This is a genomic window from Citrobacter sp. Cpo100 (assembly GCF_030332595.1).
In the GTDB taxonomy this organism is placed as follows: Bacteria; Pseudomonadota; Gammaproteobacteria; order Enterobacterales; family Enterobacteriaceae; genus Citrobacter; species Citrobacter portucalensis.
Window position 1 is genome coordinate 287617 of record NZ_JAOWHM010000026.1, and the last position, 49957, is coordinate 337573.

Here is a 49957-nt window from a genome sequence, read left to right on the forward strand (position 1 = left end):
CATACATCGTACTCATTCGTCTACTGCCGATACTTCCTCCTTTAAAACAAAACGATCAAAATCGTCATGAGGCGAGCAAAGCATGAGCCAGAGAATTACTATTGATCCGGTAACCCGTATTGAGGGTCATTTACGCATCGACTGCGAAATCGAAAATGGCGTGGTATCTAAAGCATGGGCTTCCGGTACCATGTGGCGCGGCATGGAAGAGATCGTGAAAAACCGCGATCCGCGCGATGCCTGGATGATTGTGCAGCGTATCTGTGGCGTTTGTACGACCACTCACGCTATCTCTTCCGTTCGTGCAGCAGAAAGTGCGCTGAATATTGATGTTCCGGTGAACGCACAGTATATCCGTAACATCATTCTGGCCGCGCACACCACGCATGACCACATTGTTCACTTCTATCAGCTGTCTGCGCTGGACTGGGTGGATATCACCTCTGCCCTGAAAGCTGACCCAGCGAAAGCGTCTGCCATGCTGAACGGCGTGTCCTCCTGGCACCTGAACAGCGCAGAAGAGTTCACCAAGGTTCAGAACAAGATCAAAGATCTTGTTGCCAGCGGTCAGTTAGGCATTTTTGCTAACGGTTGCTGGGGTCACCCGGCAATGCAGCTGCCGCCGGAAGTGAACCTGATTGCGGTCGCACACTACCTGCAAGCGCTGGAATGCCAGCGTGATGCCAACCGCGTTGTGGCACTGTTGGGCGGTAAAACGCCGCACATCCAGAACCTGGCGGTAGGTGGGGTTGCTAACCCAATTAACCTTGACGGTCTCGGCGTGCTGAACCTTGAACGCCTGATGTACATCAAGTCCTTCATCGATAAGCTGAGCGACTTCGTTGAGCAGGTGTACAAGGTTGATACCGCGGTTATTGCTGCGTTCTATCCTGAGTGGCTGGAACGTGGTCAGGGTGCGGTTAACTACCTGAGTGCGCCGGAATTCCCGACAGATGGTAAAAACGGCAGCTTCCTGTTCCCGGGTGGTTACATCACCGATGCTGATCTGTCGACCTATCGTCCGATCACCTCTCACTCCGATGAGTACCTGATCAAAGGGATTCAGGAGAGTGCGAAACACGCGTGGTACAAAGATGAAGCGCCGCAGGCTCCGTGGGAAGGCACAACGGTTCCTGACTACACCGGTTGGTCAGACGACGGCAAATACTCCTGGGTTAAAGCGCCTACTTTCTACGGTAAAACGGTTGAAGTGGGTCCGCTGGCCAATATGCTGTGTAAACTGGCGGCCAAACGCGAGTCTACCCATGCCAAGCTGAATGAAATCATCGCGATTTACACCAAGCTGACCGGTAAAACTATCGAAGTGTCGCAGTTGCACTCTACGCTGGGCCGTATTATTGGCCGTACCGTTCACTGCTGTGAACTGCAGAATGTTCTGCAGGATCAGTACAACGCGCTGATTGTGAACATCGGTAAAGGCGACCACACCACCTTCGTGAAACCGGATATTCCGGCAACAGGCGAATTCAAAGGTGTTGGTTTCCTCGAAGCGCCACGCGGTATGCTGTCTCACTGGATGGTGATTAAAGACGGCATTATCAGCAACTACCAGGCGGTTGTACCGTCAACCTGGAACTCTGGCCCACGTAACTTTAATGATGAAGTGGGACCGTATGAGCGCTCGCTGGTAGGTACGCCGATTGCCGATCCAAACAAACCGCTGGAAGTGGTTCGTACCATTCACTCCTTCGACCCTTGTATGTCATGTGCGGTGCATGTGGTGGACGTTGACGGGAACGAAGTGGTCTCAGTTAAGGTTCTGTAATGCGGATATTAGTCTTAGGGGTCGGCAATATTTTGCTGACCGACGAAGCCATCGGGGTACGTATCGTTGAGGCATTAGAGCAACGGTACATCCTGCCAGACTTTGTTGATGTTCTGGACGGTGGTACGGCTGGGATGGAGCTTCTCGGCGATATGGCGAACAGAGATCATCTGATCATTGCTGACGCCATTGTGTCGAAGAAAAACACGCCAGGAACGATGATGGTCCTGCGGGATGAAGAGATCCCAGCGCTGTTTACCAACAAAATCTCACCGCACCAGCTTGGCCTGGCCGACGTATTGTCGGCCCTGCGTTTTACCGGCGAGTTTCCGAAAAAGCTGACCTTAGTCGGCGTTATTCCGGAATCGCTGGAACCGCATATCGGGCTAACGCCAACGGTTGAAGCGATGATTGAACCTGCGCTGGAGCAGGTTCTTGCCGCACTTCGAGAATCAGGCGTTGAAGCGATCCCTCGGGAGGCGGCTCATGTCTGAGGAGTTTGTCGGTTTTCAGACGGCCCCGAAGACGCAGATTCAGGCAGCGTTTGAAGAGGTTGCCCGGCGTTCGATGCACGATCTCTCTTTCTTGCATCCGAACATGCCGGTATATGTCTCTGATTTTACGCTGTTTGAAGGACAGTGGACGGGGTGTGTTATCACACCCTGGATGCTCAGCGCACTGATTTTCCCCGGACCGGACCAGATCTGGCCGGTGCGTAAAGTCAGCGAAAAAATCGGGTTGCGTCTGCCGTATGGCGAGATGACCTTTACCGTTGGTGAACTGGAGGGCGTATCGCAATACCTTTCCTGTTCACTGATGTCGCCGCTTTCGCACAGTATGTCGGCGCAAGAAGGTGTGCGTCTGACTGACGATTGCGCGCGCATGCTGTTATCGCTGCCGGTGAGCGATCCGAATGCGCCGCAGCTAAATCGCCGCGCGCTGCTGCTGGGTCGTCGGAACTGCGAAAATGCATGAGCTGTCCCTTTGTCAGAGCGCGGTTGAGATTGTTCAACAGCAGGCAGAGCAGCACGGTGTCAAACGTGTAACCGGCGTTTGGCTGGAAATCGGAGCGCTCTCGTGCGTTGAAGAGAGCGCCGTCCGTTTCAGTTTCGACATCGTCTGTCAGGGCACGCTGGCGCAAGGGTGTGAGTTGCATATTGATTACAAACCAGCCCAGGCATGGTGCTGGGATTGCAGTCAGGTTGTGGAAATCACCCAGCATGATGCGCAGTGTCCACTATGTCAGGGCGATCGTCTGCGGGTTGATGCAGGCGATTCACTGAAAGTGAAAAGTATTGAAGTCGAATAACCCATAGGTTGCTATGGGGCGGAGTCAGATATGTGTATTGGAGTCCCTGGTCAGGTTCTGGCCGTTGGTGAAGATATTCACCAGCTTGCGCAGGTTGAAGTGTGCGGCATCAAACGTGATGTCAATATTGCCCTGATTTGTGAAGGTGATACCGCTGAGCTGGTCGGGCAATGGGTGCTGGTGCACGTAGGGTTCGCCATGAGCATCATTGATGAAGATGAAGCTAAAGCCACGTTAGACGCACTTCGCCGCATGGAGTACGACGTCACCAGCGCGTGACAATCGGTTAGTGCCTGATGGCGTTACGCTTATCAGGCCTACGCCTTCTATGTAGGCCGGATAAGGCATTTATGCCGCCATCCGGCATCTTGCGTTAACCCTGGCGCTTATCTTCGGTATTGGTGTCGAAGTCGCTGGCGTCATGACGTTCATGAAGCTGCTCGTTTAGCGGCCCGTTAGTGCGGTTTACAATACGACCTCGCTTAACTGCCGGACGCGCGGCAACCTCTTTTGCCCAGCGTTGCACGTGCTTGTAACTTCCTGCATCGAGGAACTCTGCCGCGTCGTACACGTTACCCAGCACCACATTGCCAAACCACGGCCAAACCGCCATATCGGCAATGGTGTATTCATCTCCTGCCACAAACTGATTTTGTGCTAACTGCTTATCCAGTACGTCGAGTAAGCGTTTGGCTTCCATCGTGAAGCGGTTAATAGCGTACTCAATTTTTACCGGCGCATAGTTATAGAAGTGACCAAAACCACCGCCGAGGAACGGCGCCGCACCCTGTAACCAGAACAACCAGTTCAGCGTTTCAGTACGTTTTGCCAAATCCTGCGGCAGGAAATAACCGTATTTTTCCGCCAGATAGAGCAGGATTGCGCCAGATTCGAATACGCGAACCGGTGGGTTTTGCGAGTGGTCGCGCAGCGCCGGGATCTTCGAGTTCGGATTCACCTCAACAAAGCCGCTGGAAAACTGATCGCCATCGCCAATGCGGATAATCCAGGCATCGTATTCTGCGCCCTTCACACCCTGCGCCAGTAACTCCTCCAGCATAATCGTCACTTTCTGCCCGTTTGGCGTCCCCAACGAATAGAGCTGTAGCGGATGCTTGCCAACCGGCAGCGTCTTCTCGTGGGTGGCGCCGGAAATCGGGCGGTTGATATTGGCGAATGCGCCGCCGTTCGATTTTTCCCACGTCCAGACTTTCGCGGGCTGATAGGTATTGTCTGACATATTGACCTGCCTTCTGAGTGGTTGTGTTGATGCAGTGTAGCAGTTAGGTAGAACTCAATTTAACAGATTGGGACTTTATGTCGCTTTGTGCTGAAAGGGGAAGATAAATCTAACCCGTTCATTGTACCTGGCCCGTACTCCATGAAGAGGAAATCAATGTTGGACGGAAATTGCTACCGTATTCACCATCAAAAATTGGCGGTGAATAAGCAGTAATAATGAAAAATGGTGTTCCAGGAGTAAGCGGTTATCAGGGCCCTGCGGGTGGGTGGGGTGCGGTAAAAGCCGTCACTGCTTCGGTGTTTTCGCAAAAGGCTGTCGCGCGCGACATTATCGCGATGTTCAAAATGAACCAGGTGAAAGGGTTCGATTGTCCGGGCTGTGCGTGGCCGGACCCCGGGCATCGTGCACCAATGGAGCTGTGCGAAAATGGCGTTAAGGCGGTTTCCTGGGAGACAACCAGTAAGAAAGCGTCACCGGAATTTTTCAGCCGTCACCCAGTTTCCACACTCTGGCACTACAGCGATTATGAACTGGAAAACATTGGTCGTTTGACGCATCCAATGAAATACGATGCAGTGTCTGACACCTGGCAGGCGGTGGATTGGGATATCGCCTTTCGGGAGATCGGCGAGCGTCTGCGCAGCTATGACTCAGCACAACAGGTTGAGTTTTATACCTCCGGCAGAACGTCAAATGAGGCGGCGTTCCTGTATCAGCTGTTTGCCCGTGAATATGGTAGCAGCAACTTTCCTGATTGCTCAAACATGTGCCACGGACCGACCAGCGCAGGGCTAACGCCGGCCATTGGCCTTGGGAAAGGGACCGTTGAACTTGATGATTTTGACCACTGCGATCTGGTTATTTGTATCGGGCATAACCCTGGTACTAACCATCCACGCATGCTGACCACCTTACGCGACGTTGCCAAACGTGGAGCCAAAATTATCTCCATCAACCCGCTGAACGAAAGGGGGCTTGAGCGCTTTAGCTTCCCGCAGAGCGCGAAAGAGATGTTCACCGGTCAGGCGACGGAGCTGAGCAACGACTACTACCAGGTAAAAATGGGCGGAGACGCCTCGTTGCTCAAAGGCATAATGAAGGCGCTGATCGAAATGGACGAAGCGCGGATCCTACTGGATCAACAGCCGACGCTCGATCATGCGTTTATCGACCAACATACCGCGGGATATGCAGCGCTGTATGACGACTTACGTCAGCATAACTGGGCGGAGCTGGAACAGGACTCGGGTCTGACGCGCAGTCAGATGGAAGATCTGGCGCACAGCTACAGTAAATCCAGCGCCACGATTGTTTGTTATGGTCTGGGTATCACCCAGCATAAAAACGGCACCGAGAACGTTCAGCAACTGGTAAATCTGTTGCTGCTGAAAGGCAATATGGGTAAGCCGGGGGCGGGGATCTGCCCGTTACGCGGCCATTCTAATGTGCAGGGCGATCGTTCTGTAGGGATCAACGAAGCGGCGTCCGAAGACTTCCTGCAACGACTTGAGAAGCATTTTTCTATCCGTGTTCCGCGCAAACATGGACGCTCCAGCGTGGAAAGCATTCGGGCCATCGAGCGGGGAGACGCAAAAGCGCTCATCTGCATGGGCGGCAATCTGGCGGTAGCGATGCCCCAGCCGCAGCGTACATTTGCGGCGATGAAAAATCTGGATCTGCAGGTCCATGTGGCGACCAAACTGAACAGATCGCATCTGCTGATGGCAAAGCATAACTACCTGCTACCTGCATTAGGCCGAACGGAGCGCGACATGCAGGCGACGGGGATCCAGTCAGTGACCGTTGAAGATTCTATGTCGATGGTTCACGCTTCCTGTGGCGCGCTGAAGCCGGCTTCCCGCTGGCTAAAATCGGAGCCCGCGATTGTGGCGGGCATGGCGCGTGCCACGCTGCCGCATTCTCCGATCAACTGGGAAGCATTTACCGGGGACTACGCGTTGATCCGTGACGCCATTGAAGCCGTGATCCCGGCGTTCCACGATTACAACGCACGTATTGCCGAGCCGGGCGGATTTCGTATGGATACACCTGCTTCGCGCCGTGAATGGCGAACGGAGAATGGCAAAGCCAACTTTATCGTCAGCCATCAGCGGGCGGTAGAGCGGGAACATCAGCCTGCTGATGCACTGGTTCTGGCAACGCTGCGTAGCCACGATCAGTACAACACCACGATATATGGTATGAACGATCGCTATCGTGGCATTACTGGCCGTCGGGATGTGGTGTTTTTAAGCGCCGAAGAAGTGACGAGCCGCGGTCTGAGCCAGGGTGATGTGGTCAACGTTCAGGCGCTGGACGACAACGGTCAGCCCTGCGCGGATCGCATCATGTACGGCTTAACGGTGGTGATTTACAACATGGCGGCTGGCTCAATTGGCGCTTATCTGCCTGAAGCGAATGTCCTGCTTTCGCTGGATGCAGTAGATACACAAAGTTTGACTCCAGCGTATAAAAGCGTACCGGTCACCCTGACCAAAGCGTAATTCCTGCTGTGAATTTTTCGCCTCTGAGCGCCAGCCGCTGCGTTGAGGTGTATGATGATGTCGACCTCTGTCCGGTTAGTGTCGCAGAGCAGGCAATCAGAGCGAAAAATTCACGCCAACCTGCTCAGGCTGTATTGTTTTGAGGTAAGGTTCATGAGCAAAGGAACGACCAGTCAGGATGCCCCATTCGGGACATTATTGGGCTATGCCCCAGGTGGCGTAGCAATCTACTCTTCAGATTACAGCTCCCTCGACCCACGGGACTACGACGATGATGCAGCATTTCGCAGCTATATCGACGATGAATACATGGGCCACAAATGGCAGTGCGTAGAGTTCGCACGCCGCTTTCTCTTCCTTAACTATGGCATGGTCTTCACCGATGTGGGTATGGCCTGGGAGATCTTCTCCTTACGCTTTCTGCGCGAAGTAGTGAATGACAACATCCTACCGTTACAGGCATTTCCGAATGGTTCGCCCCGCGCGCCGGTAGCAGGCGCTCTGCTTATCTGGCAAAAAGGCGGCGAATTTAAAGATACCGGGCATGTGGCGGTCGTCACCCAGTTGCTGGAAAACAAAATCCGTATTGCCGAACAGAACGTGCTCCATACGCCGCTGCCTCCCGGACAGCAGTGGACCCGCGAACTGGAGATGGTGGTTGAGAACGGTTGTTACACCCTGCGTGATACCTTTGACGACACGACCATTCTTGGTTGGATGATCCAGACCAATGATACCCGATTCAGCCTACCGCAGCCGGAGATCGCCAATGACTCGCTGAAAATTGGCGGCGCGCGACTGGAAGATAACGGGCAATTTGACGGTAAATGGCTGAATGAGCAGGATCCGCTGCAAAAAGCCTACGTGCTGGCGAACGGCCATGTGATTAATCAGGACCCGCATCAGTACTTCACCATTACCGAGAGCGCCGAGCAGGAGCTGATTAAAGCCACCAACGAGCTGCACCTGATGTATCTGCACGCGACTGACAAGGTGCTGAAAGACGACAACCTGCTGGCGCTGTTTGATATCCCGAAAATCCTCTGGCCGCGCCTGCGCCTTTCCTGGCAGCGTCGTCGGCATCATATGATTACGGGGCGTATGGATTTCTGTATGGATGAACGTGGACTGAAGGTGTATGAGTACAACGCCGATTCCGCATCGTGTCATACCGAAGCCGGTTTGATCCTCGAAAGATGGGCCGAGCGTGGTTACACAGGGCAGGGACACAACCCGGCTGAAGGGTTGATCAACGAACTGGCGGGTGCCTGGAAGCACAGCCGCGCACGTCCGTTTGTCCACATCATGCAGGATAAGGATATCGAGGAAAACTATCACGCGCAGTTTATGCAGCAGGCGCTGCGTCAGGCCGGGTTTGACAGCAAAATTCTGCGAGGTTTGGATGAACTGCGCTGGGATGACGCCGGTCAATTGACTGACGGAGACGGCCGTCTGGTGAACTGCGTCTGGAAGACCTGGGCGTGGGAAACCGCAATTGAGCAGGTGCGCGAGGTCAGCGAAACGGAGTACGCCGCGGTGCCAATTCGTACCGGGCATACGAATCAGGAAGTGCGTTTAATCGACGTGCTGCTGCGCCCGGAAGTGTTGGTCTTCGAACCTCTGTGGACGGTTATCCCTGGCAACAAAGCGATTCTGCCGATCCTCTGGCAACTGTTCCCGCACCACCGTTATCTGCTAGATACGGATTTCACTGTTAATGAAGAGCTGGCGCAAACCGGTTATGCGGTGAAACCTATTGCAGGACGTTGTGGCAGCAACATCGATCTGGTGAGTCATCAGGAAGAGCTACTGGATAAAACCAGCGGTAAGTTTGCCGAGCAGAAGAACATTTATCAGCAGCTTTGGTGTCTGCCAAAAGTTGCCGGTAAATATATCCAGGTTTGTACCTTTACCGTAGGTGGTAACTACGGCGGTACCTGCCTGCGCGGTGACGAGTCGCTGGTGATTAAAAAAGAGAGCGATATTGAACCGCTGATTGTGGTGAAGGAATAACCGCTCAACCCCTGTGATGGTGATGTTGCCATCACGGGGTTATTTGATGGTTTCTAATCTTATTTTAAAAGGCTTTCTAGGCTGATTCTTAAACCTGCTCGAATCTTATGACCTTCGCTAATTTTTATCCATGCCGATGAATCGAAGATCTCTATGTATGGGGGAGCGAAGGCATGATGATTTGGAGGAGAGCCGCTGGCGGCGAATAATCGAACTGAGATCGATTGAGAGTCCGCTTCGCCAAAAGCAAAAAACCCGCCATAGGCGGGTTCTTCTAAATAGTGGTGCCCGGACTCGGAATCGAACCAAGGACACGGGGATTTTCAATCCCCTGCTCTACCGACTGAGCTATCCGGGCAACGAGGCGCATTAAAACCGATTCGCTTCGTTTCGTCAACGAAATTTCTTCAAATCAACGCAGACTGCACAATCTATCACCACATTGTTGCTATTGCACGCATTCTCAGGCAAAAAATGCCGTCCACGCGGCGGAAAGCGGCATTGCCAGCAGAAGGGCAGGAAGCATATTCACAACCGCAAACATTTTGATTCCACAAATACGTAAACCGGTTGCCAACAACAGTAGCCCACCTACGGCGCTGAAATCGGCCATCATGGCTGGCGTCGTTAGGGGCAAAATCATTGCCGCGCAGGTGGCAAGCGTTAACTGGATTGCCAGCATTGGTACACAAATTGCCGATACCGCGATACCTAATGAACAGGCGAAGATGATGGCCGTGAAGAAATCAAGAAACGATTTGGCGATTAAAATATTCGGGTCGCCGGTCATCCCTTCATGTATAGCCCCGAAGATCCCGGTACCACTGGCGCAAAATAGCACGATGATGGCCACATAGCTCTGGATGAAGGATTCGTGCGTGGTGTTGGCATCCGACCGGGTGAAAAGCTGCTGCGCTTTGGCAACCGCGGTATTGATCCCTTTTTCCAGATAACAGAACTCGCCAATTAATGCACCGACCAACGTAGCCAGGACCATCACCGGTAGGTTAGCGCACTTGATAACCAGCAAAATACCAATCCCCAAAGAGCACAGTCCGAATATGGAGGTCATGGAGGCACGAATGCGTTCCGGTAAATGCTGGCTGAGTAGTGCGCCGAGAACACCACCAAATAAAATGGCGCCAGCATTAATAAAGGGTCCAATTACCACGTTTGCTCCTGCATACCCATTATCGTCTTGATGCTAAAGGCAATTCTCTGGGTAAAATATGTTTTCAGATTGCATTATTATGCCGCGATTGGCAGACGAAATGCTTGTTTATCTGTGAGGTTCAGGCTCCGGATTTTATCTTGCGCCTGAAAGTGAAAGGTGCCATGATTGCGCGAATTTTCTCCTGTCTGAATGGGGCTGCCTGGGATGATATTACTCCCCCTACATCGCCTTCAACATCGCCTTTTTGCGCGACGTTTGCCCCTTCCTGCGACTTATCTTTACGCTCCCACCATGCGGTGAGGGCAGCGCACGCTCACTGCAGGATAACAGTAAAATCAGAGGCTATCTGCTTTTACTGATGTCTGGCGGTCGGGGCTGGTAACCAGTTTGACCTGTCATTTCGTGGGCAAAGCAATATGGCTTTGTCCGGGACTTTTGATTTTCCCGAAACGGGTTATTGCGCTTATGAAATCAATGAAAATTGCCGCCAGTGGAGAACTGGTTTCTCGTCTGTCCAGCCATCGTCAGGTGGTGTCGCTGGACAGTACTGATTTTACTGACGTTGCGGCAGTCGTCATTACCGTTGCGGATAGCCGCAGCGGGATCCTTGCTTTGCTGAAACGCACCGGTTTTCATATACCCGTGTTTCTGTTCGCAGAGTCGGATGTTGATCTGCCGGCGGGCGTGAATGCGGTCATTCGCGGTCAGGCGCAGGACTGGCTGGAGCTGGAGTCTGCTGCCTGTCAGTATGAAGAAGATTTGCTGCCGCCGTTCTATGACACGTTGACTCAGTATGTCGAGATGGGGAACAGCACATTTGCCTGCCCAGGACATCAACACGGTGAGTTCTTTAAAAAGCATCCCGCGGGGCGCCATTTCTACGAGTTCTTTGGCGAGAATCTGTTTCGCGCGGATATGTGCAACGCCGACGTTAAGCTTGGCGATCTGCTGATTCATGAAGGCTCGGCGAAACATGCGCAGAAATTTGCCGCGAAAGTTTTCCACGCGGATAAAACCTACTTTGTGCTGAACGGGACCTCTGCGGCCAATAAAGTAGTAACCAATGCGCTGCTGACGCGCGGCGATCTGGTGCTGTTTGACCGTAATAACCATAAGTCGAACCACCACGGTGCGCTGATCCAGGCGGGTGCGACGCCGGTGTATCTGGAAGCGGCGCGTAATCCGTTTGGCTTTATTGGTGGTATTGACGAGCACTGCTTTGATGAGGAGTATCTGCGCCAGCAACTTCGCGAGGTTGCGCCGCAAAAGGCCGATCAACCGCGCCCGTTCCGTCTGGCGATCATTCAGCTCGGCACCTATGACGGTACGATCTACAATGCCCGGCAGGTGATCGACAAGATCGGTCATCTGTGTGATTACATCCTGTTTGACTCCGCATGGGTCGGCTACGAACAATTTATTCCGATGATGGCCGATGGGTCACCGCTGCTGTTGGATCTCGATGCTAACGATCCGGGGATCTTTGTCACCCAGTCGGTACACAAACAGCAGGCCGGATTCTCGCAAACTTCGCAGATCCACAAAAAGGATAACCATATTCGCGGTCAGGCGCGGTTCTGCCCGCATAAGCGTCTGAATAATGCATTTATGCTGCATGCTTCTACCAGTCCGTTTTACCCGCTGTTTGCGGCGCTGGATGTTAACGCCAAAATCCATGAAGGCGAGAGCGGCCGTCGGCTGTGGGCGGAGTGTGTGACGCTGGGCATTGAGGCCCGTAAAGCAATACTTACCCGCTGTAAGATGATTCAGCCGTTTGTTCCCCCGGTAGTTGATGGCAAACCGTGGGAAAGCTATCCGACACAGGTGATTGCCAGCGAGCGTCGCTTCTTTAGCTTCGAACCAGGTGCTAAATGGCATGGTTTTTCCGGCTACGCGCGCGACCAGTATTTCGTTGACCCTTGCAAACTGCTGTTAACCACTCCGGGCATTGACTCACAAACCGGGCAATATACCGAGTTTGGTATTCCGGCGACGATTCTGGCGCATTACCTGCGTGAAAACGGCATCGTGCCGGAGAAATGCGACCTTAACTCGATTCTGTTCCTGCTGACCCCGGCAGAAAGCGCAGAGAAACTGGCGCAACTGGTGGCGATGCTGGCGCAGTTTGAGCAGCATATTGAAGACGATACGCCGCTGGCAGATGTGCTGCCCACCATCTTCAATAAGTATCCGGTACGCTATCGGGATTACACCCTGCGTGAACTGTGCCAGGAGATGCACTCACTGTACGTCAGCTTTGATGTGAAAGATCTGCAAAAAGCGATGTTCCGTCAGGAAAGTTTACCTGCCGTGGCGATGAACCCACAGGATGCGAACAGCGCTTTTATCCGTGGTGATGTTGAACTGGTGCGGATTAGTGAAGCAGCTGGCCGCATTGCGGCGGAAGGTGCGCTGCCTTATCCTCCGGGCGTGCTGTGCGTGGTACCGGGCGAAGTATGGGGTGGGGCGGTACAGCAATATTTTCTGGCGCTGGAAGAGGGCGTAAACCTGCTGCCAGGCTTCTCGCCGGAGCTGCAAGGTGTTTACAGTGAAACGGATGCAGACGGTATTAAGCGTCTGTATGGATATGTGGTGAAGTAAGCGCAAAAAAAGCGGGTTACCTTTTGGTAACCCGCTTTTCTCTGCGTAAACGTTAGTGCGCGATAGTCTGTGTGCCTGCTGGAACGCGTACGTGTTTGTATTTAAACAGCGCAACGAAGGCAAAAGCCAGAACCAGCGAGTAACCTGCGAAGATCAACCACACGGTCTGCCAGTCGGTAATACCGTTCAGCGTATAGTGTTCAACGACTTTACCGCTCACCAGTCCGCCCAGAATACAACCGAAGCCGTTGGTCATCATCAGGAACATACCCTGTGCGCTGGCGCGGATTTCAGGGCGTACTTCTTTCTCCACGAACACAGAACCAGAGATGTTGAAGAAGTCGAAGGCGCAGCCGTAAACAATCATCGACAGAACCAGCAGCACGGTACCGAACGGCGTTGGATCGCCGTAGGCAAACAGGCCGAAGCGCAGCATCCACGCCACAATACTGATAAGCATCACGTTCTTAATACCGTAACGGCTTAAGAAGAACGGGATGGTCAGGATAAACAGCGTCTCGGAAATCTGTGAAATCGACATCATCACCGATGCGTGTTCCACGATAAAGCTACCGGAGAACAGTGGGTTGTTATCGAAGCTGTGCAGGAAGGTGTTACCAAACATATTGGTAATCTGCAGCTCTGCGCCCAGCATCATTGAGAAGATGAAGAAAATCGCCATACGCTTGTTTTTAAACAGCGCGAAAGCATCCAGACCGAGCATTGATGTCCAGCTCTGGTTTTTCTGCTGATTGGCAACCGGAATATGCGGCAGCGTCAGGGTGAACAGTACCAGTACCAGGGACAATGTCGCACCGATGTACAGCTGCATATGGCTCAGTTCAAAGCCGGAGAAGCTCACGGCCCACATCGCCAGAATAAAGCCGATGGTGCCCCAGATACGAATTGGCGGGAAGTCGGTAACGATATCCATCCCGGCAGATTGCAGGCGATAGTAGGAGATGGTGTTGATTAGCCCCAGTGTTGGCATATAGGCCAGGGAGTTAAGCAAGATCACAAAGAACATGGCCCCTGGCGTGGTGACTTCGGCTGCGGCAAACAGCGTTCCTGCACCGACCAGGTGGCAAAGGGCGTAAACCCACTTCGCACTGATCCATTTATCGGCCACGATCCCTAACAGCGTTGGCATAAGCACGGCGGCGATCCCCAGCGAGCTATACACCGCGCCAATGGATGCACCATCGAATTTAAGGGTGACAAACATATAGGAGCCGAGGGTAGTGAGCCAACTACCCCATAAGCAGAACTGCAGAAACGAGAGAACTTTCAGCTGCAGCTTAAGATTCATGTTAATTTCCTCACACCGTAATGCGGATGAATGTTTTAAAAGGCACATTTGCCGTGGCTATATGATGTGATTCTATCAATGAGATGCACTCTTTTTTTGTTACCTGTGACAAATATTTGCAAACAATTTCTGATTGCAAAGCAAAAGAGTGATGGAGTTAACATTTTTTGTGCTTCAGGCCCCCGTTTTAGGGGGCTGAAGAGGAATACATTAGCGGCGTCGATAGGATTTTTGTGCGGAATTGACCTTGTAAAGGTATCGGCGTGATTCAGCAGAGGGATGTCGGGTGGTCAGCGTTTGATAAACGTCACCAGGAGACATGCTGTTAATGATATTCGCGGCCTGAATTTTATCGTTCGAAAACACGCGTAGCACGCTGCCCGCACCGCCGTTATACGCGGTGATTACCGCATAGCGGCGTGAGGTCGGATTATCGATACCACCTAAATAGACATTGTTGAGCATTGCCAGATAGGCCGTGCCGGTATCAATGTTGCTGGCCGGATCAAACAAGAAGCTACGGCTTGGTGTGCCTGAGCGACCTTGCGAGCGGAACACATCTTTCCCGGCGCTGTGCTGTACCACCTGCATCAGTCCCAGCGCATCGGCATGGCTCACCGCATACGGGTTAAACGAGGATTCGGTTTGCATGATAGCCAGAATCAGCGACTCGTCGACGCCATACTTACGTGAAGCCTGACGCACCATACCGACGTATTTATGCGCGCGCTTATCAAGGTGGTTCGGCACCAGATTGATCGTCACGCTATAGATGATACGCAGGCCATTGCTGCGGCTTTTAAGTCGTGTTTGCAGCAGGTAGTTGGCAAAGTTGGTGGCACGCCCCTCCCAACGAATGGGCTGGCCGGTATTATCAACCACCTGTCCGTACAGGAATGGCTCTTTGGAAATCTTAATGTCGTCGACATCGGAATAGAGGTCGATAGAACCCGGATCATCGCCCATCAGCAATGTCTTGATAATCGCCCGACGCAGGTGTCCGGTGGGATCTGTCCCGGCAATGGTCTCGACGGTTATCGTACCGTCATCAAAGTTGATATGGCTGCGGGTTTGATACTGATCGGTATACTTGACGTAGTCCTTCGGACCCGCAATCAGCACTTCCTTAAATCCCCACAAATTCTCAATATTATGGGCAAATTGCCCCATCAGAATATCAAAACCGTTGGTATCCTTGACCCAGGCTTCGTTATAGGAATCGCCTTTTTTGGTCGAACTGGAACAGGAGATGAGCAACGGCGCAATAACGGCAAGCGCGAGAAATTTTTTCATCATTCCGGGAGTGCGTGTTGTGTTTGTTGTTTGCAAGGACCAGATTAAAACGTAGGCCGGATAAGCGCAGCGCCATCCGGCAACGGTTCTTATGATTCTGGCGTATAGCCTTCAATATGCACATCCTTACCTTCAAACAGGAAGTTAATCATCTCCTGTTCCAGTAACTTACGGTGTTCGACGTTCATCATATTGAGTTTTTTCTCGTTAATCAGCATGGTCTGTTTATGCTGCCATTGCGCCCATGCTTCTTTAGAAATCTCGTTATAAATGCGTTTTCCCAGATCGCCCGGGTACAGCTGAAAATCCTGGCCTTCTGCTTCGCGTTGCAGGAAAGTGCAAAAAATCGTTCTGCTCATAAAAAGTCCTCTTTATCGTCCGGTACGTTAAACGTGTGTACCGGCACGTAATTGCTGTAACAAACGCTCCACGGGAGCCGCCAGTCCGACCGACGGCGGTTGCGCTAAGTTATACCAGAGCGCGTTGCCTTCATCCATGCATGAGGTGAATGAAGACACGGGAAGCCACATAGGCACAATATCTAAGTGGAAATGGCTAAAGGTATGGCGAAACGCATTAAGTTGGGTCAGATTATCTGCGTTAATTTGTCGTTGCGCCAGCCAGTTGCGCAGTCCATCTTCATCGTCAAACTGCGGAAAACAGTATAAACCACCCCATAAGCCGCTGGGCGGTCGCTGTGCGAGCAGCACTTCATCATCATGCTGCATCAGTAAAAAATAGCCCGTTCGTTCCGGTAGCGTCTGTTTGGGCTTTTTACCGGGATACAGCGCCCAACTTGCATTGGCGCTCGCCACACAGCCATTTTCCAACGGACACAGGGAACATTTAGGTTTTGAGCGCGTACAGACCATCGCGCCTAAATCCATCATCGCCTGATTAAAACGCTCAACACCCTGGGCCGGCGTAACTTGCTCGCTCAGCTCCCACAGCTTCTTTTCGACCTCTTTTTTACCCGGCCAGCCGCTTACAGCATAACAGCGAGCCAGCACGCGTTTGACGTTACCGTCGAGAATCGGAAAATGCTGACCCAGAGAGAGAGAAAGGATCGCGCCTGCGGTTGAACGTCCGACGCCAGGTAGGGCGGCTACTTCATCAAAGGTTTGCGGAAATATACCGCTATGCAGCGTCACAACCTGCTGCGCGGCTTTATGCAGATTTCGCGCACGGGCGTAATAACCCAGCCCGGTCCACAAATGCAGAACTTCATCCAGCGGCGCATGGGCTAAATCCGTTACCGTTGGGAAGCGCGACATAAAGCGCTCAAAATAAGGGATAACGGTCGCAACCTGAGTTTGTTGCAGCATTACCTCAGAGAGCCATACTTTGTAAGGCGTCTTGTCAATTTGCCAGGGCAGCGTTTTCCGCCCGTATTTGTCGTACCAGCTCAAAACCTGAGCCGAAAATTGAGACGCTTGCATGATTACCGTTTCATTATTGCCGGGGGCAAGATTGCAGCACAGCGGCAACGGGGTGTAAACCGGAACTTTCCGCTGCTCACTTTCTTCCTTTACTTGCATCCGGCAACTAACTTTGGATAATGCCCGTTTTCAGAACTCAAACACAGCAGACTAAACTTTTATGAAGAACGACGTCATTTCACCGGAATTTGATGAAAACGGCCGCCCTCTGCGCCGGATTCGTAGTTTTGTTCGTCGCCAGGGGCGACTGACGAAAGGGCAGGAACACGCGCTGGAAAACTACTGGCCGGTGATGGGCGTTGAGTTCAGCGAAGAGCCTGTAGATTTCGCAGAACTGTTTGGCCGTGACGCGCCAGTCACGCTGGAAATCGGTTTTGGTATGGGAGCGTCGCTGGTTGCAATGGCGAAAGCGCGTCCGGAACAGAATTTCCTCGGCATTGAGGTTCACTCACCTGGCGTTGGTGCGTGTCTGGCTTCAGCCCATGAAGAGGGTGTCGAGAACCTGCGCGTCATGTGCCATGATGCCGTTGAAGTCCTGCATAAAATGATTCCTGACAATTCTTTATCTATGGTTCAGCTGTTTTTCCCTGACCCGTGGCATAAAGCACGTCATAATAAACGCCGTATCGTTCAGGTACCGTTTGCTGAGCATATCTTAAGTAAGCTGAAGCTGGGCGGTGTGTTCCATATGGCGACCGACTGGGAAGCGTATGCGGAGCACATGCTTGAAGTGATGTCCTCGATTGACGGGTATAAAAACCAGTCAGAGAGTAACGATTATGTACCGCGCCCGGAATCGCGCCCGGTAACCAAATTTGAACAACGTGGTCATCGTCTTGGCCACGGCGTATGGGACTTAATGTTCGAGAGGGTGAAATAATGGCAAAGAACCGTAGCCGTCGTCTGCGTAAAAAGATGCACATCGAAGAATTCCAGGAAGTAGGATTTTCGGTTGCATGGCGTTTCCCGGAAGGTACATCTGGAGAGCAGGTCGATCAAATCGTTGATGACTTTATCAATGAAGTCATCGAACCGAACAAGCTGGCTTTTGACGGCAGCGGCTATCTGGCCTGGGAAGGTCTGATCTGTCTGCAGGAAATCGGCAAATGCACCGAAGAACACCAGGCAATCGTGCGTAAGTGGCTGGAAGAGCACAAACTCGAAGAAGTGCGTACCAGCGAACTTTTCGATATTTGGTGGGACTAAGTAGCACAGGGTCGGCAAATGCCGGCCCGATTTGTATTGAGGGAAAGATATGATGCGCAAAACGCTGCTGGCGGCAGTCCTAACGTTCACGGCGATGGCCGCACATGCAGATTACCAGTGCAGCGTCACCCCGCGTGACGATGTGATTTTGAGCCCACAAACGGTGCAGGTGAAGGGCGAGAATGGCGACCTGGTTATTACCCAGGCTGGTGATGTCACCTTCAACGGTAAACAGTACAACCTGAACGCCGCACAGCGTGAGCAGGCCAAAGATTATCAGGCGGCGTTGCGTAGCAGCCTGCCGTGGATCGACGAAGGTGCCAGAGCGCGCGTAGAGAAAGGTCGCGTGGCGCTGGACAAAATAATCGCCAAAGAGGTCGGTGAAAGCAGCAACATGCGTGACCGCTTAACCAAGCTGGATGCGCAATTGAAAGAGCAGATGAACCGCATCATCGAGCATCGAACTGATGGCCTGACTTTCCATTATAAGGCGATTGATCAGGTCCGCGCGGACGGACAACAGCTGGTGAATCAGGCGATGGGCGGCATTTTGCAGGACAGCATCAACGAGATGGGAGCGAAAGCCGTGCTCAAAGGCGGTGGTAATCCACTGCAGGGCGTACTCGGAAGCCTCGGTGGTTTGCAGACCTCAATTCAGAACGAATGGAAGAGTCAGGAACAAGACTTCCAGCAGTTTGGCAAAGATGTTTGTTCCCGCGTTGTGACGCTGGAAAACGATCGTAAAACGCTGGTTAGCACTCTGAAATAATCTTCACCTCTTATTAACGGCACAGAAACATTCTGTGCCGTTTTATTTTGTATATTTCTGTTTTTTTGATATCCATCTCTAAGAACGGCAATTTGGTGGAGATATAAATCTGGTTAATTGGAACTCGTCACATTATTCATCTGTAGGATAGACATAATGCTGCAAATTCAAGTAACTGGAGAAATAACATGGAGTTTTTCAAGAAAACGGCACTTGCCGCACTGGTTATGGGTTTCAGCGGCGCGGCGCTTGCACTGCCAAACATCACCATTTTAGCGACCGGCGGAACGATTGCCGGCGGTGGTGATTCCGCGACAAAATCTAACTACACGGCAGGCAAGGTTGGCGTAGAAAATCTGGTTGAGGCCGTACCTCAATTGAAAGATATCGCTGTCGTTAAAGGCGAGCAGGTGGTGAATATCGGCTCCCAGGATATGAATGACGAAGTCTGGTTAACGCTGGCGAAAAAGATTAATACCGAGTGTGATAAAACCGACGGCTTCGTGGTAACACATGGTACGGATACCATGGAAGAAACCGCCTATTTCCTCGACCTGACCGTCAAGTGCAACAAGCCGGTGGTGCTGGTCGGTGCAATGCGTCCGTCTACGGGTATGAGCGCTGATGGCCCGTTCAACTTGTATAACGCGGTAGTAACTGCCGCAGACAAAGCCTCTGCCAACCGCGGAGTGCTGGTGGTGATGAACGACACCGTTATGGATGGTCGTGACGTGACTAAAACCAACACTACCGACGTCGCTACCTTCAAATCCGTTAACTACGGCCCGCTGGGTTACATCCATAACGGTAAAATCGACTACCAGCGTACGCCTGCGCGTAAGCACACCACGTCTACTCCGTTCGATGTGTCTAAGCTGACCGAGCTGCCGAAGGTTGGGATTGTTTATAACTACGCTAACGCCTCCGATCTGCCGGCAAAAGCGCTGGTGGATGCGGGTTACGCTGGGATCGTCAGTGCGGGTGTAGGTAACGGTAACCTGTATAAAACCATTTTCGATACGCTGGCAACCGCCGCGCATAAAGGTACCGTTGTAGTGCGTTCATCCCGTGTACCAACGGGCGCCACTACACAGGATGCAGAAGTTGATGATGCAAAATACGGATTTGTGGCTTCAGGTTCCCTGAACCCGCAAAAAGCACGTGTTCTGCTGCAGCTTGCGCTGACTCAAACCAAGGATCCTAAGCAGATCCAGGAAATGTTTAATCAGTATTAATCGATGAAGGTGGCTGCGCTTACCGCCCTAACCCTGTAGGCCGGATTAGACGCAGCCGCCATCCGGCAATTTTCCTGATGGCGCTACGCTTATCAGGCCTACGTTCACCAGCCATCACTCCGCCAGAAACAGCTCCAGCAGCGAATTCAAGAACAGCTTACCGTGTTGGGTAATCTGCCAGTACTCATCGCATTCACTCAGGTAGCCCTGGGAAATAGCCTCATCGATCTGTCGACGAATAACGTCTTCGGTAAGACCGGTATATTGCGTGAACTCCGCGCGAGGCGCGGCTTCCAGCAGCCGGAAACGGTTCATGAAGAACTCGAACGGCTTATCGGCTTCGGCGACATCGCGCTGGCTTTCGAGATAACGCCCTTGCATATACCCACGCGGATGCCGTGTTTTGGTGGTGCGCAGGATGCGTCCGTCAGGGAATGTGATCTTACCGTGTGCGCCGCAGCCAATGCCAAGATAGTCGCCAAAACGCCAGTAGTTAAGGTTGTGCTGACACTGATAACCCGGTCTGGCGTAGGCTGAGGTTTCGTACTGCTGATATCCCGCGGCGGTAAGTAGCTGGTGGCCTTGCTCAAAAATATCCCACAGCGCGTCATCGTCCGGTAAAACCGGCGGTCGGGAACCGAACAGCGTGTTGGGTTCGATGGTCAACTGATACCAGGAAAGATGCGGTGGGTTGAGCGCGATGGCCTGCTGTAAATCGCCCAGCGCCTCTTCCAGCGTCTGATCCGGTAAACCATGCATCAGGTCGAGGTTAAAACTGCGTAGCCCCAGACCGCTCGCCAGGTGTGCTGCTCGTTTGGCTTCTTCCGGCCCGTGAATACGTCCCAGACGTTCGAGTTTGGCGGAGCTAAAGCTCTGTACGCCAATCGAGATACGGTTGACGCCAGCGCGTTGATAATCCACAAAGCGATCGGCTTCCACCGTCCCGGGATTCGCCTCCATCGTGATTTCTGCATCTTCGGCCAGATTCAGCCGTGCTCGCACGCCGTCGAGCAGCGTTTGCATCGCCGGGCCAGAAAGCAGGCTCGGCGTGCCACCACCGATAAAAATCGTCTTTACTTCACGGCCCTGGGCATGGGCCACCTCAGTATCCAGATCGCTCAGTAGATGCTGCACATAGTCGTCATGAGGGACTTCGCCCTTTAGCGCATGCGAGTTGAAGTCGCAGTACGGGCATTTCTGCACGCACCACGGGATGTGAATATAAAGACTTAGCGGCGGAAGCTTAACCATTACGCAGGGCATCCAGCAGCAGCTTCAGCGCCTGGCCGCGGTGAGAAATTGCACTCTTTTCTTCACGGGTCAGTTCGGCTGCGGTTTTCCCTTCAGACGGCACAAAGAAGATCGGGTCGTAGCCAAAACCACCGTTTCCGGCAGGTTCACGGGTAATCACGCCCGGCCAGCTTCCGTGGCACACAACAGGCGTTGGATCGTCTGCATGGCGCATATACACCAGCACGCAGTGGAACTGCGCCTGGCGTTTGTCATCAGGTATATCCTGCAGGGTGTGAAGCAGTTTTTCCAGGTTCTGCTGATCGGTCGCATCTTCGCCGGAATAGCGGGCTGAATAGATACCCGGCGCGCCGCCAAGGGCATTTACTGCCAGACCTGAGTCATCAGCAATGGCCGGTAAGCCGGTAATTTGCGCGGCATGACGCGCCTTCAGAATGGCGTTCTCAATAAACGTCAGCCCGGTCTCGTCTGCAGAATCAACACCCAGTTCCGTTTGGGCAACAACATCAAGACCGAAATCACTCAGAAGAGAGGCGAGTTCACGCACTTTACCGGCATTGCCGGTCGCGAGGACAACTTTTTGCATGGGATACCTAATCAGTTAACGCCGCAATTTCGGGCGGGATCTGTTGCGGATGAATGATTTTAACCTGTTTGTGACGTCCAAGCTCGCCCTTCTCAATGACGACCTGGCTTTTTGCCACACGGAACTGTTTACCGAGAAACTTCACCAGATGGCTATTGGCCTGGCCATCAACCGGTGGGGCGGTAATGGCGACTTTAACTTCGTCGCCATGTAAACCCACAATACTGTCACGGCTGGCTTTAGGCTGAATGTAGAGCCGTAAAACCAGACCGTCGTCGCAGGGTGTAACGGCACTCATAGCGCCATCCACAGCCCCGGCAGCAGCATGTTGCCTGTCGCCTGTAACACTTCCGCGATGCCCATGTTAATAACGTAGAGCAGCAGAACCAGAATCATTGGGGAGAAATCGATCCCGCCCATGCCTGGAAGTATGCGACGAATAGGACGCAGCAGCGGATCTGCCAGTTGAATCAGCACGTACTCTACAGGACTGCGGCCCTGGCTGACCCAGCTCATAATCGCCATCACCAGCAGCACCCAGAAAATCAACAGCCCGATAGTCTTCAGGACAATCAGTACGGCGGCGATCCAGATGATCGGCTGGAACGTGACCACCTTAAACAGCACGATTGCTTTGATAAAGCTGAGAACGAGCGCAACTAATGCCGATGCGCTGTCGATCGGCCCCATCGGGGGAATAATGCGGCGTAACGGCCCAATGATGGGCTGAGTGATTTTCACTATAAACTGCGAGAACGGGTTGTAAAAATCGCAGCGAGACCATTGCATCCACACGCGCAGCAGCAGCGCCATGGTATACAGCTCAATTACCGTTGAGAGCAGGAAGGTCAACGTATTCATGGTGTTCCTTAGTTTTCCTTATTTTTTAGTGTAATCACGAGCACCAAAAATGGCAGTGCCAATGCGCACCATCGTGCTACCCGCCGCGATGGCGGCATCCATATCATCAGACATTCCCAGTGAGAGAGTGTCGATGCCTGGGTAGCGTGTTTTCAACCCGGCAAATGCTACCGCCATTTGCTGTGCAACTTCAAACTGCCTTACATAATCTGACTCTGGAGCCGGAATCGCCATCAGACCACGCAGGGTAATGCGCGGCAGTGCAGCGACTTCAGCGGCCAGTGCATCAAGCTCTGCCAGCGGAATTCCTGACTTACTGTTCTCATCGCTGATATTAATTTGAATCAGTACATTGAGCGGCGGCAGTTCCGCCGGGCGCTGTTCGCTCAGACGGGCAGCGATACGCAGACGGTCGATCGTATGGCACCAGTCAAAGTGCTCAGCGACCAGACGACTTTTGTTGGACTGCAGCGGGCCGATAAAGTGCCACTGCAGATCGTTGACGCCTTTTTCCTGGAAGTAGCGGATCTTATCCACCCCTTCCTGCACATAGTTTTCACCGAAGGCACGCTGCCCTGCGGTAATGGCTTCTTCGATGGCGCTCGCAGGTTTGGTTTTACTGACTGCAAGCAACGTAACTTCTTCTGAAGACCGCCCGCAACGCGTCGCGGCGGCTGAGATTTTGTCCCGGACATGTGCCAGGTTATGCGCGATATCGTTCATTTTCCGAGGATGTTCATATGAATATGGAAGAAATAGTGGCCCTTAGTGTAAAGCATAACGTGTCGGATCTACACCTGTGCAATGCATGGCCTGCGCGCTGGCGCATACGTGGAAAAGTCGAAATCGCACCCTTTACTACGCCTGACGTGGAGAATCTGCTGATGTGCTGGCTCAGTGAGCAACAACAGGTACAGTGGCGGGAACAGGGGCAGGTAGATTTTGCTATTGCGCTGGCAGGTTCCCGGCGGCTGCGCGCCAGTGCTTTTGCTCATCAACAGGGAACCTCGCTGGCGCTAAGATTGCTCCCGCTTGATTGCCCACGTTTAGACGATCTCCAGACCCCTGACGTCATACCTGAACTGCTGCGCAGTGAAAATGGGTTAATTCTGGTGACAGGCGCTACCGGTAGCGGTAAATCAACGACCCTGGCGGCGATGGTTGAGTACCTTAATCAGCAAGTTGCGGGGCATATTCTGACGCTGGAAGACCCGATTGAATATCGCTACACCAGCCAGCGTTGTCTTATTCAACAACGGGAGGTGGGCGTACACTGCGCTTCTTTTGCCGCCGGTTTACGCGGCGCGCTGCGTGAAGATCCCGACGTCATTTTGCTGGGCGAACTGCGCGACGCGGAAACCATTCGTCTGGCACTAACGGCAGCGGAAACCGGGCATCTGGTGCTGGCAACGTTACATACGCGAGGGGCGGCGCAGGCCATCGCGCGGCTGGTGGATACCTTTCCCGCACAGGAGAAAGATCCGGTGCGTAATCAGCTGGCAGACAGCCTACGGGCGGTACTTTCGCAAAAGCTGGAGGAAGATAAACTGGGAGGACGCGTGGCGCTATTTGAGCTGCTCGTCAACACGCCAGCCGTGGGCAATTTGATTCGTGAAGGGAAAACGCATCAGCTGCCCGGCGTAATTCAAACCGGGCAACAGACAGGTATGCAGACATTTGCACAAAGTCAGCAGCAGCGTCAGGCGCAGGGACGGATTTAGTAACCCTGCTCGAAATAGCTTTCGAGGATGACCACGGCAGAAGCGGAATCTACTTTGCCTTTATTCAACGCCCGGTATCCGCCTTGTTCGAACAGGCCGGAGCGGGCCTCGACGGTGCTCAAGCGTTCATCGTGCAGCGTTACGGTTACGCCAAAGCGACCGTGAATACGGTTAGCGAACTTACGTGCGCGCGCGGTAAGGGGCTGTTCTGTGCCATCCATGTTGAGTGGTAGGCCGACAATGATTTCATCCGGCTGCCATTCTTTCAGCAGGCGTTCAATCAAACTCCAGTCTGGCGTACCGTCCTGCGCCTTAATGGCGGGCAACGGTCTGGCCGTACCGGTAATGCGCTGACCAACAGCAACACCAATACTTTTCGTACCAAAATCAAAAGAGAGTAATGTTCCGCTCATCAGGCATGTCCCGCCACGCCAGGCATGGTCTGAATATCTATCCCGATAAGCTTCGCCGCATCGCGCCAGCGGTCGGCAATCGGCGTTTTGAATAAGATGTTGAGGTCTGCGGGCGCCGTGAGCCAGGCGTTATCCAGTAACTCTTGTTCCAGTTGACCTTTTTCCCATGATGAATAACCCAGCGCAACCAGCACTTCGGACGGTTGTTCTTGTGTGCCCAGGGTTTCTAGTACATCGCGGGAGGTGGTGATGATGGTGTTATCTGAAATGCGGATACTGGATGCAAAACGTGACGGCGGGGTATGCAGAATAAATCCACGGTCTTCTGCCAGCGGGCCGCCGAGCATCACTGGTTTATCCAGACGAATGGCCGGATCGCGTTCTTCTGGGGTAATCTTCAGCTTTTCCAGAATCCCTTCAATTTGTAAGTTTTCCAGAGGCTTATTAACGATAATCCCCATTGCTCCGTTCTCATTATGTTCACAGATGTACACCACGGAACGGCGGAAAATCGGATCCTGGAGAGCAGGCATGGCAATCAGAAAGTGATGCTGTAAATTCATTGTCAGAGGTTCTGTTTCCTGGTTCAAAAAAGCAACAGAGCCCAGTATGTGGGCAAAGCTCGAAGATGTCACCCTCTGAAGATAGCATTGCCGGATGACGGCTTCGCCTAATCCGGTCTGCGGGGTGCAATTTCAGGCCGGATAAGACGCGATGGCGTCGCTATCCGGCAACGTATTTACTTCTGCAAACGCGCCTCAATGGCATCCATCAGCATACCGGTAATCGAAACCGGGAACTCCGCTTCGATTTCACGAATACAGGTTGGGCTGGTAACGTTAATTTCCGTCAGACGATCGCCAATGATATCCAGACCGACAAAAATCAAACCTTTCGCTTTCAGCGTTGGCCCAATGCGACGTGCAATTTCCCAGTCGCTGTCGGTCAAAGGACGCGGCTCGCCACGACCGCCAGCGGCCAGGTTGCCACGGGTTTCGCCGCCCTGCGGAATACGCGCCAGGCAATAAGGAACGGGTTCGCCATCGACCACCAGGACGCGTTTATCGCCATCTTTAATTGCTGGCAGATAGTTCTGCGCCATGCAGTAGCGGGTACCGTGCTCGGTCAGCGTTTCAGCAATGACGCCAAGGTTCGGGTCGCCTTCCTTCACACGGAAAATAGATGCGCCGCCCATACCATCCAGCGGTTTGAGAATGATGTCGCTGTGTTTTTGCCAGAAGGCTTTCAGCTGCGCTTTGTTACGCGTGACCAGCGTTTCCGGCGTCAGGTCGGCAAACCATGCGGTGAACAGCTTTTCGTTGCAGTCGCGCAGGCTCTGCGGTTTGTTGACGATCAGCGTCCCTTTTTCTTCTGCACGTTCCAGAATATAGGTAGCGTAGATGAACTCGGTATCAAACGGCGGATCCTTACGCATCAGAATAACGTCCAGGTCTGCCAGCGGGAGATCCTGCTCGCTCTTGAACTCATACCATTTGTCGTAGTTCTGCTCTACGCTCAGGGTACGCGTATGGGCGCGGGCTTCACCGTTGATCAGATAAAGATCGGCCATCTCCATATAATGAATTTCGTAACCGCGACGTTGCGCTTCCAGCAGCATAGCGAAGCTGGAATCTTTCTTGATGTTGATGCTTGCGATGGGATCCATCACGATGCCGAGCTTGATCATTTTCTTCTCCGTTTATGCCTTAGCCCAGATCGCCAAAACGCACCTGTAGCGCAGTAATGGCGGTGAGCGCGGTTGTCTCAGTACGCAGAACGCGAGGTCCTAACAGAATATCAGTAAACTGATAACGTGCGGTCATGGCAATTTCATCTGCCGACAACCCGCCTTCCGGGCCAATCAGCAAGCGGATGCGCTCCACCGGCAGCGGCAGCGTATTGATGCTGGCGCTGGCGCGCGGATGCAGGTTCAGTTTCAGACCTTCGTCCTGTTCCGCGCACCATGCTTCCAAATCCATTGCCGGGCGAATTTCGGGAACCCGGTTTCGACCGCACTGTTCGCAGGCGGCAATGGCGATTTTCTGCCACTGCTGGAGCTTCTTGTTCAGGCGTTCACTGTCCAGTTTAACGCCGCAGCGCTCAGAAAAAAGTGGCGTAATGAGGCTTACACCCAGTTCGATCGATTTCTGGATAGTGAATTCCATTTTTTCACCGCGCGACATCACCTGACCCAGGTGGATGTGCAAGGGCGACTCACGATCGTCGAGTTCAGCGTTAAGTACCTTCACGTCCACGCTTTTTTTACTGGCGTGGGTGATTTCAGCATCGAATACCTGATTGCTGCCATCAAACAGCTGTAGCGCCTGGCCCGGTCCCATACGCAGCACGCGGCCGATATGGTTGGCTGCATCTTCACACAGTGAAATTTGGCTGCCGGAAGTGATTGGCTCAGGGTGATAAATGCGAGGAATGCGCATAGTTAAACATCCGCGTCATGGCCCTGGGCTACGAAATGCCAGGGCATGGTTAAAAATATTGACGCTAGTGTAGGTTAGCTCTTTTGCGCCTGGCAAGCGCGTTGCACATATGGGTTATGGTTCCCCTGTACCTTTGCAATGCGTTCGTCGCGCTCACACTCCCAGTCGGTGACCGGATATTGCTTATTCCAGGCGTTAAAAAGCTGAGTTTGCTGGCGGGAGAGCGTTAGATCGTACTGGTCGCGCATGTAAAAATAGGTACGAGCAATGGCACCGCGGGCGCGGGCCGGCGGCTCGGCAACTTTCTCTTTGAAGTCGACCTTCATGGCGCATTGCCCATACTGACCCTCGCCACCGTTCCACTGGCTGTACATGAAGTTAGCGCGATCGCCATTTACCTCACCCACCGCAGGTTGCAGGTTATGCATGTCGCTTTCCATCTTACGGTAGACCGGATCTTTGGCGCAGTTTTTACGCCCTCCGTCCTGCCAGCACTGACGCTGATGACCAAATTGCCAGGCGGGGACAACGTGCTCCCATTCAATTCGACTGGCGCGGTTTTCATTTTTTCGCACTTTATAGCCGCAGGATTCGAGGTCAACGACCCCTTTTTTGCCTTGCCAGTTAATTTTACAACCGCAGTAGAAATCGCCCGGCGCATCGGCGTTAACCTTGACGCCTGCTGCTTTTGCCTGAGAAAAACTGTTGATGCCTTCGGCTAAAACCGGGCCTGAAAACGCAGCGGCTAACAGGGCCGCAGCAAAAGAAAAATGACGGTACATCACAAACTCCGTGTCAAAACGAGCCCGCAACGTAGCGAAAGTTATTCCAGTATGCAATCAGTTAGGTCAGAAAAGTTCCTGATAATTCTGAAGATTATTCTGCAACCAGCGGTTCGCCGCAGTGAACACAGCGGTAGGTGGCCTCACCGCGTACAACGCGGTTATGGCGGCGGACGGTCAGTTGGTGCTCCTGACACTTACAGCGGTAAGTAAAGGTCTTGCGCTGCACCGATTGCAGTTCAAACTGATGCGTGCGCCGGGCCGGTACGCCCAGAACGCTTTCCATCATCCATTTCCACTCTTTCCCGTGTGGCGGCACGCGCCCAAAGTGTTTCCACACCAGTAAATGCGCCAGTTCATGGGGCACAACTTCGTTAATGAATGCGTCGACGTTTTCCATCAGCAGGACGGGATTAAGGCGAATTTCATAGGTTTGTAGCCACGCAGTGCCGGCGGCGGTGCCGCGCTGTTGGTAAACCAGCTTTGGCTCCGGATATTGGCGCTCGAGCTTGAGATTGGCCTGGGCGAGTTTTTCCCGCAGGCTACGCATAACGGCTTGTTGGATGGCGATAGGGAGACGGGAGGTTTTCATAACGCCAGAGGATAGTGCGACAGGGAAGGGACTGCAAGAGGAAGGCTTCCTCCGCTGGGGAGGAAGCCTTTGGTGATTAGTCGTGTGCGCCAATTTCGCGCAGTTTACGACCCTTCATCAGGTTACGCTCAATGTGTTCCAGAGAGACGTTTTTAGTTTCAGGGATCAGCCACAGAGTCAGGAAGATGAACAGTACGTTCAGGCCGCCGTAGACCCAGAAGGTGTTGGCGCTGCCCAGCGAGTTCAGCATCGTCAGGAAGGTTGCGCCGACGATCATGTTGGCAATCCAGTTGGTTGCAGTAGAGCAGGTGATGCCGAAATCGCGGCCTTTCAGCGGCTGGATTTCAGAGCACAGTACCCAAATCAGCGGACCGGCGCTCATGGCAAAGCCAACGATAAACATCAGCAGCATCAGTACTGCGAAGTATTGTGCGGATGCCGAGTGAATACCCACGTGCATCATTGTACCCAGCACGCCCATACCAACGGCCATCACGATAAAGCCAAGGATCAGCGTAGGCTTGCGGCCCCAACGGTCAACCAGGCCAATGGCGATAAAGGTTGCCAGCACGTTGGTCAGACCGACGATAACAGTCCCCCACATCTGCTCGGTGGTGTTGGTGTAGCCCGCCAGCTCAAAGATTTTCGGTGCGTAATACATGATGACGTTCATCCCGGTGAACTGCTGCATCACCTGCAACAGAACGCCAAGGAATACCGCACGACGGAAGTTGCTGTTTTCTTTAAACAGCGCCCAGCCACTCTGCTTTACCTGCAGACTTTCACGGATTTCATCCAGCTCGCGTTTGGCTTCTGCGCTGGTGTCACGCAGACGCAACAGGACGCGTTCAGCATCAACAAAACGACGTTTAGCTGCAAACCAACGTGGGCTGTCCGGCAGGAAGATAACGCCAACCAGAAGCAGCAGGGCAGGGATGATGATTACACCCAGCATCCAGCGCCATGCGCCGCTGTAGCTAAAGGCTGTATCGGAAAGATACGCGCCCAAAATACCGATGGTGATCATCAACTGATACATAGAGATCATGCTGCCACGAATCTTTTCCGGGGCAATTTCAGACAGGTATAGCGGCGCGGTATAAGACGCAACGCCTACAGCCAGGCCGAGCAGCACGCGGGAAACCAGCAGGACTTCAACGTTTGGCGCAGCGGCGGAGAACAGTGAACCCGCAACAAACAAGATCGCACCGATCATCAGGCTTTTTTTGCGTCCCAGTTTGAAGGAGAGCCAACCGCTGCCGACAGCACCTACCGCCGCACCAAACATCATGGAACTCACCACCCATTCCTGAGTGTGCGGGGTAATTTGAAACTCGTCGGTGATGAACGGTAAAGCACCGGCAATAACACCGATATCCAGGCCAAAAAGTAATCCAGCCAGGGCTGCCAGAAAGCAGACAAAAAATGTCATGGCTTTGTTGGAACGCCCCGTTTTTTTATTGTCAGGCATGATGCCCTCCGGTTGGGTAGCTAGTTTTGTTGATGTTAAGGGTAGGTGAGTACGGGGTAAAAAAATGCGAATCACATCACATTAGTGTAATCGCTTACACTGTCATTCATGCGGATTATTGGTTAATTCATTGAAAGTTAACATTATTTATTGGGATTAAATAATGTTGGTCGTCTGAATTTAAGACAATGATGAAATATAATGTAACAGTGATGCAAGTGTGCTGGATAAGAGATGTTAATTCAAGGTAGAGGGAAATATGGTGTGATGTAATCGCTTTCATTTTCATTTAAAGCAATAGTAATCAGCGCGGTTTGGTGATGGATGTGGGAGAGGAAATAGGTATAAAAAAAGACCAGCGCGAGGCTGGTCTTCATAAGCGTTAAGTCTGGTTTAAATTACTTCAGACCGGCAGCGTCGCGCAGCAACTGTGCTTTGTCGGTTTTTTCCCATGGGAAATGTTCGCGACCAAAGTGACCGTAAGCAGCGGTTTCTTTGTAAATCGGGTGCAGCAGATCCAGCATCTGAATCAGGCCATACGGGCGCAGGTCGAAAAACTCACGCACCAGAAGGGTCAGCTGCTCTGAAGGCACTTTTTCAGTACCGAACGTTTCCACCATGATAGATGTCGGTTCTGCCACGCCGATTGCGTAGGAAACCTGAATCTCACAACGGTCAGCCAGGCCTGCGGCAACGATGTTTTTCGCTACGTAACGGGCTGCATAGGCTGCGGAACGGTCAACTTTAGACGGATCTTTACCAGAGAATGCACCGCCGCCGTGACGCGCCATGCCGCCGTAGGTATCAACGATGATTTTACGACCGGTCAGACCGCAGTCGCCCATCGGGCCGCCGATAACGAAACGACCAGTTGGGTTGATGAAGAATTTGGTCGAAGCGGTCAGCCATTCAGTCGGCAGTACCGGCTTGATGATCTCTTCCATAACGGCTTCTTGCAGCGATTTCTGGTCGATATCTTCAGAGTGCTGAGTAGACAGAACAACCGCATCAATACCGACGATTTTGCCGTCGTCATACTGGAAGGTTACCTGGCTTTTGGCATCCGGACGCAGCCAGGATAAGGTGCCGTTTTTACGCACTTCAGCCTGACGCTGCACCAGACGGTGAGCATAGGTAATAGGTGCTGGCATCAGCACGTCGGTTTCGTTGGTTGCATAACCAAACATCAGGCCCTGGTCGCCTGCGCCCTGTTCCAGCGGATCGGCACGGTCAACACCCTGGTTGATGTCCGGAGACTGTTTACCAATCGCGCTCAGTACCGCGCAAGAGTTGGCGTCAAAGCCCATGTCGGAATGCACATAGCCAATTTCGCGAACCGTGTTACGGGTGATCTCTTCGATATCAACCCATGCGCTAGTGGTGATCTCACCGCCAACTAAAACCATACCGGTTTTGACGTAGGTTTCGCAGGCAACGCGTGCTTTTGGATCCTGTTCCAGGATTGCATCCAGCACAGCATCAGAGATTTGGTCAGCGATTTTGTCAGGATGCCCTTCTGATACGGACTCGGACGTAAAAAGGTGTTTTGCCATATTTAATTTCACCTAAGGAGAATTTGGTTAGCTCAAACTGTCGAGTGGAATAGCCATGTGTAGAAGATTCTACCATGAGTCTGCAGATGACGGACACTGGCAGTCTGAGTGTTAATCGGTATAGATGGATTAACATCTGGACGGCTATTTTAGGACAGTTCTTCGCCTGATTTCCAGCTTTTTTTGATTGAGGTCGCATTGTACTGAAAATGTAACTGGAAATTTTTCCTGACGGTGCTGGCAATGTGCATATTTATCTTTTGCTTTTTGACTTTCTTATCGGTATAAAACGCGGCGCGCGGCTCATATCCGTCATACTTCAAGTTGCATGTGCGTTGGCTTCCTCGCTCGCCCCAGTCACTTACTCATGTAAGCTCCCGGGGACTCTCTGCGTTGCCGCCTTCCCGCAACTCGAATTATTTAGGATAGACAAAAGCACACGACGTTTTCATCGTGTTGCCACTTCCAGCCGGGTTAAAACTTTAGCTTTGGCTTGTGGGTTCGTTCCGTAAGGAGCAACCGTGGAGGTGATACGAGATAATGAACCGTTGTATTCTGCAGAATCTGTCGCACCGTTCTGGTGTACATATGTCCCCCGCAATCTGCATCTCTGCTTTGCATACCTGTCGATGTTATATACACAAAATCATTTATGCTGCGTCGAGGCGGCAAGTGAATGAGTCCCCTGAACGTACGAGTAGTACGTGACTGGGGCGAATGAGCGTAGCCAACAAAGTGGCTGCATGAAGGATGAAGTGTATACCCATCTCGGCGTATCTCAGGACTCAAGAGCCGGTAACGGTCACTAAGAACTGAACAAGGGCGCTCTTGGTAAACAAGAGTTTTCTCGTGGTTTCGCCGAACCGTCAGCATTAAGTTCGGTTACGTGTTTACATTGATATGAAAAAGAAACCGGTCGCACAGTCGGAGCGTCAGCACTATCTGCTGCAAATTCTGCCTGTATTTGGGTTGTTATCGCGTCTTCGGATTGCGATAGTAGTCAACTGTTTTACACTTGTTAATAAAATTTGAGGTTCGCTATGTCTGACGACATTTCTTTGGGTTCGCCTTCGTCAGCAGGCGAACACGGTGTACTACGCTCCATGCAGGAGGTTGCAATGAGTTCCCAGGAAGCCAGCAAGATGCTGCGTACTTACAATATTGCCTGGTGGGGTAATAACTACTATGACGTCAATGAACTGGGTCACATTAGCGTGTGCCCGGATCCGGACGTACCCGAAGCGCGCGTTGACCTTGCTGAGTTGGTGAAAGCCCGAGAAGCGCAGGGCCAGCGTTTGCCTGCATTGTTCTGCTTCCCGCAGATCCTGCAACACCGTCTGCGTTCGATTAACGCCGCCTTTAAACGTGCCCGTGAATCTTACGGTTACAACGGTGACTATTTCCTCGTTTACCCGATCAAGGTCAACCAGCACCGCCGCGTGATTGAATCGCTGATCCACTCTGGCGAACCGCTGGGGCTGGAAGCGGGTTCCAAAGCTGAACTGATGGCCGTTCTGGCTCATGCCGGAATGACCCGTAGCGTGATCGTGTGTAACGGTTATAAAGACCGCGAATATATCCGTCTGGCGCTGATTGGCGAGAAGATGGGCCATAAGGTCTATCTGGTCATCGAGAAGATGTCTGAAATCGCTATCGTGCTGGATGAAGCTGAACGCCTGAATGTCGTTCCGCGTCTGGGCGTGCGTGCGCGTCTGGCGTCGCAGGGCTCTGGCAAGTGGCAGTCCTCCGGCGGGGAAAAATCAAAATTCGGCCTGGCGGCAAACCAGGTGCTGCAACTGGTCGAAATTCTGCGTGAGCGCGGTCGTCTGGACAGCATTCAGTTGCTGCACTTCCACCTTGGCTCGCAGATGGCGAACATTCGTGATATCGCCACCGGCGTACGTGAATCGGCGCGTTTCTACGTTGAGCTGCACAAGCTTGGAGTAAATATCCAGTGCTTCGACGTGGGCGGTGGTCTGGGCGTGGATTACGAAGGTACCCGTTCGCAGTCTGACTGTTCCGTAAACTACGGCCTGAACGAATACGCCAACAACATCATCTGGGCAATTGGCGACGCCTGTGAAGAACACGGTCTGCCGCATCCGACGGTAATCACCGAGTCTGGCCGCGCGGTTACCGCGCACCATACCGTGCTGGTATCTAACATTATCGGCGTTGAGCGTAGCGAAATTACCGAAGCGACGCCTCCGGCAGACAACGCGCCGCGTTCCCTGCAAAGCATGTGGGAAACCTGGCAAGAGATGCACGAGCCGGGCACGCGCCGTTCGCTGCGTGAATGGCTGCACGACAGCCAGATGGATCTGCACGATATTCACGTTGGTTACTCTTCAGGTACCTTTAGCCTGCAAGAGCGTGCGTGGGCTGAGCAGCTTTATCTGAACATGTGCCATGAAGTGCAGAAACAACTCGACCCGAGCAACCGCGCGCATCGCCCGATTATCGACGAGCTGCAGGAGCGTATGGCGGATAAGATTTACGTCAACTTCTCGCTGTTCCAGTCGATGCCGGATGCGTGGGGGATCGATCAGTTGTTCCCGGTAATGCCGCTGGAAGGACTGAATCAGGTACCTGAGCGCCGCGCGGTGCTGTTGGATATCACCTGTGACTCTGATGGCGCTATCGACCACTACGTTGACGGTGATGGCATTGCGACCACCATGCCGATGCCGGAATATGACCCGGAGAACCCGCCGATGCTGGGCTTCTTTATGGTGGGGGCGTACCAGGAGATCCTCGGCAACATGCACAACCTGTTTGGTGATACCGAAGCGGTTGACGTGTTCGTCTTCCCTGACGGCAGCGTAGAAGTTGAGCTGTCCGACGAAGGGGATACCGTGGCGGATATGTTGCAGTATGTGCAGTTGGATCCGAACACCTTGCTGACGCAGTTCCGTGACCAGGTGAAAAACACCGATCTGGATACCGAGCTGCAGCAACAGTTCCTCGAAGAGTTTGAGGCCGGTCTGTACGGTTATACTTATCTGGAAGATGAGTAACGATAAATGCCTGCTGGCGCTACGCTTACCGGGCCTACGGAAGTAGGCCGGATAAGGCGAAGCCGCATTTGTGGCACTTACTTGAATCCGTACAAAATAACGGCGATAATTTGCCGTAAATATGCAGTTACCAAATCAATCCCTTCCTCGTCGGGCTTAACGACGCGGAGGGGATTTTTTTTCTTCGATTTTTAAAGAGGTCAGTACATGAGCACCTTAGGTCATCAATACGACAACTCCCTGGTTTCTAACGCCTTTGGTTTTTTACGTCTGCCGATGAACTTCATGCCGTACGACAGCGACGCCGATTGGGTGATCACCGGCGTACCGTTTGATATGGCAACGTCTGGCCGCGCGGGCGGACGTCATGGTCCGGCGGCGATCCGTCAGGTTTCCACTAACCTGGCGTGGGAGCATAACCGCTTCCCGTGGAACTTCGATATGCGCGAGCGCCTGAACGTGGTGGACTGCGGCGATCTGGTCTATGCCTTCGGTGATGCGCGTGAAATGAGTGAAAAACTGCAGGCGCATGCTGAGAAGCTGCTTTCTGCCGGTAAGCGCATGCTCTCCTTCGGCGGCGACCACTTCGTCACGCTGCCGCTGTTGCGCGCGCACGCTAAGCATTTTGGTAAAATGGCGCTGGTGCATTTTGATGCCCACACCGATACCTACGCGAACGGCTGCGAATTCGACCACGGCACCATGTTCTACACTGCGCCGAACGAAGGGCTGATCGATCCGAATCACTCTGTGCAGATTGGTATTCGTACCGAATTCGACAAAGACAACGGCTTTACCGTGCTGGATGCTTGCCAGGTGAACGATCGCAGCGTAGATGACATCATCGCCCAGGTTAAGCAGATTGTCGGTGATATGCCGGTGTATCTGACCTTTGATATCGACTGCCTGGATCCAGCATTTGCGCCGGGTACCGGTACGCCAGTGATCGGCGGTCTGACTTCTGACCGCGCGATCAAGCTGGTTCGTGGTCTGAAAGATCTGAACATCGTCGGGATGGATGTTGTTGAAGTGGCTCCGGCCTACGATCAGTCAGAGATCACCGCGCTGGCGGCGGCTACGCTGGCTCTGGAAATGCTGTACATCCAGGCAGCGAAAAAAGGCGAGTAAGTTGTTTTGCCGGATGGCGCTAACGCTTATCCGGCCTACAGCTGGTTGATGTTTGTAGGCCGGATAAGGCGTTCACGCCGCATCCGGCACGATTAACGGTTATTTGATCCCGTCTGCGCTCATGCGATCGCGAATATGTTGCGCACGTTCTGCGGATGCCGGGTGATCGTCAAACATTGAGCTTTGACGTCCAGCTTCCAGTTTGGCCAGTTTCTCAAAGCTGGTGGCTAAACCTGCCGGATTGATCCCGCGTTTGCGCAACAAATCATACGAGTAATCATCCGCCTCGGATTCCTGACGCTGGGAGAACTGCGAGTTCACCAGTTTCTCGCCAAGATCGCCCAATTGCGACTGCGACAGGCTGCCGACAATGCCGCCAGCGGATGCCGCCGCTGCACGTACGGCGTTGGTACCCAGCGCAACCTGCATACCTTTTTTCACGTGACCCAGCGCGACGTGGCCCATTTCATGGCCGATCACCGCTTCGACTTCGTTGTCGGTCATCATATCCATCAGGCCGCTGTACACGCGGATACAGCCGTTTGCCATGGCAAAGGCATTCACATCTTTCGCCATATAGACTTTATAGTTCACCGGCTGACCGTTAATGTTATCGCCAAGCGCGGCGGATATTTTGCCAAGACGCGTTGCGTACTCGCTGCTGGCCGGGGCGATAGTAGCCTTGCTGTCCATATCTTTACAGGCCTGATCGCTTAGCGCTTTTACCTGAGCATCGCTCAGACTGTAGGCCTGAAAAGCCTCCGCGCCAGAAGAAAGCAGTCCGTTGGAGTCCATGTTCTGGCAGCCGGTCAATGCCGCAGCCATGCTCGTAGCAAGCAGTAAAGCGCGAATTTTCATTTTTTCTCTTCCGCACAAAGTCAGGATTATTCTAAAAATTACGTCGTTTGCAGGTGAACCGACGCTCGGCCTAAGTATAAAGAAAAGAACAATACGCGGGCGAGAAGATTGCGCAACTTGCGCGCATGATCCAGAGATTTCTGAAGCGGCAAAAGGATGCTCCATGTACATGACACGCGGCTTGGGTTACATTGTTGGCACTTTTTTCCGGCGTAGCCCAAAACGCGCTGTCGTCAAGTCGTTAAGGGCTCAGCCTTCATTATCCGATCTGGAGTCAAAATGTCCTCACGTAAAGAGCTTGCCAATGCTATTCGTGCGCTGAGCATGGACGCAGTACAGAAAGCCAAATCCGGTCACCCGGGTGCCCCGATGGGTATGGCTGACATTGCCGAAGTCCTGTGGCGTGATTTCCTGAACCACAACCCGACTAACCCGTCCTGGGCTGACCGTGACCGCTTCGTGCTGTCCAACGGCCACGGCTCCATGCTGATTTATAGCCTGCTGCACCTCACCGGCTACGATCTGCCGATGTCCGAGCTGCAGAACTTCCGTCAGCTGCACTCCAAAACTCCGGGTCACCCGGAAGTGGGTTACACCGCGGGTGTTGAAACCACTACAGGTCCTCTGGGTCAGGGCATTGCGAATGCAGTGGGTATGGCTATCGCTGAAAAAACGCTGGCGGCGCAGTTTAACCGTCCAGGTCACGACATCGTTGACCACTTCACCTATGCTTTCATGGGCGACGGCTGCATGATGGAAGGTATCTCTCACGAGGTATGTTCCCTGGCTGGTACGCTGAAGCTGGGCAAACTGGTTGCGTTCTACGATGACAACGGCATCTCTATCGATGGCCACGTTGAAGGCTGGTTCACCGATGACACCGCGAAGCGTTTTGAAGCTTACGGCTGGCATGTGGTTCGTGGTGTTGATGGCCACGATGCTGACGCGATTAAGCGCGCAGTTGAAGAAGCACGCGCAGTAACCGACAAACCGTCCCTGCTGATGTGCAAAACCATCATCGGTTTCGGTTCTCCGAACAAAGCGGGTACTCACGACTCTCACGGTGCACCGCTGGGCGATGCAGAAATCGCACTGACCCGTGAACAACTGGGCTGGAAATACGCGCCGTTCGAAATCCCGTCTGAAATCTACGCGCAGTGGGATGCGAAAGAAGCCGGTCAGGCAAAAGAAGCTGCATGGAACGAGAAGTTCGCTGCTTATGCGAAAGCCTACCCGCAGGAAGCGGCTGAATTCACCCGTCGTATGAAAGGTGAAATGCCGTCTGACTTCGACGCCAAAGCGAACGAGTTCATTGCTAAGCTGCAGGCTAATCCGGCGAAAATCGCCAGCCGTAAAGCTTCTCAGAACGCGATTGAAGCCTTCGGTCCTCTGCTGCCTGAATTCCTCGGCGGCTCCGCTGACTTGGCACCGTCTAACCTGACGCTGTGGTCTGGTTCGAAAGCGATTAACGAAGATACTGCCGGTAACTACATCCATTACGGTGTGCGTGAATTCGGTATGACCGCTATCGCGAACGGTATCTCCCTGCACGGTGGTTTCCTGCCGTACACCTCCACCTTCCTGATGTTTGTGGAATATGCCCGTAACGCGGTGCGTATGGCTGCGCTGATGAAACAGCGTCAGGTCATGGTCTACACCCACGACTCCATCGGTCTGGGCGAAGACGGCCCGACTCACCAGCCGGTAGAGCAGGTTGCTTCTCTGCGTGTGACCCCGAACATGAGCACATGGCGTCCGTGTGACCAGGTTGAATCCGCCGTTGCGTGGAAATACGGTGTTGAGCGTCAGGACGGCCCGACCGCGCTGATCCTCTCCCGCCAGAACCTGGCTCAGCAGGAGCGTACCGAAGAGCAGCTGGCAAACATCGCTCGCGGTGGTTACGTGCTGAAAGACTGCGACGGTCAGCCGGAACTGATCTTCATCGCTACCGGTTCTGAAGTTGAGCTGGCTGTGGCTGCGTGGGACAAACTGACTGCCGAAGGCGTGAAGGCTCGCGTGGTTTCCATGCCGTCTACCGACGCGTTCGACAAACAGGATGCCGCTTACCGTGAGTCTGTGCTGCCGAAAGCGGTTTCCGCTCGCGTTGCAGTGGAAGCAGGTATCGCTGACTACTGGTTCAAATATGTGGGCCTGAACGGCGCAATCGTCGGTATGACCACCTTTGGTGAGTCTGCTCCGGCAGAGCTGCTGTTTGAAGAGTTCGGCTTCACCGTAGATAACGTTGTCGCGAAAGCTAAAGAACTGCTGTAATTTCGATTACAGGTGAAAACGGGGCGCTCAGGCGGCCCGTTTTTTTTTGCTTTTCCGCAACGCGCCGCGCGTTGCGCAATCGCACGGCTCAGTCTGCTATCCAGAGCGTCTGCGGCATCGTTGAAGGGCTCTGGGACTCGGACCTCACGCTGGTGATTAGATGTAGGTTAGGGGGCTTTCTGATTTAAATCAGGGTGTGTAACACGACAATGAAATAATTTTGCTACGGTTATTCGTCATTCTGGAATATGGAATAAATTTAGCGTTGAAGGGCGTTAAAATGTGACGTAAGTCAGATAACTGTGTTCTGTTGCTGGACAATCATTCCTTTTATTCCGCGTTTCGCTTATTCTAGCTGAAGCGTTTCAGTCGATTAAATGTTCGACAATTAACCAATTAGTCGCAGTTTGCGACAGGTAAGGTTTCCCTGAGCGATTTGCTGCATTACTCTGTCTGCCACATCGTTTCTGAGAAATCCTTGCAGGAGACCTATGACCGTACGCGTAGCGATTAATGGTTTCGGTCGCATCGGACGCAACGTGGTTCGTGCTTTGTATGAATCCGGGCGTCGGGCGGAAATCACCGTGGTGGCAATCAACGAACTTGCGGATGCTGCAGGCATGGCGCATTTGTTGAAATATGACACCAGCCATGGACGTTTTGCCTGGGATGTTCGTCAGGAACGTGACCAGCTCATCGTTGGCGATGACGCTATCCGCATTCTGCATGAGCGAACACTCGATGCACTTCCATGGCGCGAACTGGGTGTCGACATCGTGCTGGATTGTACGGGGGTCTTCGGCAATCGCGAACACGGCGAGGCGCATATTGCCGCTGGTGCAAAAAAAGTGCTCTTTTCACATCCTGGTAGTCACGACATCGACGCAACCGTTGTGTATGGCGTTAATCAGGATCAGCTGCGCGCTGAGCACCGGATCGTTTCCAACGCTTCCTGCACCACGAATTGCATAATACCCGTCATTAAATTGCTGGATGATGCTTACGGCATTGAGTCTGGTACCGTCACCACGATCCACTCCGCGATGCACGATCAGCAGGTTATTGATGCTTATCATCCTGACCTGCGTCGCACGCGAGCGGCCAGCCAGTCGATTATTCCGGTTGATACCAAACTGGCGGCGGGCATCACGCGAATTTTCCCGCAGTTTAACGATCGTTTTGAAGCGATAGCGGTGCGTGTACCGACCATAAATGTGACGGCGATCGACTTAAGCGTGACGGTGAAAAAACCAGTAAAAGCCAGTGAAGTCAACCAGTTGCTGCAAAAAGCAGCACAAGGTGCATTTCATGGTATAGTTGACTATACGGAATTACCGTTGGTCTCTGTAGATTTTAACCACGACCCGCACAGCGCCATCGTAGATGGTACGCAAACGCGTGTGAGTGGCGCTCACCTGATCAAAACGCTGGTCTGGTGTGATAATGAATGGGGCTTTGCTAACCGTATGCTCGACACTACGTTAGCGATGGCTGCTATTGGTTTCAGGCTCGACGCTTGAGCGTCGACAAAACTTTATGAATCAACGAGAGGATTCACCATGTCTGTAATTAAGATGACCGATCTGGATCTGGCTGGTAAACGCGTTTTTATCCGTGCGGACCTGAACGTACCAGTTAAAGAAGGGAAAGTAACCAGCGATGCGCGTATCCGTGCTTCTCTGCCGACCATCGAACTGGCCCTGAAACAGGGTGCGAAAGTGATGGTAACTTCCCACCTGGGTCGTCCTACCGAAGGCGAGTACAACGAAGAATTCTCTCTGCTGCCGGTTGTTAACTACCTGAAAGACAAACTGTCTGCTCCGGTTCGCCTGGTAAAAGATTACCTGGACGGCGTTGAAGTCGCTGCCGGTGAACTGGTGGTTCTGGAAAACGTTCGCTTCAACAAAGGCGAGAAGAAAGACGACGAAGCACTGTCCAAAAAATATGCTGCGCTGTGCGACGTATTCGTAATGGACGCTTTCGGTACAGCTCACCGTGCACAGGCTTCTACTCACGGTATCGGTAAATTCGCTGATGTAGCTTGCGCAGGTCCGCTGCTGGCTGCTGAGCTGGATGCGCTGGGTAAAGCACTGAAAGAACCTGCTCGTCCGATGGTTGCTATCGTTGGCGGTTCTAAAGTTTCCACCAAACTGACCGTTCTGGATTCTCTGTCAAAAATCGCTGACCAGCTGATCGTTGGCGGTGGTATCGCGAACACCTTCGTTGCCGCTCAAGGCCACAACGTGGGTAAATCCCTGTACGAAGCTGACCTGGTTGACGAAGCTAAGCGTCTGCTGACCACTTGCGACATCCCGGTCCCGACTGACGTTCGCGTAGCGACTGAATTCTCTGAAACTGCACCGGCTACTCTGAAGTCCGTTAGCGATGTGAAAGAAGACGAGCAGATCCTGGACATCGGCGACGCTTCTGCACAGCAGCTGGCTGACATCCTGAAAAATGCGAAAACCATTCTGTGGAATGGCCCGGTTGGCGTGTTCGAATTCCCGAACTTCCGCAAAGGTACTGAAATCGTTGCTAACGCTATCGCAGACAGCGAAGCGTTCTCTATCGCAGGCGGCGGTGACACCCTGGCAGCAATCGACCTGTTCGGCATTGCTGACAAAATCTCCTACATCTCCACTGGCGGCGGCGCTTTCCTCGAATTCGTGGAAGGTAAAGTATTGCCAGCAGTAGCGATGCTCGAAGAGCGCGCTAAAAAGTAAGCATTTAATGGGCAGGGAAACCTGCCCAATTATTAGCGCGCTTTAGAGCGCGCGCCCTTTCCAAGGCCGAAGATACAGGATTCGTAATATGTCTAAAATTTTTGATTTCGTAAAACCAGGCGTAATCACTGGTGATGACGTACAGAAAGTTTTCCAGGTAGCAAAAGAAAACAACTTTGCCCTGCCAGCTGTTAACTGCGTTGGTACCGACTCCATCAACGCCGTTCTGGAAACCGCTGCAAAAGTTAAAGCGCCGGTAATCGTACAGTTCTCCAACGGTGGTGCTTCTTTCATCGCGGGTAAAGGCGTGAAGTCTGACGTTCCTCAGGGCGCTGCAATCCTGGGTGCTATCTCTGGCGCGCATCACGTTCACCAGATGGCTGAACACTACGGTGTTCCGGTTATCCTGCACACTGACCACTGCGCGAAGAAACTGCTGCCGTGGATCGACGGTCTGCTGGACGCGGGTGAAAAACACTTCGCAGCAACCGGCAAACCGCTGTTCTCTTCTCACATGATCGACCTGTCTGAAGAGTCTCTGGAAGAGAACATCGAAATCTGCTCCAAATACCTGGCGCGCATGTCCAAAATGGGCATGACCCTGGAAATCGAACTGGGTTGCACCGGTGGCGAAGAAGACGGCGTGGACAACAGCCACATGGACGCTTCTGCACTGTACACCCAGCCGGAAGACGTTGATTACGCATACACCGAGCTGAGCAAAATCAGCCCGCGTTTCACCATCGCAGCTTCCTTCGGTAACGTACACGGCGTTTATAAGCCGGGTAACGTTGTTCTGACCCCGACCATCCTGCGCGACTCTCAGGACTATGTTTCTAAGAAACATAACCTGCCGCACAACAGCCTGAACTTCGTCTTCCACGGCGGTTCCGGTTCTACTGCTCAGGAAATCAAAGACTCCGTAAGCTATGGCGTAGTGAAAATGAACATCGACACCGATACCCAATGGGCTACCTGGGAAGGTGTTCTGAACTACTACAAAGCGAACGAAGCTTACCTGCAGGGCCAGCTGGGCAACCCGAAAGGCGAAGATCAGCCGAACAAGAAATACTACGATCCGCGCGTATGGCTGCGTGCTGGTCAGGCAACCATGATCACCCGTCTGGAACAGGCTTTCAAAGAACTGAACGCGGTTGACGTTCTGTAATTTACGCCGTTCTACGTGACATGAGGCCCGCAAATGCGGGCCTTTTTTATTGCCATTTCAATATGCTGCTGGCAGAGAATTCTGTGATCTGTTTGGCAAAATCCAGGTTTATTGTTTACCCTTGTCAGATTGCCAGTCCCGTTGGGACGGCTTTATTTTTCCCATTTGGGTAAGCAAAAAAGGAATATTGAATGGAAGATTTGAATGTTGTCGACAGCATAAATGGTGCGGGCACCTGGCTGGTCCGCAATCAGGAGCTGCTGTTAAGCTATGCCGTCAACATCGTTGCGGCCATCGCCATTGTCATTATCGGTATGATTGTGGCGCGCATCGTATCAAACACCGTTAACCGCCTGATGGTGGCACGTAAAATTGATGCAACCGTTGCTGACTTCCTCTCCGCACTGGTGCGCTACGGGATTATCGCGTTCACGCTGATTGCCGCTCTGGGTCGCGTTGGGGTACAAACCGCTTCTGTGATTGCCGTTCTCGGTGCCGCAGGTTTAGCCGTTGGTCTGGCGCTGCAAGGTTCGCTGTCTAACCTCGCCGCTGGCGTGCTGCTGGTGATGTTCCGTCCGTTCCGCGCAGGTGAGTATGTAGACCTCGGCGGCGTAGCGGGAACCGTACTCAACGTGCAGATTTTCTCCACGACTATGCGTACCGTAGACGGTAAGATTGTTGTGATCCCAAACGGTAAAATCATTGCCGGGAACATCATTAACTTCTCTCGTGAGCCGGTTCGTCGTAACGAATTTATCATCGGCGTGGCTTACGACTCCGATATCGATCAGGTGAAAAAAATCCTCACCGATATCATTCAGTCTGACGAGCGTATCCTTAAAGATCGTGAAATGACGGTGCGCCTGAATGAGCTGGGCGCTTCCTCGATCAATTTTGTGGTACGCGTCTGGAGCAACAGTAGCGATCTGCAAAGCGTCTACTGGGACGTACTGGAGCGTATTAAACGCGAGTTTGACGCCAACGGTATCAGCTTCCCGTACCCGCAGATGGATGTGAACTTCAAGCGTGTGAAAGAGAGCGCGGCAGAGTAATCGCGTGCCCGGTGGCGCTATCGCTTACCGGGCCCGCAGGTTTTGTAGGCCGGATAAGGCGTCAGCCGTCATCCGGCATTTCCCCCCCCCGTGGTATTAATTCTTCTTATCCCTGATTAAAATTATCCATTTCCGCTAATGTTTTCCCCGCGCTATAGTCTGCTCCTAAGAGAAACAGTTCGGGATGATTAACGTGTTATCGTATTATTTTCAAGGGATTGCACTTGGTGCGGCTATGATACTTCCGCTCGGTCCGCAAAACGCCTTCGTGATGAATCAGGGGATCCGTCGCCAGTATCACATCATGATTGCTTTACTCTGCGCTATCAGCGACTTAGTGCTGATTTGCGCGGGGATCTTTGGCGGTAGCGCCTTGCTGATGCAGTCACCATGGCTGATGGCGCTTGTCACCTGGGGTGGGGTGGCATTTTTACTCTGGTACGGTTTCGGGGCGTTAAAAACGGCGATGAGCAGTAACCTGGAACTGGCCAGCGCCGAGGTGATGAAGCAGGGCCGCTGGAAAATTATCGCTACTATGCTGGCGGTGACATGGCTAAACCCCCATGTTTACCTGGATACCTTTGTGGTGCTGGGGAGTCTGGGAGGCCAACTGGACGTTGAGCCTAAGCGTTGGTTTGCGCTGGGTACCGTCAGCGCTTCGTTCCTGTGGTTCTTCGGCCTGGCATTGCTGGCGGCCTGGCTCGCTCCGCGTTTGCGCACTGCTAAAGCACAGCGGATCATCAATACCCTGGTAGGATTGGTGATGTGGTTTATCGCTTTTCAGTTGGCAAAAGAAGGTGTTGCGCACGTTCATGCGTTGTTCAACTAAGTGTTGTCTGATGGACAACGCAGCGAGATCGGCTAAGCTTGCCTGCATGTGCCCTGAGTTTCGGGGTAATTAATGAAACATGGAGGAACGACCGTGAAGTTCAAAATAATGGCCCTGGCGGCATTAGTCGGATTCAGCGCACTATCGGTACAGGCAAATGAGTTGCCAAATGGACCGCACATCGTGACTTCCGGAACGGCAAGCGTGGATGCGACACCAGACATCGCTACTCTGGCGATTGAAGTGAACGTAGCTGCAAAGGATGCGGCTTCAGCGAAGAAGCAGGCTGATGAGCGCGTGGCGCAATATCTGTCCTTCCTTGAACAGAACCAGATAGCGAAGAAAGATATTAGCGCGGCAAACCTGCGCACCCAGCCGGACTACGACTACCAGAATGGTAAAAGCGTCCTTAAAGGCTATCGTGCGGTACGTACCGTTGAGGTCACGCTGCGTCAGTTGGACAAACTCAACGCGCTGCTCGATGGTGCACTGAAGGCCGGTCTGAATGAGATCCGTTCGGTATCGCTTGGCGTTGCCCAGCCGGATACTTACAAAGATAAAGCGCGTAAAGCAGCAATTGATGATGCTATTCATCAGGCTGAGCAGTTAGCTGCGGGCTTTAACAGCAAACTGGGGCCCGTTTACAGCGTGCGTTACCACGTTTCCAATTATCAACCGAGCCCGATGGTACGGATGATGAAAGCAGATGCAGCGCCTGCGACATCCGCTCAGGAAACCTACGAACAGCCGGTTATTCAGTTTGACGATCAGGTTGATGTGGTCTTCCAGATTGAGCCGACGGCGGGGCAGCAACAGCACGAGACAGTAACCAATACGCAGTGATTATTAAGATCTTTTGGCCCGGCGAATTCGCCGGGTTATAGTAGTACAGGTAGATGGTCTTCTCCGACTTCGGTAACGGATCTAGATGCGCCGCCGTCAGCCCGCACCCGCCCAGCCAGGTGCAGCTTTCGTTACGGTGTGCCATTACCCATAGATTGCCCTCTAGTCGGTTCCCATCCCGGTAGAACTAGATTACTTCTGGCTTTGTACCCGGACTGTCGTGCCGCCATGTACTGCAGCGTTCAACTTCCCCGCCATTTACGGCGCGATGAGTCAGTCAGACTCAAAGTAATGCCAAAAGGTGACCTGCGCGTCATCCTCGCTGCGGATTTTAAGTTCCTCCGGCGCTGCGACCATCTTTACAAATCCGGACAATACAACCAAGTGTCAAAAACTTATACTTTTCAACACAGGATCACCGCCATTGATGGCAGAAAATTTGAGTTTAAATTTATCTTTTTCGCCCGACTTATATTCTACTTCACAGGATAGATAATAATTCATATCTTTGATGTTGATACCTTTAACCCATGTATCAACATCATTAACAATAAACGTGGTCATTGAACCGTAGAAATGTCGACTCATGTCCATTTTTTTTATTATATGTTCTACTCTTTCAGATGATTTTTTTTGAGAGTTAGAATTAGTACTAAAATTATTATAATGCCCCTTTAAATCCAAAGCTATCTTAATACATTTTTTTTTATCATTGTAAATACAAATAGTACTCCATATAAAAGCAAACAAACCAGCAATAGATAACATTTTCAAACTTTTAATTGCAAAACCTATATCAAAAACTAAAGAGTGGTGACTGGTGTAATTTACAATGGCTACTATCGCAACAGTGATCAAAGATAAAGATAATACGGTTATTGTATACGACGTAATAAGAAAGGTAATATTAATCTTATGTTCGTTTTTAAATAATGACACTATATTCACTTTTTACTATCCTTGTTATTAACTTTCTCGACGTTATCGCCGACACCTTCCGAAACAAGTCCGGAAACATAATCACCAAATATGTTGGATAAAAAAGGAACTTTCCCCAACAACCCACTTACTGTTGTGCCCAGCCCCGCACCCGTAACAGCTCCAGGAGTATCTCCCTTGTTAAGATAAGTTGTACCCATGGCTATTAGGCTGTTCTCTATAATCGATCGACCTGGTGATAAAGCACCTGACAGACTAGCCCAAAACATATCTTTGTAATTAATTTTCCCACTTTCCATATATTGATATGTCAAATTAGCCAGACATGAAACAGAACTATTAGAGAGAATTTTACCTGCTGATGCTGCAGGTCCAAAAATGGCTGAAAGTGAAACAAGTGGCGCACCAGTCACCCACCCAAATACATATTCTGATAAAGGATTGTACATTCCTCGCATTTTAGAAAAATCATTTAGTGTTGATTGTCGTTCGCTTTCGGGTAAAGAAGCCACTGAGTCAACTCCGTGGAATGTTCCTTCCATTGCAGGGCCAAACAAAGTGCCAAAACTTGTTGGAGACAATCCCATAGGATCCGTAACTGCGATCGGATTTAATGGATATGTATAAAGATTCCATCCCCCCTCCAGCCCAATCGGGTCCTGCGTGATATACCTTCCCTGTCCCGGATTGTAGTACCGGTGGCGGTTGTAGTGCAGTCCGGATTCGTCGTCATACTGCTGGCCCGGCAGGCGGATAAGCTGTTGCAGATTATGTGGATTATCCTCCCGCAGCACGTTGCCCCATTCGTCATATTCCGCGCGCCAACTGATGGCACCGTCCTGGCTTATCAGCGCCAGTGGCAGGCCCCGGTGGTCGCAGTGGTACAGATGAAGCGTCCTTTCCGGGACCGGCAGCGGCTCCATCTGCGCCGCCATCTGTTCCGGCGTCAGGCCGCACCCGGCCAGCCACTGCCGGTTTTCGTCGCTGATAACCCCGGCACGCAGCTCTCCTTCCAGGCGGTCCAGCATCTGTACCAGCGCCGGCGGGAACATCACGCCAGCGCCATCCTCGCTGCCTTCCTGCCGGAGTTTCTCCGCCAGCGTCCGGTGACGGCGCAGGACATCCAGCGCCTCCGTGGCGGTCTCCACCCGGATGAGCGGCGTGAAGCTGCCGGGTTCGTAAATCGTCTGGACGCGGGTCTGCGCCGTCTGCGTGGTGGTCAGCCGGTCGCCGTCCCAGCCGTACCAGGTGGTGTACGGCCTGTGCGACAGCGCCATCTGGTCATGGTCCGGATGCTCACGCTCCCGTTGCCACACCTGCTTTCCGATACGCCGGCCCAGCGGGTCGTAGAGATACCGTCCTTCCGCCTGTTTTTTGCCGTACTGTGTGCGGAGGTAGTGCACCAGCCGGTGCTGGTTATCGTAGCTGTAGCGGTGCGTGCGTTCATCGTACATGCGGATGGCCCCGTCCGGGATACGGTCCGTCTTCTCCGTCAGCCTGCCGTAACGGTCATAGCGGTACAGGTACTGTGCATCCTCCGTGATGCGGTTATCCGCCCATACTTTTCTGCTGCTGTCCGGATAAAATTCCGGGTCCGGCAGACGATTGCCCGCCGGGTCGGTGGCGTAAGGGAGGCGGATATCCAGACCGTCCGCAGTCATGCGCACGCCGGTGAGCCTGCCGGTCTGGCTGTAGTCGTATTCCCGGGTCTGGCGCGGGGTGCTGATGCGGGTCAGATGCCCGGTCCCGTTATACCCGTAGTCGCGGTTCAGAAGCGGACTGTTCAGGTGCCGGCTCAGCAGCTGTCCGGCCGCGCTGTAGCCGGTGGTGAGCGTATATTCGCCGAAACGGCGCAGCGTCTCCCGGTGCAGGCGGTCGCGGGTGAAGTCGATGAGTGGGGTGCTGCCGAGTTTCATTCCAGCCAGATAACCGGAGCCGTAAGTCAGCCACTCCACAGCAGGCAGTTTGTCTGATGTCATGCGGTGTGCCAGGCCTGCGTCGCTGTAGCCGTGCTGTGTCTCATGATGCCAGAGCGGTTCGTTCGTTTCCGGGTGATGCACCACCTGTTGTTCGCGAATGAGGCGGCCTTTCTCATCATAGCCGTAGTGCACGGCGACCCGGTGGCCTTCACTGAGGTGGCTGATTTCCGCCAGCCAGCCGCGTTCGTTGTACTGCCACTGTTCCGCCGGTTCGCCGTTCACCGTGCGGTGTGTCAGGCGGTCAGATTCATCGTAATGCCACCGCGTGACCAGGCTTTCGTCCTCGCTGCGGATAAGCTGTCCGCCGGTGTTGTAGCCATAGCGCTGCGTACGGCCGTCAAAGCCGGTCTGCTGCGTCAGACGGTCGAGAAGGTCATACGTGAAGCTGGTGTGGCTGCCGTTCTCATTGGTCAGCTGTGTCACGCGTCCGGCGGCATCGTATGTTATCTGCCGCGTCAGGCCGCCTTCGGTTATACCGACCGGTCTGCCAGACGTGTCATACTGCGTTTCCGTGCGGCTGCTGTCCGGGGCAATCACTGTCGTCAGGTCTCCTGCGTCACTGTATTCATAGCGGGTCTCGCGGCCTGCCGCATCTCTCTGGCTGACAAGCCGGCCCCGGGTATCGTAAGCGCGATACTGGCTGAGACCGTCTTCCTGATGAATGGCCGTGACCTGCCCGAAACGGTCATAGTCATAGCGGGTCTCATACCCGGAGCAGTCGGAGACGCTCAGCAGTTGCCCGTGGCGGCTCCATGTCATCTGCTTTTTGCTGCCGGTGGCATCTTCACTGGTGCAGGGGGATTCACTGTGCGGGTCAGCATACACATAGCGGGTGGTGTTTCCCTGGCGGGAAGTCTGCGCCGTCAGGCGGCCATGCTCATCATATTCGCGCTTCTCCCGTAAGCCGTCCGGGTGGATGATACCGGTCAGCTGACGCCCGCCATTGTAATAAAACGCCGTCTTCCGGCCGTCAGGGGAGATAATTTCAGTGACGTTACCGGACGCGATACTGTACCGGTATTCGGTTTTCCGGCCTGCCGCATCGGTCTGTGCGGTGAGCCAGCCCACGGGGTTGTATTCACTGCAGGTCACGCTGCCGTCGGCGTATTCCTTTTTCACCACCCGCTTCAGGCCACCTTCACCGGCGGTGTGCAGCACTTCCCGGCGGTGCAGGCTGTCGGTGATGGTGACGGCGTTTTTCCCGTATTCATAGCGGTAGCTTAAGCCTGCCGGATTATGCTGCTCCACCACCCGGCCTGCTGCATCGTAGCGGTAGGTGGTCTGCGGGCGTCCGGGGTACTGGTGTGCCACCATCCTGCCCGGGGTGTCCGCGGCATAATCAAAGCGGCGCACCTGCACTCCGCCCCGGTCATACACCGCCGCCAGCTCCCCGCGCGGGGAATAGTCATAGCGCACCAGCGGGGATGCCGGCAGATTGTCCGGGTATTCCGGGTCGTGCGTCAGCCAGACGGCACCGAGGCGGACCCCGTCATCCTGGCCGTAGCGGGTGACGGGCAGTGTGTTCATCTGCTTCAGCACCAGCCGGAAGCGACGGCCTGCGCCGTCCGTCACCCCGGTGATATGGCCGCTGAACGGCCCGG

The 49957-nt window shown here is 53.1% G+C and carries 46 protein-coding genes, 1 tRNA gene and 1 pseudogene (1 of these 48 cut by a window edge); 25 read left to right on the plus strand and 23 right to left on the minus strand.

The window, feature by feature from the left end:
* The 6 genes in view from hybB to hybG are tightly spaced (at most 30 nt apart) and all read left to right on the plus strand, a layout consistent with a single transcriptional unit that may run on beyond the window.
* Positions 1-86 carry the 3' portion of a Ni/Fe-hydrogenase cytochrome b subunit gene (gene hybB, locus OGX96_RS04855; RefSeq protein ID WP_003828354.1) on the plus strand. Its footprint begins 1093 nt before the window's first position, so 86 of the gene's 1179 nt are visible here — the last part of the coding sequence; the start codon falls outside the window, past its left edge; it ends in the stop codon at positions 84-86.
* Complete coding sequence (hybC, locus tag OGX96_RS04860) at positions 83-1786, plus strand: hydrogenase 2 large subunit (RefSeq protein ID WP_003828353.1); 1704 nt, start codon at positions 83-85, stop codon at positions 1784-1786. The genes hybB and hybC overlap by 4 nt, the downstream gene beginning before the upstream one ends.
* Entirely contained in the window at positions 1786-2280 is a 495-nt protein-coding gene (locus tag OGX96_RS04865; protein ID WP_032944999.1) for a HyaD/HybD family hydrogenase maturation endopeptidase, read from the plus strand. The genes hybC and OGX96_RS04865 overlap by 1 nt, the downstream gene beginning before the upstream one ends.
* On the plus strand, positions 2273-2761 hold the full coding sequence (gene hybE / locus OGX96_RS04870) for a hydrogenase-2 assembly chaperone (protein ID WP_008785804.1): 489 nt from the start codon (positions 2273-2275) through the stop codon (positions 2759-2761). The genes OGX96_RS04865 and hybE overlap by 8 nt, the downstream gene beginning before the upstream one ends.
* Positions 2754-3095, plus strand: a complete 342-nt coding sequence (hypA, locus tag OGX96_RS04875) for a hydrogenase maturation nickel metallochaperone HypA (protein ID WP_003828349.1) — start codon at positions 2754-2756, stop codon at positions 3093-3095. The genes hybE and hypA overlap by 8 nt, the downstream gene beginning before the upstream one ends.
* A 30-nt stretch (positions 3096-3125) precedes the next feature.
* Positions 3126-3374 (plus strand): hydrogenase maturation factor HybG, encoded by a 249-nt coding sequence (hybG, locus tag OGX96_RS04880; RefSeq protein ID WP_003024459.1) that lies wholly within the window; start codon positions 3126-3128, stop codon positions 3372-3374.
* 94 nt (positions 3375-3468) lie between these two features.
* Here the strand turns inward: hybG and yghU are convergent, their stop codons facing one another.
* The gene (yghU, locus tag OGX96_RS04885; protein ID WP_008785803.1) at positions 3469-4335 is read right to left on the minus strand and encodes a glutathione-dependent disulfide-bond oxidoreductase; all 867 of its coding nucleotides are present in this window, start codon (positions 4333-4335) and stop codon (positions 3469-3471) included.
* Between the two features lie 218 nt (positions 4336-4553).
* Here yghU and OGX96_RS04890 point away from each other — a divergent pair, with 218 nt between their 5' ends.
* Positions 4554-6842 (plus strand): FdhF/YdeP family oxidoreductase, encoded by a 2289-nt coding sequence (locus OGX96_RS04890; RefSeq protein WP_286582334.1) that lies wholly within the window; start codon positions 4554-4556, stop codon positions 6840-6842.
* Positions 6843-6995: 153 nt separating this feature from the next.
* On the plus strand, positions 6996-8855 hold the full coding sequence (gss, locus tag OGX96_RS04895; RefSeq protein ID WP_286582335.1) for a bifunctional glutathionylspermidine amidase/synthase: 1860 nt from the start codon (positions 6996-6998) through the stop codon (positions 8853-8855).
* Between the two features lie 282 nt (positions 8856-9137).
* Here the strand turns inward: gss and OGX96_RS04900 are convergent.
* Both OGX96_RS04900 and OGX96_RS04905 read right to left on the minus strand, forming a co-directional pair.
* Positions 9138-9213 (minus strand) — tRNA-Phe (locus tag OGX96_RS04900).
* Between the two features lie 105 nt (positions 9214-9318).
* Positions 9319-10026 carry a DUF554 domain-containing protein gene (locus OGX96_RS04905; protein WP_048215570.1) on the minus strand — a complete coding sequence of 236 codons (708 nt, stop codon included), beginning with the start codon at positions 10024-10026 and terminating at the stop codon, positions 9319-9321.
* A 468-nt stretch (positions 10027-10494) separates the two neighbouring features.
* On the opposite strand from OGX96_RS04905, the gene OGX96_RS04910 reads away from it, so the two are divergent.
* Entirely contained in the window at positions 10495-12630 is a 2136-nt protein-coding gene (locus tag OGX96_RS04910; RefSeq protein WP_286582337.1) for an ornithine decarboxylase, read from the plus strand.
* A 52-nt stretch (positions 12631-12682) separates the two neighbouring features.
* Here OGX96_RS04910 and OGX96_RS04915 read toward each other — a convergent pair whose 3' ends face one another.
* From OGX96_RS04915 to mutY, 4 genes are all read right to left on the minus strand, one after another.
* A complete protein-coding gene (locus OGX96_RS04915) occupies positions 12683-13939 on the minus strand; it encodes a nucleoside permease (protein WP_071445575.1) in 1257 nt (418 codons plus the stop codon).
* A 210-nt stretch (positions 13940-14149) separates the two neighbouring features.
* Entirely contained in the window at positions 14150-15235 is a 1086-nt protein-coding gene (mltC, locus tag OGX96_RS04920; protein WP_128611709.1) for a membrane-bound lytic murein transglycosylase MltC, read from the minus strand.
* An 86-nt stretch (positions 15236-15321) separates the two neighbouring features.
* On the minus strand, positions 15322-15591 hold the full coding sequence (locus OGX96_RS04925) for an oxidative damage protection protein (protein WP_003027126.1): 270 nt from the start codon (positions 15589-15591) through the stop codon (positions 15322-15324).
* A 27-nt stretch (positions 15592-15618) separates the two neighbouring features.
* Entirely contained in the window at positions 15619-16671 is a 1053-nt protein-coding gene (gene mutY, locus OGX96_RS04930; RefSeq protein WP_286582340.1) for an A/G-specific adenine glycosylase, read from the minus strand.
* A 160-nt stretch (positions 16672-16831) separates the two neighbouring features.
* Here mutY and trmB point away from each other — a divergent pair, with 160 nt between their 5' ends.
* The 4 genes from trmB to ansB all read left to right on the plus strand — a co-directional run bounded on the left by trmB (position 16832) and on the right by ansB (position 19881).
* The gene (gene trmB, locus OGX96_RS04935) at positions 16832-17551 is read left to right on the plus strand and encodes a tRNA (guanosine(46)-N7)-methyltransferase TrmB (RefSeq protein ID WP_003825406.1); all 720 of its coding nucleotides are present in this window, start codon (positions 16832-16834) and stop codon (positions 17549-17551) included.
* Positions 17551-17877 carry a YggL family protein gene (locus OGX96_RS04940; protein ID WP_003027115.1) on the plus strand — a complete coding sequence of 109 codons (327 nt, stop codon included), beginning with the start codon at positions 17551-17553 and terminating at the stop codon, positions 17875-17877. The genes trmB and OGX96_RS04940 overlap by 1 nt, the downstream gene beginning before the upstream one ends.
* Positions 17878-17926: 49 nt before the next feature.
* Positions 17927-18646, plus strand: coding sequence for a YggN family protein (locus OGX96_RS04945; RefSeq protein WP_286582342.1), 720 nt, complete (start codon positions 17927-17929; stop codon positions 18644-18646).
* Positions 18647-18834: 188 nt separating this feature from the next.
* A complete protein-coding gene (gene ansB, locus OGX96_RS04950; RefSeq protein WP_003027108.1) occupies positions 18835-19881 on the plus strand; it encodes an L-asparaginase 2 in 1047 nt (348 codons plus the stop codon).
* Positions 19882-19995: 114 nt separating this feature from the next.
* Here ansB and hemW read toward each other — a convergent pair whose 3' ends face one another.
* From hemW to OGX96_RS04975, 5 genes are read right to left on the minus strand one after another with little or no spacing between them, the layout of a single operon-like run.
* Positions 19996-21132: a radical SAM family heme chaperone HemW gene (gene hemW / locus OGX96_RS04955; RefSeq protein WP_003825412.1), complete on the minus strand. Its 1137-nt coding sequence runs from the start codon at positions 21130-21132 to the stop codon at positions 19996-19998.
* Complete coding sequence (locus tag OGX96_RS04960; RefSeq protein WP_003825414.1) at positions 21125-21718, minus strand: XTP/dITP diphosphatase; 594 nt, start codon at positions 21716-21718, stop codon at positions 21125-21127. The genes hemW and OGX96_RS04960 overlap by 8 nt, the downstream gene beginning before the upstream one ends.
* A gap of 7 nt (positions 21719-21725) precedes the next feature.
* Positions 21726-22016 carry a DUF167 family protein YggU gene (gene yggU / locus OGX96_RS04965; protein ID WP_003027101.1) on the minus strand — a complete coding sequence of 97 codons (291 nt, stop codon included), beginning with the start codon at positions 22014-22016 and terminating at the stop codon, positions 21726-21728.
* Entirely contained in the window at positions 22013-22579 is a 567-nt protein-coding gene (locus OGX96_RS04970) for a YggT family protein (protein ID WP_003825417.1), read from the minus strand. The genes yggU and OGX96_RS04970 overlap by 4 nt, the downstream gene beginning before the upstream one ends.
* Before the next feature lie 18 nt (positions 22580-22597).
* The gene (locus OGX96_RS04975; protein ID WP_057067562.1) at positions 22598-23302 is read right to left on the minus strand and encodes a YggS family pyridoxal phosphate-dependent enzyme; all 705 of its coding nucleotides are present in this window, start codon (positions 23300-23302) and stop codon (positions 22598-22600) included.
* Positions 23303-23319: 17 nt separating this feature from the next.
* Here OGX96_RS04975 and OGX96_RS04980 point away from each other — a divergent pair, with 17 nt between their 5' ends.
* Positions 23320-24300, plus strand: a complete 981-nt coding sequence (locus OGX96_RS04980; RefSeq protein ID WP_286582344.1) for a type IV pilus twitching motility protein PilT — start codon at positions 23320-23322, stop codon at positions 24298-24300.
* Here OGX96_RS04980 and ruvX read toward each other — a convergent pair.
* The 8 genes from ruvX to metK form a co-directional block, all read right to left on the minus strand.
* The gene (ruvX, locus tag OGX96_RS04985) at positions 24297-24713 is read right to left on the minus strand and encodes a Holliday junction resolvase RuvX (RefSeq protein WP_008785771.1); all 417 of its coding nucleotides are present in this window, start codon (positions 24711-24713) and stop codon (positions 24297-24299) included. The two genes, OGX96_RS04980 and ruvX, sit on opposite strands and share 4 nt — an antisense overlap.
* Entirely contained in the window at positions 24713-25276 is a 564-nt protein-coding gene (locus tag OGX96_RS04990; protein ID WP_003027086.1) for a YqgE/AlgH family protein, read from the minus strand. Before OGX96_RS04990 ends, ruvX begins: the two co-directional genes overlap by 1 nt.
* Positions 25277-25452: 176 nt before the next feature.
* Entirely contained in the window at positions 25453-26400 is a 948-nt protein-coding gene (gene gshB / locus OGX96_RS04995) for a glutathione synthase (protein ID WP_003027083.1), read from the minus strand.
* Positions 26401-26419: 19 nt separating this feature from the next.
* On the minus strand, positions 26420-27151 hold the full coding sequence (rsmE, locus tag OGX96_RS05000; RefSeq protein WP_008785768.1) for a 16S rRNA (uracil(1498)-N(3))-methyltransferase: 732 nt from the start codon (positions 27149-27151) through the stop codon (positions 26420-26422).
* Between the two features lie 74 nt (positions 27152-27225).
* Positions 27226-27933 carry a deoxyribonuclease I gene (gene endA / locus OGX96_RS05005; RefSeq protein ID WP_008785767.1) on the minus strand — a complete coding sequence of 236 codons (708 nt, stop codon included), beginning with the start codon at positions 27931-27933 and terminating at the stop codon, positions 27226-27228.
* 94 nt (positions 27934-28027) lie between these two features.
* Positions 28028-28525 (minus strand): SprT family zinc-dependent metalloprotease, encoded by a 498-nt coding sequence (locus OGX96_RS05010; protein ID WP_003825440.1) that lies wholly within the window; start codon positions 28523-28525, stop codon positions 28028-28030.
* A 76-nt stretch (positions 28526-28601) separates the two neighbouring features.
* Positions 28602-29996: a galactose/proton symporter gene (gene galP / locus OGX96_RS05015; RefSeq protein WP_008785766.1), complete on the minus strand. Its 1395-nt coding sequence runs from the start codon at positions 29994-29996 to the stop codon at positions 28602-28604.
* A 398-nt stretch (positions 29997-30394) separates the two neighbouring features.
* Positions 30395-31549, minus strand: a complete 1155-nt coding sequence (gene metK / locus OGX96_RS05020; RefSeq protein WP_020996311.1) for a methionine adenosyltransferase — start codon at positions 31547-31549, stop codon at positions 30395-30397.
* Positions 31550-32089: 540 nt separating this feature from the next.
* Between metK and yqgG the strand changes: the two are divergent.
* The 4 genes and pseudogenes from yqgG to speB all read left to right on the plus strand — a co-directional run.
* Positions 32090-32191, plus strand: a pseudogene (gene yqgG / locus OGX96_RS05025) (small protein YqgG); the annotation flags it as partial.
* A gap of 258 nt (positions 32192-32449) precedes the next feature.
* A complete protein-coding gene (yqgB, locus tag OGX96_RS05030) occupies positions 32450-32581 on the plus strand; it encodes an acid stress response protein YqgB (RefSeq protein WP_003027062.1) in 132 nt (43 codons plus the stop codon).
* Positions 32582-32589: 8 nt separating this feature from the next.
* Entirely contained in the window at positions 32590-34566 is a 1977-nt protein-coding gene (gene speA / locus OGX96_RS05035) for a biosynthetic arginine decarboxylase (RefSeq protein ID WP_020996310.1), read from the plus strand.
* A 207-nt stretch (positions 34567-34773) separates the two neighbouring features.
* Positions 34774-35694, plus strand: coding sequence for an agmatinase (gene speB, locus OGX96_RS05040; protein WP_003027056.1), 921 nt, complete (start codon positions 34774-34776; stop codon positions 35692-35694).
* A gap of 99 nt (positions 35695-35793) precedes the next feature.
* On the opposite strand, the gene loiP is transcribed toward speB, so the two are convergent.
* Positions 35794-36552, minus strand: a complete 759-nt coding sequence (loiP, locus tag OGX96_RS05045) for a metalloprotease LoiP (RefSeq protein ID WP_032944921.1) — start codon at positions 36550-36552, stop codon at positions 35794-35796.
* 279 nt (positions 36553-36831) lie between these two features.
* Here loiP and tkt point away from each other — a divergent pair, with 279 nt between their 5' ends.
* The 7 genes from tkt (at position 36832) to OGX96_RS05080 (ending at position 45438) form a co-directional block, all read left to right on the plus strand.
* Positions 36832-38823 carry a transketolase gene (tkt, locus tag OGX96_RS05050; RefSeq protein WP_003825453.1) on the plus strand — a complete coding sequence of 664 codons (1992 nt, stop codon included), beginning with the start codon at positions 36832-36834 and terminating at the stop codon, positions 38821-38823.
* 491 nt (positions 38824-39314) lie between these two features.
* On the plus strand, positions 39315-40343 hold the full coding sequence (gene epd / locus OGX96_RS05055) for an erythrose-4-phosphate dehydrogenase (RefSeq protein WP_008785759.1): 1029 nt from the start codon (positions 39315-39317) through the stop codon (positions 40341-40343).
* A gap of 39 nt (positions 40344-40382) precedes the next feature.
* On the plus strand, positions 40383-41546 hold the full coding sequence (gene pgk / locus OGX96_RS05060; protein WP_003027032.1) for a phosphoglycerate kinase: 1164 nt from the start codon (positions 40383-40385) through the stop codon (positions 41544-41546).
* An 88-nt stretch (positions 41547-41634) separates the two neighbouring features.
* Entirely contained in the window at positions 41635-42714 is a 1080-nt protein-coding gene (gene fbaA / locus OGX96_RS05065) for a class II fructose-bisphosphate aldolase (protein ID WP_003027029.1), read from the plus strand.
* 191 nt (positions 42715-42905) lie between these two features.
* On the plus strand, positions 42906-43766 hold the full coding sequence (locus OGX96_RS05070) for a small-conductance mechanosensitive channel MscS (protein WP_003825461.1): 861 nt from the start codon (positions 42906-42908) through the stop codon (positions 43764-43766).
* Positions 43767-43959: 193 nt separating this feature from the next.
* Complete coding sequence (argO, locus tag OGX96_RS05075; protein ID WP_286582359.1) at positions 43960-44595, plus strand: arginine exporter ArgO; 636 nt, start codon at positions 43960-43962, stop codon at positions 44593-44595.
* Positions 44596-44688: 93 nt separating this feature from the next.
* A complete protein-coding gene (locus tag OGX96_RS05080) occupies positions 44689-45438 on the plus strand; it encodes an oxidative stress defense protein (RefSeq protein ID WP_032944917.1) in 750 nt (249 codons plus the stop codon).
* A 387-nt stretch (positions 45439-45825) separates the two neighbouring features.
* Here OGX96_RS05080 and OGX96_RS05085 read toward each other — a convergent pair whose 3' ends face one another.
* Positions 45826-46386: a hypothetical protein gene (locus tag OGX96_RS05085; protein WP_286582348.1), complete on the minus strand. Its 561-nt coding sequence runs from the start codon at positions 46384-46386 to the stop codon at positions 45826-45828.
* The coding region (locus OGX96_RS05090; protein WP_286582350.1) for an RHS repeat domain-containing protein at positions 46383-49957 on the minus strand (3575 nt) is incomplete at its 5' end. The genes OGX96_RS05085 and OGX96_RS05090, both read right to left, overlap by 4 nt.

What these genes read in the sequence shown, in the direction of transcription:
- loiP (WP_032944921.1), bottom strand. Translation starts at nt 36,552, where the DNA reads ATGAAAATTCGCGCTTTACTGCTTGCTACGAGCATGGCTGCGGCATTG.
- galP (WP_008785766.1), bottom strand. Translation starts at nt 29,996, where the DNA reads ATGCCTGACAATAAAAAAACGGGGCGTTCCAACAAAGCCATGACATTT.
- ansB (WP_003027108.1), top strand. Translation starts at nt 18,835, where the DNA reads ATGGAGTTTTTCAAGAAAACGGCACTTGCCGCACTGGTTATGGGTTTC.
- hybG (WP_003024459.1), top strand. Translation starts at nt 3,126, where the DNA reads ATGTGTATTGGAGTCCCTGGTCAGGTTCTGGCCGTTGGTGAAGATATT.
- OGX96_RS04990 (WP_003027086.1), bottom strand. Translation starts at nt 25,276, where the DNA reads ATGAATTTACAGCATCACTTTCTGATTGCCATGCCTGCTCTCCAGGAT.
- OGX96_RS04890 (WP_286582334.1), top strand. Translation starts at nt 4,554, where the DNA reads ATGAAAAATGGTGTTCCAGGAGTAAGCGGTTATCAGGGCCCTGCGGGT.
- yghU (WP_008785803.1), bottom strand. Translation starts at nt 4,335, where the DNA reads ATGTCAGACAATACCTATCAGCCCGCGAAAGTCTGGACGTGGGAAAAA.
- OGX96_RS04865 (WP_032944999.1), top strand. Translation starts at nt 1,786, where the DNA reads ATGCGGATATTAGTCTTAGGGGTCGGCAATATTTTGCTGACCGACGAA.
- speA (WP_020996310.1), top strand. Translation starts at nt 32,590, where the DNA reads ATGTCTGACGACATTTCTTTGGGTTCGCCTTCGTCAGCAGGCGAACAC.
- OGX96_RS04975 (WP_057067562.1), bottom strand. Translation starts at nt 23,302, where the DNA reads ATGAACGATATCGCGCATAACCTGGCACATGTCCGGGACAAAATCTCA.
- gss (WP_286582335.1), top strand. Translation starts at nt 6,996, where the DNA reads ATGAGCAAAGGAACGACCAGTCAGGATGCCCCATTCGGGACATTATTG.
- OGX96_RS04960 (WP_003825414.1), bottom strand. Translation starts at nt 21,718, where the DNA reads ATGCAAAAAGTTGTCCTCGCGACCGGCAATGCCGGTAAAGTGCGTGAA.
- hybE (WP_008785804.1), top strand. Translation starts at nt 2,273, where the DNA reads ATGTCTGAGGAGTTTGTCGGTTTTCAGACGGCCCCGAAGACGCAGATT.
- pgk (WP_003027032.1), top strand. Translation starts at nt 40,383, where the DNA reads ATGTCTGTAATTAAGATGACCGATCTGGATCTGGCTGGTAAACGCGTT.
- OGX96_RS04945 (WP_286582342.1), top strand. Translation starts at nt 17,927, where the DNA reads ATGATGCGCAAAACGCTGCTGGCGGCAGTCCTAACGTTCACGGCGATG.
- mltC (WP_128611709.1), bottom strand. Translation starts at nt 15,235, where the DNA reads ATGATGAAAAAATTTCTCGCGCTTGCCGTTATTGCGCCGTTGCTCATC.
- yggU (WP_003027101.1), bottom strand. Translation starts at nt 22,016, where the DNA reads ATGAGTGCCGTTACACCCTGCGACGACGGTCTGGTTTTACGGCTCTAC.
- hemW (WP_003825412.1), bottom strand. Translation starts at nt 21,132, where the DNA reads ATGGTTAAGCTTCCGCCGCTAAGTCTTTATATTCACATCCCGTGGTGC.
- hybC (WP_003828353.1), top strand. Translation starts at nt 83, where the DNA reads ATGAGCCAGAGAATTACTATTGATCCGGTAACCCGTATTGAGGGTCAT.
- OGX96_RS04980 (WP_286582344.1), top strand. Translation starts at nt 23,320, where the DNA reads ATGAATATGGAAGAAATAGTGGCCCTTAGTGTAAAGCATAACGTGTCG.
- mutY (WP_286582340.1), bottom strand. Translation starts at nt 16,671, where the DNA reads ATGCAAGCGTCTCAATTTTCGGCTCAGGTTTTGAGCTGGTACGACAAA.
- gshB (WP_003027083.1), bottom strand. Translation starts at nt 26,400, where the DNA reads ATGATCAAGCTCGGCATCGTGATGGATCCCATCGCAAGCATCAACATC.
- tkt (WP_003825453.1), top strand. Translation starts at nt 36,832, where the DNA reads ATGTCCTCACGTAAAGAGCTTGCCAATGCTATTCGTGCGCTGAGCATG.
- yqgB (WP_003027062.1), top strand. Translation starts at nt 32,450, where the DNA reads ATGAAAAAGAAACCGGTCGCACAGTCGGAGCGTCAGCACTATCTGCTG.
- trmB (WP_003825406.1), top strand. Translation starts at nt 16,832, where the DNA reads ATGAAGAACGACGTCATTTCACCGGAATTTGATGAAAACGGCCGCCCT.
- epd (WP_008785759.1), top strand. Translation starts at nt 39,315, where the DNA reads ATGACCGTACGCGTAGCGATTAATGGTTTCGGTCGCATCGGACGCAAC.
- OGX96_RS05010 (WP_003825440.1), bottom strand. Translation starts at nt 28,525, where the DNA reads ATGAAAACCTCCCGTCTCCCTATCGCCATCCAACAAGCCGTTATGCGT.
- OGX96_RS05070 (WP_003825461.1), top strand. Translation starts at nt 42,906, where the DNA reads ATGGAAGATTTGAATGTTGTCGACAGCATAAATGGTGCGGGCACCTGG.
- metK (WP_020996311.1), bottom strand. Translation starts at nt 31,549, where the DNA reads ATGGCAAAACACCTTTTTACGTCCGAGTCCGTATCAGAAGGGCATCCT.
- OGX96_RS04940 (WP_003027115.1), top strand. Translation starts at nt 17,551, where the DNA reads ATGGCAAAGAACCGTAGCCGTCGTCTGCGTAAAAAGATGCACATCGAA.
- endA (WP_008785767.1), bottom strand. Translation starts at nt 27,933, where the DNA reads ATGTACCGTCATTTTTCTTTTGCTGCGGCCCTGTTAGCCGCTGCGTTT.
- ruvX (WP_008785771.1), bottom strand. Translation starts at nt 24,713, where the DNA reads ATGAGCGGAACATTACTCTCTTTTGATTTTGGTACGAAAAGTATTGGT.
- hypA (WP_003828349.1), top strand. Translation starts at nt 2,754, where the DNA reads ATGCATGAGCTGTCCCTTTGTCAGAGCGCGGTTGAGATTGTTCAACAG.
- OGX96_RS04925 (WP_003027126.1), bottom strand. Translation starts at nt 15,591, where the DNA reads ATGAGCAGAACGATTTTTTGCACTTTCCTGCAACGCGAAGCAGAAGGC.
- OGX96_RS04915 (WP_071445575.1), bottom strand. Translation starts at nt 13,939, where the DNA reads ATGAATCTTAAGCTGCAGCTGAAAGTTCTCTCGTTTCTGCAGTTCTGC.
- OGX96_RS04910 (WP_286582337.1), top strand. Translation starts at nt 10,495, where the DNA reads ATGAAATCAATGAAAATTGCCGCCAGTGGAGAACTGGTTTCTCGTCTG.
- OGX96_RS04970 (WP_003825417.1), bottom strand. Translation starts at nt 22,579, where the DNA reads ATGAATACGTTGACCTTCCTGCTCTCAACGGTAATTGAGCTGTATACC.
- rsmE (WP_008785768.1), bottom strand. Translation starts at nt 27,151, where the DNA reads ATGCGCATTCCTCGCATTTATCACCCTGAGCCAATCACTTCCGGCAGC.
- fbaA (WP_003027029.1), top strand. Translation starts at nt 41,635, where the DNA reads ATGTCTAAAATTTTTGATTTCGTAAAACCAGGCGTAATCACTGGTGAT.
- speB (WP_003027056.1), top strand. Translation starts at nt 34,774, where the DNA reads ATGAGCACCTTAGGTCATCAATACGACAACTCCCTGGTTTCTAACGCC.